We start from the raw sequence: 56,244 nt of genomic DNA on the forward strand, positions 1-56,244 counted from the left end.
GGGGCTGATGACCGAGCGGGTCAACGCATACGCCGCTTGCTGGTCATTGCTGACCACGCTGGCAAAGCGGTGCGGCGCCAGCCCTCGGTCCACGCCCACCACGCTCCAGCCCTCTTCCGCCAGGTCGGCATAAAAGGGGTCGTTTTCCGGCAGACAGCTGGCGGTGATCAGCACTTCACAGCGCTGGGCACGTAGCGCCAGCGCCAGCGCCCGCTCGCTCTCGGCACAATCATCGGAGCTGACCAGCAAAAGCTGATAGCCCCGCTCGCGGGCGCCCCGCTCCAGCCGCTTGGCCAGCCGGGCGTAGCTGATGTTTTCGAGATCTGGAACGATCAAGCCAATCAAACGGCTTGCGCCACGGCGCAGGGCAGCGGCCTGTGGGTCGATGTGGTAGCGATACTCGCGCACCACCGCCATGACTTTTTCGATGGTGGCGGCACTGATTCGCCGCTGTTCGGCCTGGCCGTTGATTACATAGCTTGCCGTGGTGCGCGAGACCCCGGCCAGCCGGGCAATATCGGCAAGTGTCATGCTGGTTTCTCCCCTAATAAAGTCAGCAGTTTAGCAGCCGTTTCACCCTCTTCAGACCAAAGTCTAAAAAGACAAGCCTTGTATCTAAAAGTGAATCGATTCAGCATAGCCACTATACACAGGTGACACGATTCATCCAGCTAACCTCAACGCTCTACGACTAACGTTTTATGCGCGCACATTCGCCGCCAATCGCAGACGTTGCCGTTACCTGACCGCGTTTACAGGAGAACCCTATGCTGACCCTCGGCCCTGATGACATCTTGCTCGACCGCCATGCGCAGGATTGGCAAGCTGCACTCGATAGCGCCGCCAAGGCATTGGCCGAGGCTGGCCTGGTGGAGGCCGAGTACCGCGATGGCCTGCATGCCCGTGAGGCGCAGTCCTCCACTTATCTGGGCAACGCCATTGCCATCCCCCACGGCACCCCGGAAAGCCGCCATCTGGTGAAGCGTACCGGCGTTCGTGTGCTGCAGTTCCCCCAAGGGGTTCAGTGGCACGACGGCAACACCGTGCATGTACTGGTCACCATTGCTGCACAAAGTGACGAGCACCTGGACATTCTGCGCCAACTGACCCACGTGCTGGACCGAGACGGCGTAGCCAGCGAATTGGCCAACGCCAGTTCAGCCACCGACGTGGCCCGGCTGCTTTCCCGCCCCGCCGTGGTTCCCAGGCTGGACGCCGACACCCTGTGTGTCAACTTCCCTGCCCGAGACCCGCAGGAGCTGGCCCTGGCCGCCGCGGCCCGGCTGCGCCAAAGCGGCTGCGTCGACAATGCTTTCATCAGCGCCGTGGCCAGCGCTGCGCCCCAGTGGCTGGGCAAAGGCCTCTGGCTCGCCAGCCAGGCAACAGGGGTACGCCAGCCCGCGCTGGGCGTGGCCACGCCCGCTGATACCATCGAACAGGACGGGCGCGCCGTCCACTCCCTCTTCTGCCTGGCGGCCAGCGGCGACAGCCACCGCCCGCTGCTCGAACAGCTGCTGGCGCTGGTGGAGAGTGGCCAGAGTGAAAGCCTGATGGGCAAGAGCAGTGCCCAGCTGTTGGCGCTACTGGCGGGAGAAACCGCCCAAACGCAAACACGCCGTGTGCGCGTTCTCAACCCCCACGGCCTGCACGCCCGCCCGGCCAAACAGCTGGTGCAAATCGCCCGCGCCCAGACCATGCCCATCAACGTTCGGCTGGAAGAGGGCAGCGCCACCACCGTCTCGGCGGCCAGTTTGACCAAGGTCATCGGCCTTGGCGCACGCCGCGGCCAGTGGCTGATTTTTTCCGCTGAAGGCGAACAAGCCAACAGCGCGCTGGAAGCTCTCGCCGCCGCCGTGGAAGAGGGCCTGGGCGAGAAAGTCACGCCCTTCGATGGCGGCCGCGAGACCCGCCCCGCCGCTGATACCCGCCAGCCCGATATCACGCCGCTGGCGGCCGATACCCCGCATACCGGCGTGGCGGCGTCTCCGGGGCTGGCCATTGCACCGGTGTTCGTCATTCGTCCGCTGGCGTTCGACTATCCCGAGCACGCCAGCGACCCCGAGGCAGAAGCGCGCCGCCTGAGTGCAGCGCTGCAGGAAGGTGCCGCCCAGCTGCAGGCGCTGGTGCATAACGCACCTGGCGGTGAAGTGGCCGACATCCTCTCCATGCACGAAGAGATGCTGGACGACCCCGAGCTGCGTCAAGCGGCGCTGGACGCCATCGGCGAAGGGCGCTCGGCGGAGGCTGGCTGGTGGGAAGCCATCGACACCGCCGCCCGTGCTCAGGAGATGCTGGCCGACCGGCTGCTGGCAGAGCGGGCCGCCGACCTGCGCGACGTCGGCCGCCGAGTGCTGGGTGTGCTGTGCGACGTGACCCTGCCCGAGCCACCCGACCACCCTTACATTCTGGTGATGGACGACATTGGCCCTTCCGATGTAGCGCGCCTGGACACCTCTCGGGTGCGTGGCCTGCTCACCGTTCGCGGCGGCGCCACCGCGCACAGCGCCATTCTGGCCCGTGCGCTGGGCATTCCCGCAGTGGTGGGCGCAGGCGAAGCGGTGATGGCGCTGGCCAACGGCGGCATGATGATTCTGGATGGCGAGCGCGGCCGCGTGATCTCGCAACCTTCCGAAGAGCGCCTGCGGCGCGCCGAGCAGCAGCTGCTCGACCAGCAGCAGCGTGAAGCCGACGCCTGGGAGCTGCGCTTCGAGCAGGCCCAGACCCGCGACGGCCACCGGGTAGAGGTCGCTGCCAACCTGGGCAATACGGCCCACGCCGCCGATGCCGTCGAGCGTGGCGCCGAAGGCGTTGGTCTGCTGCGCACCGAGTTTCTGTTCATGGCTTACGCCAGTGCCCCGGATTTGGCGACGCAGATCGCCGAGTACCGTGAAGCCACCGATGCACTCGCTGGCCGACCGCTGGTCGCCCGAACGTTGGACGTGGGCGGCGACAAGCCCCTGCCCTACTGGCCAGTCCCCCAGGAAGACAACCCCTTCCTCGGCCTGCGTGGCATTCGCCTGGCACTGACCCAGCCGGACGTGCTGGAAACGCAGCTTCGCGCCCTGCTGATGGCCGCCGTAGGCAAACCGCTGCGCATCATGCTGCCGATGGTCAAGGACGTGGCCGAATTCCGCGCCGCCAAAGCCATCTACGACCGACTGCTCAAGGAGATCCCTGAGCAGCAGCGCGCCACCGACGTGCAGCTTGGCGTGATGATCGAGGTGCCCTCAAGCGCGTTGCTGGCACCGACGCTGGCCACCGAAGTGGACTTCTTCTCGGTGGGCACCAACGACTTGACCCAGTACACCCTGGCCATCGACCGCGGCCACCCGGAGCTGTCTGCCCAGGCCGACGGCCTGCACCCGGCCGTACTGCGGCTGATCCAGATGACCGTCGACGCGGCCCACGCTCACGGCAAGTGGGTCGGCGTCTGTGGCGAGCTGGCATCGGATGCCATGGCGGTTCCGGTGCTGGTGGGCCTCGGCGTCGACGAGCTGTCGGTCAGCGCGCGGCAGATCCCGCTGGTCAAGGCCCGCCTGCGGGAGTTCGACCTGGCAGAAGCGCAGGCCACGGCGCAGCTGGCCCTGAGCAAGGCAACCAGCGATGACGTGCGCGATGCGCTGGAGGCTCGCTGATGGCACGAGTGGTCTGCATCACGCTGAATCCGGCCCTGGACCTCGCCTTCGATCTGGAGACGCTGACGCTGGGGCAGGTCAATCGCCCCACTCGCGCCCAGCTGGAGGCGGCGGGCAAGGGGGTCAACGTTGCCAGGGTGCTGGCCAGCCTTGGCCATGAGGTGGTCGTCAGCGGCTTTCTGGGCCAGGACAACGACGCCCCCTTCTGCCTGGCCTTTCCGTATTACGGCGTTCAAGACGCCTTCGTGCGAGTGCCGGGCAACACCCGCATCAATGCCAAGCTTGCCGAACAGAGCGGCCGGGTGACCGATATCAACGGCCCCGGCATGTCCATTGAAGCAGCCCACCTCAGCGCTCTGCGCACGACGCTCAGCGGCCTGTTCGAGGGCACCGCCCCGCAGGCCATCGTCGTGGCAGGCAGCCTGCCGCCGGGCATCGACTCGGCCATCTTCAATGAGCTACTCGATTTCCTGAAAGGCTTTGGCGTGCCGCTTTGGGTGGATACCAGCGGTCCGGCACTGCTGACGGCCATCGCCGCCCAGCCTGCGGCGGTGAAGCCCAATGAAACCGAGCTGGCCGAGTGGGCGGGGCACGCCCTCGATTCCGATGCCCAGCGCCATGCTGCTGCCCAGCGGCTGCATGCCAGCGGTATCGAACACGCGCTGATTTCCGCCGGTGCCGAAGGCGTCTTGTGGGCCAGCCAGTACGGCACCTGGCACTCGACGCCGCCCAGCGTTCACGCAGTCAACACCGTGTGCGCGGGCGATACCTTCGTGGCGGGCATGCTGCATGGGCTGCTGAGCCAGCACGACCCCGACGCCACGCTGCGCTTCGCCACGGCGCTGTCTGCCGAAGCCGTTCGCCATGTTGGCGTGGGCAATCCCCACGCCGACGATTTCGACTCACTCCAACAACAGACCCGGGTACGGCGTCTTGACGACACCCACACCGAGGGAGCCACGCGATGAACCTGATCCTGATTACCGCCTGCCCCAGCGGCATGGCGACCACCTTCCTGGCCGCCAAGCGCCTGGAACAAGCCGCCACTCGGCTGGGCTGGCACGTCCATGTGGAAATGCATGGTGAAATTGCCCCTCTGCAGGCGGCCACCGCCGAACAGATCGCCAACGCCGACCTGATCGTGGTCGCCGCCGATCAGGTACCAGCCCCGGAGCGTTTCGAAGGTAAGCGGCTGTTCAAGGCTCCGATTGCCAGCGCCCTTCCCGACCCTACGGCGTTTTTGACCCAGGCAAAACGCGACGCCCCCCTGTACAGCGCCCCGGCCACCACCGCAGCGGCCCCCGCTGGCAGCCCAGGCGGCCAACGTATCGTTGCCGTCACCGCCTGCCCCACCGGCGTTGCCCACACCTTCATGGCCGCCGAAGCGCTGGCCGAAGCGGGAAAAGCCATGGGCCACCAGATTCGCGTGGAAACCCAGGGCTCGGTGGGTGCACAAAACCAGCTCACCGATGAAGAGATCGCCGCCGCCGACGTGGTCGTGCTGGCCTGCGACATCGAAGTGGACCCTTCTCGCTTTGCGGGCAAGCGCATTTATCGCACCTCCACCAGCAACGCGCTGAAAAAGCCCCGCCCGACGCTGGAGGCCGCGCTGACTGACGCAGCGGTGGAAGATGGCACCAGCGCCGCTGGCGGTGCCTCGGCCAAAAAGGGGATCAAGGAGAAAGGCGTCTACAAGCACCTGCTGACCGGCGTTTCCTTCATGCTGCCCATGGTCGTCGCGGGCGGCCTGTTGATTGCCCTGTCGTTCGTGTTTGGTATCGAAGCGTTTCAGGAAGAGGGCACTCTGGCGGCAGCATTGATGCAGATCGGTGGCGGCACCGCCTTTGCACTGATGATTCCCGTGCTGGCAGGCTACATTGCCTACTCGATTGCCGACCGCCCCGGCATCGCCCCCGGCATGATCGGCGGCATGCTGGGAGTTAAGCTCAGTTCTTGTGTATGGAGGGCAGTAGAGAGGGTGGCGTATCCTGTTGATTGATCTCGCCAGATCACAACCAACATAGGACGGATACGCCATGAGCAATTCTACTCTCCAAGCCGTGACGCAGCCAGACACCGGCGCTACTGATCCGTTGCATGAGCTGCTGCGCAAAGGGGCCCGAGACCTGATCGCCAAGGCCGTGGAGGCGGAGTTGAGCACGTTTCTGGAGCAATATGCCGACAAGACGCTGGAAGACGGCCGCCGTGTCGTCGTCCGCAACGGCTACCTGCCGGAGCGCACCGTGCAAACCGGTATCGGCGACGTCGAGATCAAGGTGCCCCGCGTCCGTGACCGCAGTGGCGACGGGGTGACCTTCAGCAGCGCGCTGTTGCCGCCCTACCTGAAGCGGGCCCGCAGCATCGAGGAGCTGATCCCCTGGCTCTACCTGAAGGGAGTCTCTACCGGCGACTACCAGGAGGCCCTGTCGGCCCTGCTGGGTGACCAGGCCAAGGGACTCTCGGCCAACACCGTGTCGCGTCTCAAGAAGCAGTGGGAGGACGAGCATACCGACTGGCAGAAGCGCGACCTGGCAGACCAGCGTTACGTCTACTGGTGGGCTGACGGCGTGTACAGCAACGTGCGCATGGATGACCGTCTGTGTCTGCTGGTGATCATCGGCGTCACTGAGCAGGGCCGCAAGGAGTTGGTCGTCGTCGAGGATGGGCAGCGTGAGTCAGAGGCCAGCTGGAAAGAGCTGCTCACGGGGCTACGCGAGCGCGGGCTGACGACGGCCCCCAAGCTAGCGGTTGGCGACGGCGCCATGGGCTTCTGGGCGGCGTTGAGCAAGGTCTATCCAGAGACCGAGCACCAGCGCTGCTGGGTCCACAAGACTGCCAACGTATTGAATAAACTGCCGAAATCCGTGCAGCCCAAGGTCAAGGCCGACCTCCATGAGATCTGGATGGCCGAGACCCGCGATGAGGCGCACAAGGCTTTCGATCGCACGGTGAAACGCTTCGAGGCCAAGTACCCCAGAGCCATGGAGTGCCTGGCCAAGGATCGGGAGGAGCTGCTGGCGTTCTATGACTACCCGGCAGAACACTGGGTGCATATCCGCACCACCAACCCGATCGAGTCGACCTTCGCCACGGTCCGCCTGCGGAGCAAGCGCAGCCGGAACTGCGGCTCCAGAGCGACGACCCTGGCGATGGTCTTCAAGCTGCTTCAGAGCGCCCAGAAGCGCTGGAAGCGGATCAAGGGGTTCAACAAGCTGGAGCTGGTCGTGAACAACGTCCAGTTCAAGGACGGCGAACCCTTGACCGATCAGTCAGACAGGACTGCCGCCTGACCGGCCATACACAGAATTTGACAATAACTCCATGCTGGCCGCCAATATCGATGCCGGTTTCATCGGCGGCATTCTGGCCGGTTTCCTGGCAGGCTATGTGGCGCTGGCCGTGACGCGGTACGTCAAGCTGCCTGCCAGCGTGGAATCCCTCAAGCCGATCCTGATCATCCCGTTCGTGGCCAGCCTGGTCACCGGCCTGACCATGATCTACGTGATCGGCGAACCCGTGGCCGTCATCATGGCCGCCCTGACCGGCTTCCTCTCCTCCATGGGCTCTACCAACGCCGTACTGCTGGGCATTCTGTTGGGCGCCATGATGTGCTTCGACCTGGGTGGGCCCGTCAACAAAGCCGCCTACACCTTCGGCGTGGGCCTGCTGGCATCGCAAACCTACGCGCCCATGGCGGCCATCATGGCAGCGGGCATGGTGCCTGCCATTGGCATGGGCATCGCCAGCTTTGTGGCGCGCAACAAGTTCTCTGCCCCTGAGCGGGAAGCGGGCAAGGCATCGTTCGTGCTGGGCCTGTGCTTCATCAGCGAAGGCGCGATTCCCTTTGCCGCGAAAGACCCGCTGCGGGTGATTCCGGCCTGTATCGCGGGTGGCGCGGTGACCGGCGCGCTCTCCATGCTGATCGGCGCTCAGCTGATGGCGCCCCACGGCGGCATCTTCGTGCTCCTGATCCCCAACGCCATCACCCCGGCGTTCCTCTACCTGGGGGCGATCATTGCGGGCTCCTTGATTACTGGCCTGGGCTATGCGTTCATCAAGCGCGGTGCTGCACAGGTAGCAGTGGCCAGCTAACGGCTGCACACTGGCCTTACCAGGGGCGGGCCTAGGCCCGCCCTTTTTGTAGCCAAGTCCTTCAGCTGGCCCAAGCTCTCGTTTTATTACTCATTTTCAAGCTATTAAAGCCGTACAGCGCTTCCATGGCGCTCAATATGTAGTATTTTTACATAAACAAGAATCACGATTGGAGGCACGGCCTCTGATTCGGAATAACGATGTAAAAACAAATAGGACCGCCCGTTATGTTTCAACTCACCCGCAGCGTTACCTGGCAGGCCCTGGAGCGCCTGCGCGATCAAACCGCCAACGATCGCATTCGCGACTATTTTTCCCACGACCCGAAGCGCTTCGAAAAAATGAGCCTGCGTGTCGGAGGCCTTTTTCTGGACTACTCCAAGCACCAGGTGTCTGATGCGGTACTGGCCAAGCTGATCGAACTGGCCGACCACTCGGCCCTGGTACAGCGCCGCGCTCAGATGTTCTCCGGCGACATCATCAACGTCACCGAAAACCGCCCGGTACTGCACACCGCGCTACGCCATTTGGGCGACGAGCCGGTCTACGTGGACGGCGAAGACGTGATGCCCGAAATCACCCGCACCCGCGAGCAGATCAAGGTGTTCTCCGAGGCGGTGCGTAACGGCGAGTGGAAAGGCTACAACGGCCAGCGCATCAAGGACGTGGTCAATATCGGCATTGGCGGCTCGGACCTGGGCCCCAACATGGCGGTGCGGGCGCTGCTGAAATACCGGCATCCGGAGCTGCATTTCCACTTCGTGTCCAACGTGGACGGCACTCACATTCAGAAGGTGCTCTCACGGCTCGACCCCGCCACCACGCTGTTCATCGTCTCTACCAAGACCTTTTCCACTCAGGAGACCCTGCTCAACGCCAAGACTGCGCGGCGCTGGTTCCTGGAGAACGCAGGGGAAGACGCCGACGTAGGGGCGCACTTCATTGCCGCCTCCACCAACCGCAAAGCGGCCATGGAGTTCGGCATTCGTGAAGAGAACGTGTTCGAATTCTGGGCCTGGGTGGGCGGCCGCTACTCCATGTGGTCTTCCATTGGCCTGCCCATTGCGCTCTCGATTGGCTTCGAAGGCTTTATCGAGCTGCTGGAAGGCGCCCACGAGATGGACCGCCACTTCATCGAAGCGCCGTTCGCCCAGAACATGCCCGTATTGATGGCGCTGATCGGCATTTGGTACATCAACTTCATTGGCGCCGAAACCCAGGCCATCGTGCCCTACGACCAGGCGCTGAACCAGCTGCCCTCTTTCCTGCAGCAGCTGGACATGGAGTCCAACGGCAAGTCGGTGGATATTTTCGGCCACCCGGTGAATTACAAGACAGGCCCCATCGTGTGGGGGCAAACCGGCTCCAACGGCCAACACGCGTTCTTTCAGCTGCTGCACCAGGGCACCCGCTACGTGCCCATCGACTTCATCGCTTCGCTCAAGCCGGAGCCGGGCGTGGAAGACCACCACTTTGCCCTGCTCACCAACATGCTGGCCCAGGCCAACGCCTTCATGGAAGGCAGCCAGGGCGACAGCAAAGAACTGAGCCAACTGGACCCCTACAGCTGTCCCGGCAACCGCCCTTCCAGCACGCTGCTGCTGGACGAGCTGACGCCGAAAAACCTCGGCGCGCTGATTGCGCTGTATGAGCACAAGGTGTTCGTTCAAGGGGTGATCTGGAACATCAACTCCTTCGACCAGTGGGGCGTGCAGCTCGGCAAACGCATTGCCGGTGAGATCAGCGAGCGCATCGACGCCAACGCCGCCGACTTCGACGCTTCCACCCAGGGCCTGCTGGAACTCGTCCGCGCCCACTTCCCGGGCACCGCACACCGCACAGACCCCGAAGCCGGAGACAAAAAGCCCGCTCGCAAGAAGCGTTAGGCTCAAGCGGCATTGACTGATGGCCTCCACTACGGTGGGGCCATTTTTTATGCCCAGACTTACGCAGTGCCAGGTAGCGAATCGTTACAGCCCACCGGCCACGCTTTCCCCATAGGGATAAAATCACCGCTTTTCACTGACACTGCCTCTTATTTTCCCCATCGGGAAAGTTCGGCTACTATACGTATTCCAGTCCGGTAATTTTCCTTATAGGGAAACGGGAGCGTAATATATATGCCTACCCTGCCAGCCCCAACCAACGCGGCGCTTTATTCGATTGAATCCGCCAGCAGTCTTGGCCTGATCATCCGTCAGGCTCGTAAACGCCAGCATCTGACCCTGGAAACCCTGGCGGGACTGTGCGGCGTCAGTATTCGCTTTTTAAGTGAACTCGAAAACGGCCGCGACACATGCGGCATGGGCAGAGTATTGCGCGTCCTGGAAACACTCGGTATCGAGCTTTTGGCACAGCCAATGGAAGAAGGCTAATCGATGAACCACCTTGACCAGGCAATCCAACGCTGCCCACGCGTGGCGGTATACGGCACGTTAAAGCACGGTCATCGCAATCATCATTGGCTGGGCGACGCAGACATGCTGGGCCAGGACTGCTTGACGGCGATTACGCTTTACGACCTGGGACCCTACCCCGGCGCCAAGCTCATGCCCTCCACAGGCGTTGTGGTGGAAGTGTATGCCATCGATGCCGAGCGGCTAGCTCGGCTCGATGCGCTGGAAGATTACCTGCACCACTCTCCGACAGAGGGGATGTACGACCGGACGGTGCTGGCGACCGCCCATGGCGATGCCTGGTGCTACCTCTACAACCCCGCCGTCGAGGAAGCATCGCTCATTCGCCGCGGCGAGTGGTAAACCGCGCCAGCGCTCCTTGCGTATCCACGATCTGCGCATACTCCCCCGCCAGATTGGCCAGCGACATGGCGTGCACCTCATCGGCGGTACGCTCCGTGCCCGCGTAATCGCACTTGGCAAACGTAAACGTCGCGTCGCTCACGACCCAGGTATCGAAACCAAGATTGCCTGCGGTGCGCGCCGTGGCTTCCACCGAGTTGCTGGTGCTCACCCCAACCACCACGAGGTCACGGATGCCCCGAACGTGCAACCAGCGCTCCAAACCTGAATGAACGAACGCGTCCGGCACGTTCTTCTCGACCACATGCTCGGAGGGCAAGGGCGCTAGCGCTGGCTGAAACAGGACGCCGCTCTGCCCGGGCCAAAACGGTGAGTCAGGTGAGCGCGAGATATGTCGCACGTGTACGACCACCCCGGCAGCTTGCCGCCAGGCCATCAATAGGCGCTGAATATTGGCCTCTGCCTGCGGATTATTACGTGCTCCCGCGTCAGGCGTCGCCATGCCCTGCTGCATGTCGATAATGATCAACGCCGCTGCTGGGCTGGCTTCATGGTGTTTCATGGTGACTCTCTCAAATGGACAGTTGCAGCCAGTTTACGTCGCCCCACGGCGTTTCCCAACGGCATCAAGCAGTTGATAGCCTACCGCTGCACCTTGCTTGCAGAGCACGACAAACACCCTATACTGTATGGATAAACATATTTTTGGTAGCTCAGCGCGAGGCTCCCGATGACGGCTCATAACCTTCCCCGATACGCCGTGCATAAAGGTCGCGGTGCCACTTACGACCCCCATAACCGTTTTTCACCGACCCGCAGCGTCATGGAGGACGATGGCTGGTGGCAAGAGGAAGCTCGCTCATCGCTGGCTACCGAAGTGCGCGAAGAGCCCAGCAAAAGCGCGCTCTCCTGGAACCGCTCACCCGATCTGCCCTTTGACCGCTCCCTGAACCCTTACCGTGGCTGCGAACATGGCTGCGTGTATTGCTATGCCCGCCCTTCCCACGCCTATTGGGACCTGTCGCCGGGGCTCGATTTTGAAACCCGACTGATCGCCCGCAGCGGCCTGGTCGAGCATCTGAAACAGGAGCTTTGCCATCCGCAGTATGTCTGCCGCCCTATCAACCTGTCTGGCAACACCGACTGCTACCAGCCGCTGGAAGCCACATACCAGACGACCCGGCGCCTGCTGGAGCTGCTGCTGGCCTGTCGCCACCCGGTCACTCTGGTGACCAAGAGCACGCTGGTCCTTCGTGACCTGGACCTGCTGGCGGAAATGGCGGAGCATCGTTTGGTGCGGGTGTTCGTCAGCCTGACCAGCCTGGACGCCAACCTCAAGCGCACGCTGGAGCCTAGGGCGGCATCGCCCCAAGCACGCTTGAGAGCCATTCGCGAGCTGAACACGGCAGGCATACCGGTAGGCACGCTGGTGTCACCGATCATCCCGGGCCTCACCGACCATGAAATCGAGCGCATCCTCGAAGCGGCCAGCCGGGCGGGGGCGCGTACCGCGACCTGGATGCTACTGCGACTGCCCCATGAAGTCGCGCCCCTGTTCGAAACCTGGCTGAACGCCCATTACCCGGAGCGCGCCGCCAAGGTCATGAGCTTGATGCGCCAATGCCGCGGCGGCCAGAACTACGATGCACGGTTTGGTAAGCGCTTTCGTGGGGAAGGGGTCTTTGCCGACCTGATTGCCCAGCGTTTCCAACGCGCCAGCCGTCAATGGAACCTGCAATCGCGCACCGAGCAGGGCTTGAACACCCGCGACTTTCGGCCACCCCGGGCGCAGGGGGACTTATTTGACTAAGCGGCACGCCTGAATAGGCAAAAATGTTTTTTGCCTTTTTGCACTACCCAGAAGGTATCGAAAAGCGCGCCTGTATCTTCTACATAGGCCTGTGCTGCCAGCACTCCATTGATACGTACAGCTCCGTGCTTGATAAACTCCCGCGCTTGCCGTTTTGAGCTTGCCAGCCCCCCTTTGACCAGGGCGCTATCCATGGCTTCGCTTGGCGATATGGAGCAGCAAGGCAGGCCATCCAGTGCCAGTTGCTAAAGCTCTTGAAGGGTCAACGCCGTCACATCTCCGCTAAACAACGCCTGTGAAATACGCTGAGCGGCTTTCAACCCCTCTTCACCATGGACAAATCGCGTCATGCTTTCCGCCAGGATCCGTTGGGCCTGGGGTTTACCCGACAAACGTCGGTCACTCGCCTCGAGCTCGTCGATCTCATCGCAGGTCAAGAACGTGTAATACCGCAAAAACCGGTACACATCCTGGTCATCGGCTGCCAACCAAAACTGGTAGAAATGGTAAGGTGACGTCTTATTCGGATCGAGCCATACCGTTCCTGATTCTGTCTTGCCAAACTTGGTACCATCGGCTTTGGTCACCAAGGGAAGCGTCAGCCCCATCACCTGCTCACCGTTCAAGCGCCGGGTCAAATCGACCCCACTGACGATATTTCCCCACTGATCGCTGCCACCAATCTGCAAACGGCAGCCCAGGGTGCGATTCAAATGAGCAAAATCATAAGACTGTAGCAGCGCGTAGCTGAACTCGGTAAAGGACATCCCTTGCTCAGGCCGATCGAGGCGCTGCTTGACGGATTCTCGATTGATCATGGCATTCATCGAAAAGTGCTTGCCCACATCACGAAAGAAATCCACCACGCTCAGCCCTTTCATCCACTGTGCGTTGTCGACCACGCTAAAGGGCGCTTCCAGATGCGGAGCCATCAACCAGTAGATCTGTTCATTGAGTGACGTGACCCACCCATTGACGACTTCCGGGGCGTTCAAGGCTCTCTCGGCCGCTTTGAAGCTGGGATCTCCGATCATTCCTGTAGCACCACCCACCAGCACGACGCCTTGATGTCCGGCGTCCTGGAAGCGCTTTAACATCAATAGCGGCACAAGGTGGCCAATGTGTAAGCTACCCGCCGTGGGATCAAAACCACAGTAAACGACTTGCGGCGTACCGAGTAATTCCTTTAACGATGCCTCATGTGTCACTTGAGACATCAGTCCCCGACGATGCAAGTCGTTGAGCAATAACGTTGCGTTCACGCCAAATACCTTTATGTGCCTGATTTATCTAGCGAGGCTACTGGGCGGGGTGGCGTCATACCATATCCCCAAAGGGACAGAAACAGGCTTCAATTCGTTGAGGCGGAGCTGGCAACGATATGATTCAGGAACAGACCAAACAGCTCACCAAGGGAGCTGATCTGCAACTGAGCATAGATCCGCTTCCGATGATTTTTAACCGTGCCATGGCTTATCGCCAGATACTCGGCTATTTCATGACTATCCATGCCTTGTACCAATAGAGCGGCAATTTGCTGCTCCCTGGGTGTCAGCCGAGATTTGCCGAAGCTTTCCACCGACTCACGCAATCTGGCAGCGACATCGCTATCGACCATGGCATTGGCAAGGTGAAACGGACCACGCCAATGCTGCCGACATAGCGAGGAAAGCGTGCTCAGGAATAGGGTCAGGCGTTGACACTCATGGTGATGAAAACGCTCCGACAGGGCCGAACGGTCGCCTAGCTTACCTAAATAGACGACCAACCAACGGTTGTCATCGAGAGTCAAAGCGATGCAAATCTCGTCTTTCCAACCTGTTTGATGATAAAAGTTCTGCAGGTAGTCGTCTCGTTCCGGCCCTGAACAGAAAACATCGTCGATACCATACACTCCCTGCTCCTGCCGCTCGGCCAGTGAGAGCAAGAAGGGGTCTTTCTGATAGGCGTCCCGTAGATAGCGCTGAAACAACAACTCTCGATGCTCCAGCAGCGAATCAAAAAGATAGATGGGATGTTTGTCTGGCCGGTAACCCACCACCACGGCGCAATCGAAAGCGGCGAGAACCTGCAAGACCCTCATCAGGCAAGAGGTGAATCGAGGCGTATGCAGTGCATCGACGGTATTGGCAAGCGCTTGATTGAGCTCAAGTAGCCAGGAATCGTTGGCACCCTCGCCCGAGACTCCATTGATCATGATGTCAGCCCCCTCGCATATTGAACTATGCTAGCGTTAACGCCTCTCGACCATGTTTGACACTCGCCAAGGATATAAATGACGCTCACGCTCAGCAAAACCCGGTCCAGCTTTTACCGCCGCTTATACGTGGCCCACTTGATCGAACAAGGTATTTCCAGCGTGCCTGCGCTGATGGAAGCCACTGGCATGCCCAGGCGCACGGCTCAGGATACCATCGCCTCGCTGAGCGAACTGGACATCGAGTGCGTGTTCGAAAAAGGCGACGGCGAGCGCCATAACATCGGCCACTACGTCATCAAGCAGTGGGGCGCGATCGATCCGCGCTGGGTGGCGCAACATGCTCAGCGGCTGGGTGAGGCGTTGGGCTACCGTGAGTAGGCCCAGGCGCATCGGGTTCGGCCCAGGTCAGCCTCGCGGCGTTGAGTGTGACGCTGAGGGAGCTGGCGGCCATGGCCAGCACGGCGACCAGCGGGGGAATGGCCATGGTGACCACCAACCCCAGCGCCAGGGTGTTATAGAGCGCCGATAGCAGCAGGTTTTGGACCATGATGCGACGCGTTCGCTGGGCAACCCTCAACAGCCTGGCGACCCCCGCAATACCGGGATACAGCAGCTGAGCAGCGGCCCCTTCCCGGGCAGCGTCGCTGGCGTGCAGCGGGGCCACGCCCACCGCTGCTGCTGCCAAGCTCAGCGTGTCGTTGACCCCATCGCCCACGTACAGCGTGGGCGATGGCAGCGCCTCCAGCAGGCGTGCCTTGGCCTCCGGGGAGCGCTGGGCATAGCACGCTTCCCGCGGTAGCCCAACGCGCTGGCCCAGCCACTGCACCGGGCCCTGGCGATCTCCACTGATCAGTGCCAGCACGTAACCGGCGCTCTGCAGCTGGGCAAGCGTGATCTGGGCATCCGGCACGGGCTGGTCGGCCAGGTACAGGGTGGCCAGCCATCCTTGCTCATCCGCCACCAGCACCTCGGATGCAAAGCCATATGCCGGATGCTTTGCATCGGCGGGGATCTCCTTGCCCTGCTGGGCCAGCCACGCGGTACTGCCCAGCCACCAGGTATGGCCATTGGCGAAGGTGATGGTTTGCCCGGCCCCCGGCGTTTCATGAACCTCCACCTGATCCCGCGAGGTGCCGCTTGCCCAGTGGCGCAGTCCGTTCGCCAACGGGTGTTCACTCTGCCTGACTGCCACGGCCAACTGTTGGCGGAATAATTCCGCTTCTTCCCCCTCGCGCAGCATCGCGTGCAGTACGCGATGCTGCCCCTGGGTCAAAGTGCCGGTCTTGTCGAACGCCACCGAACGCACCTTGGCCAACACTTCCAGCGCGGCAGGGTCGCGCAGGGCAATACCCTGCTGGGTGGCCTGGCTGCTGCCCGCCAGGCTTGCCAGCGGCACGGCCAGGCCCACGGCGCAGGGGCAGGCCACCACCAGCACCGAGAGCGCGCGCACGCTCGCTTCATCCCACCCCACGCCCAACAGCCAGGCAATGGGCAGAGTCACTGCCGCCAGCACCAGCGCGGCGGGGCTCAGCCAAGCGGCAAACCGCTCGGCTAGGGTGTGCAGCTCGCCTTTTTGCGTTTGAAAGCGACGCATCTGGTCACACAGTTTGTCCATTCGCCGCTGGCCCGCCGTGGCGGTTACGGTCAGTTCCAGCGAGCCGCCCTGCCCGCCACGGCCCATAAAACGACAGCCTGCATACACTGGCTGCCCGGCACCCACGAAGCGCGGCTGGCTTTCACCGGAAAGCGTGGCGGTGTCCAGCCAGCCGTCGGTCTCCAGGGTGCCATCCAGCGGCACCGTGTCGCCTGGGGCAACGGCAATTTGCTGGCCCAGCGTGACCTCCTCGATGGCGGTTTCCTGAACTTGCCCTTGATGCAGCACCTGCACCGACGTATCGGGCAGCGCCAGCGCATCGAAGGCTTTCAAGCCCCGCTGACGACACAGCGTTTCGACCAGCCGCCCCACCAATAGCAGAACGATCAGCATCACCGCCGTATCGAAATAGACCTCTACCGAACCACGCCACAAAAGGCCCAGCGATACCACCACGGCCCCCAGCACGCCCAGGCTCACCAGCACGTCCATGCCGGGCCGCCTTGCCCGCAGTGTGCGCCAGCCCGCCCGGTAGAAAGGCAGCCCGGCATAGCTCACCACGGGAATCGCAAAGGCACCCGACACCCAGGCCAGCACGCTCTCAAGCGCGCCCGTGGGCATTGCCCCGGCGTAGATCAGCAGCGAGGCCAGCATGGTCCACATGCCAAATACCGAGCCGACGATCAAGCGCAGGGTCAAGTAACGGCTTTCCTGCTCCAGCCGGGCATGGGCGTCCTGCAGGTCTTCCAACGGCGCCAGCCGATAGCCCAGCCGCGCCACGTTGGGCGCCAGTGCGTCCAGCGCCGTGGCATCGGGCTCACCCTTCACCCACACGGTGGCGGTCGGGTAGTGGACGCTGGCGTCGAGCACGCCCGGCTGCTGTTTGAGCGCTCCTTCCACCGCCAGCGCACAGCTGGTGCACCACATGCCGTGCAGCGTATACAGCGGTGCTTCCAGGCCGTCGGGTTGGGCCGCGTGCGTGGCCGATGCGTCGCTCAAGGCCACGTTACACGCAAGGCGGAATGCCTATGATCGGCAGCGCTACGAACACCACGCTAAGCGCGGAGAACAGATACAGCCCCGCCGAAACCACGGCATTGAACCGAGCACGCCCCTGGTGGTGCTGACCCGCTTGCCAGCACCACCAGGTAAGCGCCGCCAGCAGCGCGGTCGTGACGAGACTCAGCAGCAGCATCCAGCCATTGAGCAGCGTGAACACGCCACGCTCCGTGGCGGGAGCCGCCACCTCGCAGGCCACGGCGTGGCCTCCATAAACGGCGATGAACCAGATGCACCACACGGTCAGGCCCACCACGAAGTGGATGGGATGCGTCAACCTCAAGCGCTCGAGTAAAGGTGACATGGCCTCAACCTCCAATGACGCGGGGCAACACAGCGAGCGAGCCCACCAGGATCCAGAACACCACGGCGTTGTAGCGCCACAGCTGTACCACCACGGCAGGTTCGAACGGCGCATGGGCGCCCACGTAGCCGTAGCGCACCCGCAGCGCCTGCATGACCGTCAGCACGACCGCCAGCCCACCGTGGAACAGGGCATAAATCAGGCCCAACAGCAGCACGGCATCGTGGGTGGTCTCGGTGGGAGCCAAATCGGCGGCCAGCATCACCCAGGTGGTCACGGCCACCTGCACGGCCCCCAGCGCACCGGCCAGATAGAAACCGCTGGCAAGCCCGGCATCCTGCTGGCGGCGCAGCCCACGGATCATTTTGACCATCACGATGTAGCCCGCCGTCATGACCAGAGCCGCTACCACCAGCCCCACCAACGACAGTGGCGACGTGTCGGGCATGCTCCACTCCGGGGAGACGGTCCACAGATAGAACCAGCCAAACAGGTACGAGAGGAAGAACGAGCCGTTGGCAATCAGGAAGGTGCCCATGGCCCACACACCCGGGCCATCCATGGTGCGAGAGTGCAGCGGCGGGTCACCGGGTGACACATCGGCATCCGGCGCGGCCTTGGGATGCGCGCCGTTCTCCCAGGACCAGCGCAGCAGGAACACCCCGGCAATCAGCACGAAGACACCGGCCAGCGCATAGACCCGCACCAGCAGGCTGATACACACCACCGCCAGCGCCATGGCCGCAAACAGCGGCCACCAGGAGTTACCCGGCAGGTGGATGATTTCACGCACCTTGCCGGAGATGGGATCAGTGCCCCACATCTCACGCCTCCCGTGGGTGGCCACCGCCAGCGAGTGCTTCCCTTCTGCCATGGTGACAGGCAGGTTGGGGTCATCCCACAGGGGGTGACGGGTTTCGATCCTGGGCAGGCTGACGAAGTTGTAGGCACTGGGCGGCATGGTATTGGCCCACTCCAGCGTATCGGCGTTCCAGGGGTTCTGCTTGGCGGGTTTGCCAAAGCGGAAGTGCAGCGCAATATCCAGCAGCACCATGGCAATACCGGCAGACATGACAAAGCTGCTGACCGACGAAAGCAGGTTAAAGATATCCCAGCCCATGCCGGTATCGTAAGTGTAGACCCGGCGCGGCATCCCCAGCAGCCCGGTCCAGTGCATGATCAGGAAGGTGCCGTTGAAGCCCAGGAACGTCAGCCAGAAACCCCAGCGACCCAGGTTCTCAGAGGGCATGCGTCCGGAAAACAGCGGCAGCCAGTAGTAGAGCCCGGCAATCAGCGGGAAGAACATGCCCCCCACCAGCACGTAGTGCATGTGCGCCACCACGAAGTGGGTATCGTGCACCTGCCAGTTGAACGGCACCAGCGCCAGCATGACGCCGGTCAAGCCACCGCAGACAAAGATGATCAAAAAGCCCAGCACCCACAGCATGGGCAGCTTCATTTTGGGCTTGCCCAGCCATAGCGTGGCCAGCCACACGAACACCTGAATGGCCGTGGGCACTGCCACCAGCATACTGGCCGCCGAGAAGAAGGCCTGCGCCAGCTGGGGAATGCCCACGGTGAACATGTGGTGAACCCACAGGCCGAAGCTGATGAACCCCGTGACAATAATGGCAAAGACCACCCAGCCGTAGCCGACGATGGGCCTGCCGGCGAAGACCGGAATCAGCGTCGAGATGATCCCCGCCGCCGGCAGGAAGATGATGTAGACCTCAGGGTGCCCGAACAGCCAGAACAGGTGTTGCCACAGAATCGGATCGCCACCACTGGCCACCTCGAAAAACGGCATGCCGACGGCGCGCTCCAGTTCCAGCATGACACTGGCCAGAATCAGCGGCGGAAAGCCCACCACGATCATCAGCGCCATGGCGAGGATGTACCAGGCAAACAGCGGCATTTTATGCAGCGCCATGCCCTGGGTGCGGGTGCGCAAGATGGAGACGACGATTTCCACCCCGGCAGAAAGCGCCGAGATTTCCACGAAGGTAATCCCCAACAGCCAGAAATCAGGGCCGAGGTCAGGGGAAAACTCGCTGCTGCTGAGCGGGGTATACATGAACCAGCCGCTGGAAGGAGCGATTTCCAGAATCAGGCTGGAGGTCAGAATGATGCCGCCGAACAGGTAGCACCAGTAGCCCAGCGAGGTCAGCCGGGGGCACACCAGGTCCCGCGCGCCGATCATCTTGGGGATCATGTAGATCGCCAAGCCCTCCAGCATGGGGATGGCAAACAGGAACATCATGACCGTGCCGTGCATGGTCGTGACCTGATTGTAGATATCCGGCGACATGAAATCCTGATCGGGCATGGCCAGCTGGGTACGCACCAGCATGGCCAGGATGCCGCCGATCAGGAAAAACACCATCCCGGTGATCATGAAGCGCAGGCCCAGCGTCGTATGGTTGACGATGGTCAGTGCCTTCAGCCCCTTGGGGTTGCCCCAGATATCGTGCAGATCTTCGTGGAGCTGCTTCGGGTCCTGCTCAACGGCTTTTTGACTAACGCTACTCATGGGTTCAAGGTCTCCAACCAAGCACCCAGGCTGTCCAGGGTGTCCGTGTCGATATCAGCGTGGGACGGCATCAGGTTACCGGGCTTCAGCGTCTGATGATGCTGCAGCCATTGGCTGATGGCGCCATCGTCCATGGCCATCACGCCAGCGCCCAGCGTCGCTCGGCTGCCCACGTCGGAGAGGTCGGGCCCCAGCGTGCCACCACTGACCCCGGCCACCGTATGGCAGCTGGCACAGTGAGTCATGAACGCGCTGCGCGCCTCGTCATCGGCGGCATTGGCCGTGGCCGCTGCTGCCAGCGCATCCTGCTGACGCTCGGCCAGCCAGGCGTCGTACTCTTCTCGGGGCAGGGCTTCGACGAACAAGTGCATGTGGGCATGCCCGATGCCACACAGCTCGGCGCACTGGGCACCGAAGACGGCAGGAATGTCTGCTTGCAGGCGAATGCGGTTTTCCCGGCCGGGAATCATGTCGACCTTGCCGCCCAGGCGCGGAATCCAGAAGCCATGGATGACGTCGGCGCCGGTCACGTGGAAGTCCACCGGCTCGCCGACCGGCATCACCAGATGGTTGGCCGTGACCACCTCGCCGCCTTCGGCATTGGGGTAGCGCACTTCGAACCACCACTGGTGGCCGATGACTTCGATCACCTCGCCGGGTTCGCCAATGGCCAGCATGCGCTGACCGGCGGGCACGCCAAAAGCGAGCAGCGCCACGATGCTGGCCACGGGCAACAGGATGCCGCCGCCCAGAATCCAGTGGCGGGCCACCTTGCGCTCCTGGGCAGGTGTGCGGGTGACGTCCCTGGGCTTGAAGGCAAACAGCCACAGCCCCGTGAGTACCGCCAGCACCACGGTGCTGAAAGCCAACATGATCCACCAAATCAGGGCAACATCTCGTGCAGCCTGCCCAGCGGGGTCTAGAATGGACTTATCGCCCGCACAGCCTGCGGTCAACAGGGCCAGCCCGAGAACCGCCAAAATGGCTATCCGGTTGACCCGCCGACCCGTAACGCGTTGAATGTTGGGCGAGGCTATATTGCTGTTGCGTTCCCTCATATGCTGTTTCCCTTTAGTCTGCCCACAGGAAGTGACCATGGCGCCAACTCCCCAACGTTCGATCAAAAGCCGCGCCTCTTTGGCTGGCCACCCGCTGCACCCCGTAATGATTCACTTCCCCGTTGCTGCCCTGATGGCCCTGGTGGCAAGCGACCTGGCCTACTGGTATACCGAAGACCCCTTCTGGATGCGCAGCGGCCTGTGGCTGGCGGGCGTCGGTGCCTTTGGCGGCTGGGTCGCCTCGATAGCCGGTATCATCGATCTGGTCACGGTGTCGCGCATTCGGCGTCTGATTACCGGCTGGAGCCACGCCATCGTGGCGGTAGTGATGCTCTCGCTGGCGTCGTTCAACTGGCTGCTGCGCTTCAACGAGCCCGACGCGATCCTGCCCTGGGGGCTGGCGGTATCGCTGCTGACCGGAGGGCTGATTGCGCTGGCCGGCTGGCTGGGCGGCCAACTGGTTTATGAACACGCCGTGGGCGTGGATGTCGACTGACCACCTGCTCATGGGCATCGGCTAACTCCAATCAAGTGGTTTGGCCAGCACGAAGCCCAGTACGGCCAGAATACCCGCCACTGCCAGCAGCAGTGCCAGCAGGTTGGCGGGTTTCACACCGCGATAGATGCCCATTTCCAGGCGTAGAATCAGCCAGCCAAAACAGCCGTGGGCGGCCACCATGACCACCACCGCGGCCAGCTTGAAGATCAGCCACCCCCCCACTAACCCGTGAAGCAGGAACAGCAGCGTGCCCGACGCAATGGCCAGCAGCGCGGCAGGGGTGGCAACGGAGTTGTAGAAGTAGCGCGGCATGGGCGGTGAGCCCTGCGCAAAGCCAGCGTCCTTGCGCAGCTGAAGGGCGTGACTCAGCAGCGCAGGTAAGTAAAGCAGCGAACCGCACCAGATAACCAGTGCGGCAATGTGAAGCAATTTTAGCCAGGGCATTGCGGCTTCCTTGCGTTGCATTGGGCAGGGGGAGAAATAACTCCGTTAACCTTAGACAACACTGGCCACTCTGGCTAGCCGTTTAGCTAACGATAATCTCGTAACCCGTGAATTTACGAAGATTTATCACGCCGGTATCGAGTATCAGGTACTGCCCTTTCACGCCCTGCAAGACACCCTCTACCTGTGGCTGCTTATCGAAATTGTGCGACACCACCTTGCGTGGAAAAGCCTCCACCGGGTAGTGGAAGTGGTAAGGCGTTTCATCCAGTTCACGAATGGCATCCTCACCGTGCACCTGGCGCAGTTGCGCCAGCCCATCGGCCAATACGCTCAACAGACGGTCTCGCTCTGCACACAGGTCCAGCGTGGCCACCTCGCCTTTCAGCATGGCCCGCCAGTTGGTGCGGTCGGCGACCTGCTCCTTGAACAGCATTTCGACCATGCCGGACTGCTGCCGCGTATTGACCTCCAGAATAGGCAGCGCCTGAATTGCCCCCTGATCCAGCCAGCGGGTGGGCATCTGGGTTTTGCGGGTGATGCCCACCTTCAGCCCCGAGGAGTTGGCAAGATAAACGATATGGGGCTGGAAACAGTGGGCTTCGCCCCACTCGGGTTCGCGGCAGGTGCCCTGGTAGTAGTGGCAGGTTTCCGGCTTCATGATGCAGGTATCGCACTGGGCCAAGCGCTTGAAACACGGGTAGCAATACCCCTGAGCAAAGCTCTTGTTGGTGGCGCGCCCGCAGTGAGTGCAGGCAATGGCCCCGCTCCAGTGCAAGCGTATGAACGACCCTACCCGCTCGTTCAGGCCAACCCGATGCTCCCCGGCACGCAGGTGGTACACCACCTCGGCATCCTTGCGGCTCGGCACACTGGCCGCCATTTTCTGCAGACACCCCTGCACCGGCGTAGCGTCAGTGGCAAACAAATCATCAGTCACGGGTGGCATCCCGAGCCAGGCCTGCCATTTCCGGGCTGACGCCCGCCCCCGTGGCACCCGCCCCACAGGTGCGGCGCTCCAGGTAACCCACCCGGTTGGCTTCGGGCACGTTGTTTTCCATTTCATAGCGCATCACCGCCTCAAGGCAGAGCTCAGTCTGCTCGGCGGTCAGGCGACGCCCATCCGGCCACTTGCGCAGGGCAACCGCCTGCTTGAGGCTTTCATAGATGGTGGGCGTCATTTGATGAATCATCTTGTCGAACGTCATGTCACTCACGGTCAGCACCTCTTTTGCGGGTTGCTCAAAGCGTTTTGAAGCGGGAAGAATAATACCAGCCGGTTGCCAGCCCCACGAGCAGGCCACCCAAATGCGCCTCGTTGGCAACGTTGCCAAAGCCCACGGTGCCTGCAATGCCGGTCATGGTAAAGACCATCCAGCCCAGCATGAAGACCACCAGCATTTGCGGCACGAAAAAACCGCTGCCTGGGGCACGCCGGGACATCAGCCACACATGCGCCAGCAGCGCATAGACGACCCCGGACATGCCACCAAACAGCACCGTGCCGGTCATGTACTGGGCAAGGTTGGCACCGATGCCCGCCAGCAACAGCAATAGCAGCATCGTTTTGCTGCCCTGGCGCCGCTCGATCTGCTGGCCGAAATACCACACCCACATCAGGTTGAAGATCAGGTGCATCCAGCCAAAGTGGAGAAAAGCCGGTGACAGCAGGCGCCACACCTGACCACTGAGCAAGGTATCGGGCAGCGAACCGTAGACCAGTTGCCCCCCAGAGACACCCACCGGCACGATGGTCAAAGAGACGATCAGCAGATCGCCCCAGATCCCGGTCAATGCAAATACGGCCAGACTGATCAGAATCATCAGCGCCGTCACCGGTACTTGTCGCAGAGTCGCGACCAGCCCTTGGGTGGGCAGCGAGCGCTTGGGTGGCGCCGCGTCGCTGATCAGCTCGTCGCCTCGCTCCCAGCGAGCCACCAGGGCACGGAGCTCATCGTATTGGCGCGGGTCAGCCACCCAGAGGAGCTGGCCGTCTTCTTCATCGGTGATGCGATGGCCTATCCGGTAATGCCATAGGGCCTTGCGCAGCGCTTGAGTGTCTGCATCGGGGGGCAAGAGCATGACGGGGTGCATGACATCTTCCTTTTAACCAGTGGTCATGACGCTTACGCGCACGTTTGCCATCGGATACGCAAAAAAATCCGGCGGAGGGGGCCGCCGGATAAAAGCAAGGGATCATTCAAGGGAACACTTACTCTGATAGCCGGCAGCAGGGTTAGTTCAGCAGTTTTGCAAAAATTATGTAACCAATTGTAATAATTGCTCAAAAGGGTCAATCAAAATCGATCTCCCAGGGCTTGGGCAATGCCCGCTCTTCTCTAGGCACTTGAATCCAGACGAAATGATCGGCATTCAACTGTTGTTCACCGCTCCAACGATAGGCCACCAGTCGACCAAATTTTACCGCACTGTAGTCCAGACAAGCGATATTGGCGGCGGGCAAGGCGGGAATGCCCTCGCACCAGTAGTGGCCGATGAACAGCGGCGGCTGCTCCGGGCCGTAATAGCTGAGCCGCTCGCGCTCCTGCAGCGTCAATGGCCGCGTCTCCAGGTCGCCCGGCAGGTTATCCGGCTGGAATACCACATCACCCCACTGCTGCGGGTTGGCCGACCAGAAGTGCGCGCGAAAGGTCTGCCGGGTAAAACCGTCGCCCGAGTGGATGGCCACGCCTTCCGGTAGCCGAATGTGCGGGCCACGGGTCAGGCGGTCGAGAATTCGGAACGCCTGGGTCGAGGGGTCGGTAGACTCCACCAGAAAGCGGTCGTCCAGTTGGGCAGACGGTGAACGCTGACGGAGCTGGCGAATCAGCTCATCGTCCCAACAGGCGTGCACCACCCGGATACCGTCCAGTTCCAGGCACAGCGGAATGGTCTTGAACCATGCCAGGGTATCTTCCCACTCGTTGGTATGGTCACGATACTGGTCGAGGGTATCCTGAATGATGCGATTATGGCGCGGCGTATGCTCGCGCAGCCAGCGCTTGGCGCTGCCTGGCGGGGCCGGGTGCATATAGGCCAGGGCGTTGTATTCATGGTTGCCCATGACGATATGCGCCTCGCCCTCCTCGACCATGCGCCGCGCGATGGACACCGCCAGCCGAATGCGTGGGCCGCGATCGATCAGGTCCCCCAGGAAGATCACCTTGCGGCGCGGGTGGCGATACACGCCCTTGCGCTGATGGTAGCCCAGCTTCTCCAGCAGCGCGGCCAGGGTGGCACCGCAGCCGTGAATATCGCCAATGAGATCGTAGCCCTCCATGTCAATCTCCTAGCCGATGGCTCCAACCGAGTTTGCTGCGCAGCACTTCATAGAAGTTATGCCCCAAGGGGTGTACCAGTTGAACGCGCTCCGGTTTGCGGGTGATCACCAGCACATCGTCGGGCTTGGCCACCGCGCGGGTTTGCCCGTCGCAACTGATATGCGGGTAGGTCTGGTTGGTTTCGCCAATGTGTATACGAATCTCGCTGGCGGCATCGATCACGATCGGTCGGCTGGAGAGGGTATGCGGGAACATGGGCACCAGCGTGACCACTTCCAGCTTGGGGTGCATGATGGGGCCCCCACCGGAAAGCGCATAGGCCGTCGAGCCAGTCGGGGTAGCGACGATCAACCCATCGCTGCGCTGGCTATAAACGAACTGGCCATCGATGAACAGCTCGAATTCGATCATGCGAACCGCTTTGCCCGGGTGCACGACGACTTCGTTGAGCGCTTCGCCGTCACCCACCGCCACGCCGTTGCGGTACAGCACGGCATCCAGCAGAAAGCGCTCTTCTATTTCGAACTCGCCTGCCAATACCTCCCCCACGCGCTGCTCCAGCTCGTCGGGGGAGATATCGGTCAGGAAGCCGAGCCGCCCGCGGTTGACGCCCAGAATCAGCGTGCCACTGCGGCACAGGGTGCGGGCGGCGCCCAGCAAGCTACCGTCGCCGCCCACCACGATGACCAGATCGCACAGCTCGCCCAGCATGCGACGACTGGCTTCCGGCTGGCCATGATGCGGCAGCGCGGTGGCGGTACGGTCCTCGATCAGCACCTTGTAGCCATGGCCAACCAGGTAATCCACCAAGCGCTGGAGCGAGTCCAGCACCTTGTCGCTGCCCAGGCGGCCAATCAGGCCAATGGTCTTGAACGGCGGCGTGGCTGGACGCTGGCGCCCGGCGGCGGTTTGTGAGGTTAAGGTATGAGACATGGGCGACTCTCGCTGGCATCAGCCCACATTATGGGGAGTCACGGGGTATCGGGCAAATCCGGCGGCGTGGCGATGACCCTCACCACGCCGTAAAATCAGCAGCTTGAGTCAGGCCAGGGCAACCTTGCGGCGCTGCAACCACCAGTGGTTGAGCCACAGAGACGCCCCCATGATGGCAGCGCCCAGCAACAGCTTGCCCAGATCCGCATCGCGGTTCCAGATGACCAGGTTGACCACCAGCCCAGCAGGCACCAGCGCGTTGTTCATGATGGCCAGGGTGCCCGCATCCACCCGGGTGGCGCCCTGGTTCCAGGCGAAGTAGCCCACCCCGGAGGCCACCAGACCCAACCACGCCAGCACGCCCCACTGCACCGGAGTGCTGGGTAGCGCTGACACGTTGCCGAACAGCAGGAAGGCAGGCAGCGCCACCAGCATGGCGCCGATGAAGAACCAGCCAAACACGTTGTGCCAGGCCAGGGTGGGCGGCAGGTCTGCCGCTAAACGGCGATAGCCTACTTGACCAATCGCAAAGCACAGGTTGGCCCCCTGAACGACCAGAAAGCCCAGCCAGAAGCCGCTGTCAATGCCGTCGTAGCGGATCACCCCGGCACCCAGCACCGCCAGCAGCGCAGTGACCAGATAAATAGGCGTGAATCGCTTGAACATCAGGTCATCCAGCAGGGCGATATACACGGGGGTGAAAATGGTGAACAGCAGGACTTCCGGCACCGACAGCAGCAGGAAGGATTGGTAGAAGAAGGTGTACATGACGCCCAGCTGAATGGCGCCCAGCGCCATCAGTGCCAGCCGCTGCTTACCCTGCAGCAAGCCCGGCCGTAGAAACGGCAGGAACACCAGTGTGGCAAGCGCCACCCTGATCAGAACGGCAAAGTAGCTATCCACCTGCCCCGCCAGGTAGACGCCGATCAAGGAGAAAGAGAAGGCCCAAAGCGCCGTGACACCAACCAGATAGCTCATCAGTAAACCCCGAAAAACATAAAAGTTGACGGAGATTATACGCAGTTATCGTTGGCTGCCAATGGCCACGGCGAGGAAATCAGCGCTCAGCGTGATGTTTGCCAAGCCAGCGCCAGGCGTAGATCACCCCGGGCAGCCAACCCAGCAGGGTCAGGAGCGTCGCCATGGCCACCCGCTGCCCGCCGCCATCGGTCAGCCCCACCGCCAAAGGCGGCAGCAATATGGCCAGCGCGCGATAGGCCAGGCGCAAGGCAGCCGGTCCCTGCACGGGGGGCTGCCCCGGTGATGCCTGCGATGCGCTCAAAGAAGCAGGCTGCGCCACCGCTGGCGGCGTGTAGTGCCCCACCGGGTCCGGGGCATGGGCTGGCGTGTTTGTGACCTGCGTATTTGGGGCCTTCGCCTCTGACGCTTCGGCCTTCTCCTGAGCGCGGGCCAGCGCTTTGCGGTGCGCTTCCTTGTTGATTTTCTGCTCCAGGGTCTCGACGCCTTCGGTCAGGTCATCGTGAAAACGCTCCCAGTCTTCCCAGTCATGAGGCGTACCCGCTTTGGGGCGCTGGTTACCGGAGCCACGTGCCCGCTCCCAGGCTTTTTCTTCCAGGGTATTGGGGCGCTCCGGCTCTCGTTCCAGACCGACTCCCTTGCGGTTGAGGTATTCACGTGCGTCCATAAAAGCTCCTGACTACGTCGCTGACGATTCGACCATGGTCAACCGTTGAATGTCTGAAGTATGGGGGCAAGGCAGGGCAAGTTAAATCTCCTACAGTAAAAGAGTTGGCCGTGCCTGGCGGCCACTGCGTCACGCTCAAGGAGACTGCCCATGAACAACAAGATTCCGGATACCGTACGCGACATCATGTCCCGCGATTGCTACCGCGTCTCGGGGGAAACGTCCATCACCAACCTGGCGCAAGGCCTGGCGCTGCATCGCCTGCCTGGCGCACCGGTCGTCGATGCAGCCGACCGGCTGATCGGCTTCATTTCCGAACAGGACGTGCTTGGCCGCGTACTGGACAGCATATACCATGACGACGAGGCGCCACTGGTCAAAGAGCTGATGCGCCAGGACGTGCTGACCACGTCGCCCAACCAGAGCATCACCGACCTGGCTCAGGAGATGCTGGGCAAGAAGCCCAAGATCTATCCGGTGGTCGAACAACAGCGGTTGGTTGGCATCGTCACCCGCCGCGACATCCTGATCGCCCTGTTGACCATTCGACGTCATTGAGCCGACATTTTCTTAATTGCAAAAAAAACCGCTGCTTGAAAAAGCAGCGGAAGCAAGGGATCGAAAACAATAGCCAGAACAACACTATTAGCGACTGCCATCGCGATGTTGCCTGTACACTATCAGACACTGCCCAGAGGAAAAGTTCGCACAAAGGTCAAAATTTTCGTCTTCCCCGGGGTACGCGTATACTGGGCACTCCCCTACTCACCGCGACACAGGGAGCGTGACATGGCACTCTATCTACTGGTCTTTGGCGTTTGCGTCGTGGTGATTGGCGGCGTGCTGCTGGCGCTGATGACCGCCAGCACACCGCGCTATCGCACCGAGCCTCAGGATCTGATCGCTCTGTTCGACAAGGCCCTGGCCAGTCAGGTGAGCGAAACCGAGTGGAACACCATCATTGGCTACCCCATTCGGCATGACGAATACCTGGATAACATACGCCGTCGCGCATCCCACTTGATGGATAGCCACGGCAGGCGCTGGCAGATCGCCCAGGGCAAACCGCTGCTCAACGCCACCGGTCAGGAGGAGCTGCAGGCCCTGCGCGACCACCTGGCGGCCCATACCGCGCTGGGCCAGCGCTAGCCTTGCGTCGTCGAGGAGATCTTCATGCCCAGCACCATTCGCCAAATCCCGCTGGAGAGCGCTACCCGCCACCACGCCCATGACTTTCACCAGATCGTCATTACCCTGTGCGGCTCTTCCGAGTTCGAGATCGAGGGACTGGGCGGACGCGTCAATGCATTTTCCGGCTGTATCGTGCCCGCCAATCACGAGCATTACTACTCTGGCAGCGGCCATAACCGCCAGCTGATTCTGGACCTGCCGGAAGACGCCCCCGCACTGACGGGAGAGCATCGTGAGCTGGTGGCGCTGTTCGATGCGCCGCGTTTTTTTGCACTGGACAGCGCATTACGCCACTACCTGACCTTCGTCGAAAGCGAGCTGGCCCGAGGATTCGACAACTCGGCCACCTCCTTTCAACAGGACCGTCTGGCCGCGACGCTGCTGGGGTCGTTGAAAGCCCGCCTGGGGGCAGAGCCATCCGCTGCCCAACGGCGCATCGACCTGCACCAGATCGACCGTTTCATTCGCCGCCATCTGGCCGACGAGCTGCGCGTTGCCGACCTGGCCAAATTGGCCTGCCTGAGTGAAGCCCACTTCTCGGAACGTTTTCGCGCCCAGACAGGCTTGTCGCCTTGGCAATACGTGCGTCGACAGCGCCTGCACGCCGCTCGGCAGCTGATTCTGCAAAGCCGTCTGCCTTTGACCGATATTGCCATTCAGACCGGCTTTGCCAACCAGAGTGCCCTCTCTCATGCGTTTCGGCGCAGTTACGGCGCCTCGCCCCGTCAGCTGCGCCAGGGCGGTGCCAGCCCTACGCTCTCTACGTCCAACCCAGCCTCGGGGTCGGCCCCTGCCGCCCCGCTGGTCTCCCCCTGCCGTTAGGCCAGCACGAGACACTCAACCCCCTTCGACCGCCCGGCAGCGTTGAGAGCTGCGCTGGCAAGTGGTCAGCCGCTCTACTAAAGTCGTAAAAAGATCCTTCTTGCCGAGAATTTGACACGTTTTGCCATGAAAACGACATACAACTGACGGGCGCGCGCTCTACATTCGACAACATACTGGGCGCCTGCCCTGCTATCACTGTTTTTAAACGCTAGTGAATCCAGCCATTCGCTTCAGCAGCCTGTTTCAGACCTGTCTTACGGGGGCCTCAATGCTTAATGCCAAGAAAATGCGTGACCCAGCCATCTGGCAAACCGACCTTGATACGCTGATGGCGCGTATTAGCGACCACTACATCGTGGATGAGGACGCCTACGTCAGCGAGCTGATCAAGGTACTGAACGCCGACTCGGACGACTTCTCCCGCATCGAAGCCAACACGGCCGCGCTGGTGCGAGAAGTACGCAACATGGACACCGCCGTCGACACCATCGACGAGCTGCTGCAGCAGTACAGCCTGGACACCCATGAAGGCCTGATGCTGATGTGCCTGGCCGAAGCCATGCTGCGCATCCCGGACACCGCCACCGCCGACGCCCTGATCGAAGACAAGCTGGGCCCGGCCGACTGGCAGTCCCACGTGGGCAAGAGCGAGTCCTGGATGGTCAACGCCTCGACCTGGGGCCTGCTGATGACCGGCAAGGTACTGAAGCTGGACCACCCCAAAGAGGGCCAGCCTGCTCACTTTATCAATCGCATGGTCAACCGTATGGGTGAACCGGTGATTCGCCGGGCGATGATGGAAGCCATGAAAATCATGGGCAAGCAGTTCGTGCTGGGCCGCGATATCAACGAAGCGCTCAAGCGCTCGAAGCCGCTGTTCAACAAGGGCTACACCTACTCCTACGACATGCTGGGGGAAGCCGCCCGCACCCGCGCCGATGCCAAGCGCTACTTCGACGACTACGCCCGTGCCATCGAGCAGGTGGGCAAAGCCTGTAAGACCCTGGGCGACAAGACCCCTGCACCGTCGGTGTCCATCAAGCTGTCGGCCCTGCATCCGCGCTATGAGTTTGGCCGTCGCGAGCAGGTGCTGGCCGAGCTGGTAGACACCGTGATCAAGCTGGTCACCAAGGCGCGCGAGCTGGACGTGGCCGTCACCATCGACGCCGAAGAGGTAGACCGCCTGGAGCTCTCGCTGGAGGTCTTCCGCGCCATTTACCAAAGCAGTGCTGCCAAAGGATGGGGCCACTTCGGCCTGGTGGTGCAAGCCTATTCGAAGCGTGCGCTGCCCGTGCTGCACTACCTGAACCGACTGGCCGACCAGCAAGGCGACGAAATTCCGCTGCGCCTGGTGAAGGGCGCCTACTGGGACAGCGAGATCAAGGAGTCGCAGCAGCTGGGGGTCGATGGCTACCCGGTCTACACGCGCAAAGCGTGTACCGATGTGGCCTACCTGGCTTGCGCCCAGTTCCTGCTCTCCGACGACACTCGCGGGCGCATCTTCCCGCAGTTCGCCACCCACAACGCGCATACCGTGACCACGATTCTGGAGCTGGCCAACCAGGACAGCCGCCCGTTCGAGTTCCAGCGCCTGCACGGCATGGGCGAAGCGCTGTATGACGCCGCCCTGGCCCGAGCCCCCAAAGGCACCTACTGCCGCATTTACGCCCCGGTGGGCGCCCACAAGGACTTGCTGCCCTATCTGGTGCGTCGCTTGCTGGAAAACGGCGCCAACTCCTCGTTCGTGCACCAGATCGTCGATCCCGAAGTGCCGGTGGAGTCGCTCTGCAAGCACCCCATCGAAACCCTGCGCCAGCAGAAGAGCTTCTACAACAAGCGGATTCCGCTGCCCAAGGACATCTACGGTGCGAAACGCCGCAACTCTCGTGGCGTCAACCTCAATATCCGCAGCCAGTACTACCCGCTGATGGAGAAGATGGCCACGTTCATGGACAAGCAGTACCCCACCCGGCCGCTGCTGGCGTTCGACGTGGCCGAAGCTGCGGGCAATACCCACAGCGTGACATCGCCCTTTGACCGTCGCCAAACCGTGGGCAGCGTGCAGTGGACCACCAAGGAGCAGGCGGCCAAGGCACTGGACGCTGCCTGGGAAGCGTTCCCGCGCTGGGATGCCACGCCGGTTGCCGAGCGCGCGGCCATCATTCGCCGCCTGGGCGATCTGATGGAAGAGCACATGGCCGAGCTGATGACGCTCTGCTCCCGGGAGGGTGGCAAACTGCTCACCGACGGCGTGGACGAGATCAAGGAAGCCGTGGATTTCTGCCGCTATTACGCCATGCGCGCCGAAGAGTCGTTCGGCGAGCCCATCGAGCTGCCTGGCCCCACCGGTGAATCGAACCGTCTGTCCATGGGCGGCAAGGGCGTGTTTGCCGCCATCAGCCCCTGGAACTTCCCGGTAGCCATTTTCTGCGGTCAGATCGTCGCAGCCGCCGTGGCAGGCAACACCGTGCTGGCCAAGCCCGCCGAGCAGACCTCTATCGTCGCGCATCGCGTCATCGAACTGCTTTACGAAGCGGGCATGCCCCGCGATGTAGTGCAGCTGCTGCCGGGCGACGGCCCCACCGTGGGTAGCGTACTGACCTCCGACCCGCGCATCACCGGGGTAGTGTTCACCGGCGGTACCGATACGGCTCAGATCATCAACCGCGCCCTGGCCGCCCGCGAAAACGCGCCGCTGCCAACCCTGATCGCGGAAACCGGCGGCATGAACGCCATGATCGTGGATTCCACCGCCCTGCCCGAGCAGGTGGTCATGGACACGATCCAGTCAGCGTTCCAGAGCGCCGGGCAGCGCTGCTCTGCCCTGCGTGTGCTTTACCTGCAGGATGACGTGGCCGACCGCGTCATCGAGATTCTCAAGGGCGCCATGAGCGAACTGCGGATCGGTGACCCGCGGGATTTGGGCACCGACGTGGGCCCGGTCATCGATGAAGACGCGCGCAAAGGGCTGCTGGCACATATCGACAAGCTCAAGGGCGAAAACCGCCTGGTCGCCGAAACCCCGATGACCGCCGAGCACACCCAACACGGTACTTTCGTGGCCCCGGTCGCCTTCACCATCGACAGTATCGATGCGCTGACCCGCGAGCAGTTTGGCCCCGTGCTGCACATCGTGCGCTATAAGGCCCGCGAGATCGACAAGGTGATCAACGACATCAACGGCCGGGGATATGGCCTGACGTTTGGCGTGCATAGCCGTAACGAATCCTTTGCCGCTGAAATAGCGCAGAAAATTCGAGTAGGCAATGTGTACATCAACCGTAATATCATCGGCGCAGTGGTCGGCGTTCAGCCATTTGGCGGTCAGGGCCTTTCGGGCACCGGCCCCAAAGCGGGTGGCCCACACTACCTGCAGCGCTTCGTGACTGAAAAGACGATCACCAACAACACCGCCGCCTTGGGTGGCAACGCGTCGCTATTGGCGCTAGGGGATGAGTAGAACGCTCATCGACATAAACTAACCTGAACTCCTGAAAAGGATCCGTCTCATGGTTGACAATAATAGCGTGACTGCCTGCGCAGCCACGGCCCCCCCAGGCCGTGCACCGGGCACAGGGAACTCGACATCGATACACCGCCATGACTTTTCCGGCGCCCTGCTCGACGGCTCGAGCCGTGGCCAGCCACTGGCCACGCCGAACCGGCAGGGGAATTAACAACAAGATCAACGTGCCTTGGTCACGCACTGCCAAGGCGCTAACGCTGTCGGAGCCAGGGATGTACGAAAGAGCGGCCAGCATGCGCGGGCTTTCGTAGGTGACCTGACTCCGTTCTGACGAACTGGAGAAGTGTTATGGCTACTGGTGTTTGGATTAGCTTGTTTGGATATTTTGCGCTCATGATCGCCATCGGCATCTATGCCATGCGCAAAGCGACCTCTTCCTCGGAAGATTACATGCTGGGGGGGCGTACCCTCAGCCCACAGGTCGCGGCACTCTCGGCAGGGGCCTCCGACATGAGCGGCTGGCTGCTGCTGGGCTTGCCCGGGGCCATGTTCGTGTCGGGCCTGGGCTCTGCCTGGATCGGCATTGGCTTGCTGGTAGGCGCGCTGTTCAACTGGATACTGGTGGCGCCCCGGCTGCGCGAGCAGACCATTCATTACGGCAACGCGATTACCATCCCGGCGTTTCTGGCCAACCGATTCCCGACCCGTGCACTGGCGCTGCGCACCGTGTCGGCCATCGTGATCGTGATCTTCTTTGCCGTGTATACCGCCTCGGGCCTGGTGGCCGGTGGCAAGCTGTTCGAAACGGCCTTCACCGGAGTCTACAACTTTGGCGACATGAGCAACTACGCCATGGGCGTCATCATTACCCTCGGCGTGGTGCTGATCTATACCGTGGTAGGTGGCTTCCTGGCCGTGAGCATGACCGACTTCGTGCAGGGCTGCATCATGATGTTGGCCTTGATCATCATGCCTGCGGTGGTGCTGTTCGGTGACGGCGGCGGTGGTTTCTCACAGGCGTCGGAGACACTCAATAGCGTCGATCCCACGCTGCTCTCCTGGACCACGGGGCTGACGTTCGTGGGCTGGCTGTCGGCGGTGACCTGGGGCCTGGGCTATTTTGGTCAGCCGCATATCATCGTTCGCTTCATGGCCATTCGCTCACAAGAAGACGTGCCTGTAGCGCGTAACATCGGCATGGGCTGGATGCTGGTCTCGCTGATCGGTGCCGTGTCGCTGGGCCTGGCGGGCCGCGCCTTTGCGGTACGTAACGGCCTGGACATCCAGGATCCTGAAACCATCTTCATCGTGCTGGCCAACCTGCTCTTCCACCCGTTGATCACCGGCTTCCTGTACGCGGCGCTGCTGGCAGCGATCATGAGCACCATCTCAAGCCAGCTTCTGGTGTCCTCCTCTTCGCTGACGGAAGACTTCTACCGCCTGTTCCTACACAAGAATGCCACCGAGCAGCAGTGCGTCGCGGTGGGCCGTGTGTGCGTCGTACTGGTGGGTATCGTGGCCGCCATCATTGCTTCCAATGAAGACTCGCAGGTGCTGGGGCTGGTCAGCAACGCCTGGGCAGGCTTTGGCGCCGCCTTTGGTCCGCTGATCATCCTCGCGCTGATGTGGCCGCGCACCAACGGTGCCGGCGCGCTGGCGGGCATGATCGTCGGTGCCGCCACCGTGATGATCTGGATTTCGTTGGGCTGGAGCGGCTCCTTCCTGGGTGGCCCGGGCGTCTACGAAATCATCCCCGGCTTCATCGCTTCCTTCATCGCCATCCTGGTCGTCAGCAACATGACCGCCGATGCCGGTGAATACCAGCACATCGAGCGCTGATTTTGGCGATGACGCTTACCCACTACTCTTGACCCTTTTGCCAACCTCACCACCTGCTTCGGCAGGCGGTGAGCACTGGCAAGCACGCATCCGAGACCTCCTCGTCAAGGCCCCGCCTTGCAGGAGGTCTCTTGCATTGTTGGCCGCTTGCGCACCGCTCTTTGCCTCAGGTCAATAACCCACCGCTTCTGGCTGGTTATAGTGGCGCCATGGATCACGAACCACTCACCCTCATCATGGTCAGGAGCAAAATTATGCGCCCGTTCAAACCCTCTACTCTCATCGCTGCCAGCATGGCCGTTGTAACGCTGGCCGCCAGCAGCCAGGCCTTTGCCTACGGCGCAGGTGATTTCTTTACTCGCGTGGGCGTGGCACAAGTGTCACCCAAAAGCGACAACGGCGCTCTGGCCGATGGCGCCCTGGCGGTGGACGTTCAGGACAAGACCGACTTCGCCTTTACGCTGGGCTATCGCTTTCATGACAAGGTGGGGATCGAACTGCTGGCCGCACTGCCCTTCAAGCACGACATTGCTCTGAACGGCGAGAACCTTGCCTCGACCAAGCACCTGCCGCCCACCCTGACGCTGCAGTATTACCCGCTGGGCGGCACCCAGGCACGGGTTCAGCCCTACATTGGCGCCGGTATCAACTACACGCGCTTCTCGGACGAACAGCTGGCGATTGGTGAGTTGGACCTGGACGACTCCTGGGGACTGGCAGGCCAACTGGGGATCGACCTGCTGATCGACGGTAACTGGGCGCTCAATGCCGCCGCTTGGTATCTGGACATCGATACGGACGCCACGGTGAATGGCGCCGCAGCGGGCACCGTCGAAATCGACCCCATTGTGGTCATGGCGGGTCTCAGCTACCGCTTCTAAAAGATGCGGGGCTACCCATCCAACCAAACAGGCCCGGGGCATTTGCTCCGGGCCTGTTCGATTGAGAAGCACGGCAGCGCCGCGCTGGCGGCTACCTGTTCAGTTGTCCGTCACCAGCTGGTCGACTCTTTCCATGGCGCGAATGACCAGCACCTGGTCGCTGGCGCGCACTTTCTCCTGCATCAGATAAGCGGCCATGGCGGGCGCTACCTCACACTTGGCGGGCATGGTCGCCTGGGCCTCGACCAGCGCGGTCAATCGGGCCACGAACACATAGCGCACCCACTGGGGCAGCGACATGGTATCCACACAAAAGGGCTCCTGACTGGCAAACGCGCTCGCCTCTGGAAGGGGGGTGCGCCATAGGTTGGCGGCTTTCATCGCGGCTTCAAGCTCGAGAAGCGCGGTTTGAAGCTGTTGATGGACGCTCATAAACAGTCTACTCATAAGGAATGGTCGGCGTGATTATCCCAACTCTGTGGGTAACTTGCCACCGAGAGGCATGGCCAACGCGTTTATGCACAGATTCACAGAAAACCTGCAAGAGACTGTGGATAAACTATGGAAAGGTGTCGCAACGGCTACTCCCACGGGGCCTGGGGAATGTTGTTCACTTTTTGACCACCTCAACGATAAGGTATGGTTTTATCAACGGTTACGGCTGACAGTGACCGAGCATCAAGGTAGAGTGCACGCTTGAAATGCGGAAGGATGTCATGCAACCAATTACTACCCTCGATGAGTTCTTTACCCGCAGCGGTGCTGACGTGACGCTCTACCATATGGGGCGTCGTGTCGTGCCCTGCTCGCGGGATACCCTGCGCGGCTTCGAGCAGGCCGAACACGCCTGGCCCGAACCCTGGCAGGGACAGGCGCGCCTGGGCATCGTGTTTAGGCTGGGTGCGATGCCTGAACCGGCCATCTGGTTTCTCGCCCTGCCGCTGGACGAGCAGGGCATGCTCTCGCCTGCACAGCGGGATGGTTTCATCAATCGCCTGCTGGAAACCCTAGGGCGTAATGCCCTGGCGTCAGAGCAGCAGGCATTGACACCTGACGCCAGCGCTGGCGTAGACGACCTGATGAAGGACAACCCACTGGCTTTCACGCCCGATGTCACCTTTCAGGCCATGCTCAATGCCCGTGCGACGCTGCAGCTGGGGTTACCCGCCAGTCAGCATCTGGAGCCGGTAGAAGCGTATTTGAGCGGCCAGCAGTCGATCGATTGGCAAGCGCTGGGCGTTCAGGGTCTGGCCGACTTCACGGTTCGCATGGACGACGATGCCGCCGAGGCGCTGGCCAAGCGGTTTTCCGAGTTGCCTGTCAACGTTATCCATGCGCTATGCTACTGCCTTGAACATCGGCCTTTGCAAACGTGCTTGCTGGTGGCCCTGCAGGCCCGTGGCGAACAGGCCGCCAGTGAAGGAGACGTGGAAACCTTGTGCGCCTGCGTGCGAGCGGTGGGCAGCTCACCAGAACCCACGGCAGGCGATTGGTACACGAGTTTACTTCAGGACAGCGCTGCCTGCGGCCCTGATCTGATGGCTGCCATGGCCGGGCGCGGTTGGCAACTGCTGGAAGACGAGATACGCCTGCCGCTGTTCCTGAACAGGCTGGCCACAGACGAGCGTGCCGATTTCTCCGCCGTCGTGCGTGATATCGCCCTCGTTCCCAGGCTGCGCTTACCGGTCATGCTGACCCTGCGTGACGCACCTGTCGACTCACCCATGCAGGCACGTCTGGCAGGCCTGATGCCACGCCGCGCATAAATTCGTAACAGGTGACGGTCATCATCATGCTGTTCTTCTGCTCTTATTATCTCAGGAGTCACCCGTGAAGGAATTACCCTATCAGGCCAAGGCCGTGATTGGCCGCCGTGAAATGGTCACGCTGACCGACCTGGGGCTTCACCTGTGCTGCAAGGCCGATACCGGCGCGCGCACCTCTGCCCTGCATGCCGAAGAGATCGAAACGGAAGAAGATGCCCATGGGCAGCTGTGGGTCAGTTTCGTCACCCACAGTGGCGGCCCCGAGACGCCGGGGCATCGTTATCGTCTACATTTACATGATAGAAGACGGGTGACCAGCTCGAATGGGCACAGCGAATGGCGCTACGTCATTCGCACACAGATGGAACTGGGCCAGCTCAGCTTTCCCGTCGAACTTACCTTGACCGACCGCAGCAATATGCGCCACCCCATGCTATTGGGCAGGCGCGCCATGCGTCGTTTGTTAGTCGCACCCGGCGCTGCCTTTTTGCACGGCGAGCCTTGAATACACTTAATACGCCTTTTCTGTTTTGGCCCGGAGCCCTGCATGCATATTGCCCTACTTTCGCGTAACCGCAATTTATACTCGACCCGCCGCCTGGTGGAAGCCGCTGAGCAGCGCGGCCATACGGCCCGGGTGGTGGATACGCTACGCTGTTACATGAGCATCGCCTCTCATCACCCCTCGATTCATTACAAGGGGGCTGAGATCGAGCCCTTCGATGCGGTCATCCCCCGCATTGGCGCCTCGGTGACTTTCTACGGCTGCGCCGTGCTGCGCCAGTTTGAAATGATGGGCACCTACGTGATCAACGACTCGGTCGCTATCACGCGCTCACGCGACAAGCTGCGCTCGCTGCAGCTACTTTCCCGCAAGGGGCTGGGGCTGCCCATCACGGGGTTTGCCCACTCGCCAGACGACATTCCCGACCTGATCACCATGGTCAAGGGGGCGCCGCTGGTCATCAAGCTGCTGGAAGGCACTCAGGGCATTGGCGTGGTGCTGGCCGAGACCAACCAGGCCGCCGAGTCGGTGGTACAGGCGTTCATGGGCATGAAGGCCAACATCATGGTGCAGGAGTACATCAAGGAAGCCAAAGGCGCCGACATTCGCTGCTTCGTGATTGGCGACAAAGTCGTGGCGTCCATGAAGCGTCAAGCGGCCGAAGGCGAGTTTCGCTCCAATCTCCACCGTGGCGGCACGGCCAGCGTGATTCGCATTACCCCGGAAGAGCGCTCCACCGCTATCCGTGCAGCCAAGGCCATGGGGCTGCGCGTTGCCGGTGTCGATCTGCTGCGTTCCAACCATGGGCCGGTGATCATGGAGGTCAACTCTTCGCCTGGCTTACAGGGGATCGAGAGCGCCACGGGCAAGGACATCGCGGGCATGATCATCGAACATATCGAAAAAAACGCAACGCCTTCCCGAAAAGCGCCCCCCAAGCCTAAAGGCTAACGCCCAAAGGTAAAAATAATCCGCATTAGGGGTGGCAAATCAACGCTGCCACCCCCACAATCTGCGTCACCGAAGGAGGTAGACGCTCATGTTTCTCGACAATCGCCAAGTGGCGATGGACAGCGTGCTGGAAGCGCTGGCCGATAGCATTGATTATTTCCAGGACAATATCGAACGCCTGCGCCCCTCGCTGCGCGACGCGCTGAAGCCTCACTACACGGCTCGACTGAAACAGATGCGCAAGCTGCAGGAGTTGGCCCGTGCCCATCTGAAAATGCTTCCCAGGGATGCCGACGTGGAGCGCGATGACTTTCTGTGGCTGTGGAGCCGCCTGAAAAGCTTCGTGGGCAACGATAGTCAGGTTCTGATCAATGAACTGTTGGAACAAGAGCGTGTCCTGATGCAAGCCCTCTCGACCCTGTTTACCCACCCGCTGCCCGACCCCATCGAACCCGTTGTGGAAGAGTGCATGCAGGGCTGCCGTAAATTGATCCGCGAGCTGTATAGCCTGCAAAAGCGCAAAGCTCGCCGCTAAGCGCTCCTTTCGCGCACCTTCAAGGAGCCGCCGACGGCTCTAGCTGCCGCGCTGGCTCTCCGAGCAGAGGGAGTTCCGGATAGAGCAGGCGCACGCCTTCCAGGTCGATCAGCACATCAGTGGTCACGGGTGGCGGCTCCAGAGGCAATCGATCACGGCTCAGCACGATAGGCTCGGCTGGCCCCAGAAAGTGAGGCTCCCTGCCCCACAGGTACAGATCCCCTAGCGTCGCCATACGCGCCAGCCACTCACGCACCTTGAGCCGCCACTCGCCCGCCGAGGGCTGCTCTTCGGCCACACAACCCGTCACGTCCATGCCCAGCGAACGGCCGATAAAAATCGCTCGTGGCAAGTGCCAGCTCTGGGTCACCAACAGCGCCTGCTCCAACTGAAACACATGCCGCGCTCGCACCATGGTGTCGTAGGTACTGAAGCCCGCGAAATCCATGGTCAACCTGTCGGCCGGCACGCCTCGTCGATAAAGGTCTCGCCACATGGCTCGGGGCTCGTTGTAGGCCTGGGTGCGGTTATCCCCGGAGAGCAGCAGATGCTGCACGCGCTCATCGGCTATCAGGCGCGCCGAGGTGCGCATACGCGCATGAAAATGAGGGTTACGCAGCCCGCTACGCGTCCAGTGAGAGGTGCCAAAAACGATAGCGACATCCGCTGGACGGCACTCTTGCAGCTGCGTATGGATATAGCGCGAGGTGCTCAGTAGTACCCAGGCGTTGCCTGCCGCCAATAGCAAAGCCGCCAGCAGCACCATGGCAACCAGCGACAGCAGAAAACGCTTTACCCAACGAAATAACAGGCTGTGCATCCAGCTCCCCAGCAGGGGTTAGAACATGCCGAGCTCAAGCTTGGCTTCATCGCTCATCATGTCACGACTCCAGGCGGGGCTGAAGACGATTTCGGTATGCACCTTGCTGATCTGCGGCGCTCCCAGAATCTTGTTGCGCGCATCGGCAGCGATGACATCGCCCATGCCGCAGCCAGGCGCGGTCAGCGTCATGCGAATGGTGACGATGCGCTCACCGCTGATCAAGCGCTCGATACGACACCCGTACACCAGCCCCAGATCGACGATGTTGACCGGGATTTCCGGATCGAAACAGGTGCGCAGCTGATCCCAGACGAACTGCTCGATCTCGTCATCGCTGGCGGATTCAGGCAGCGTAGGTCGTGGCAATGCTTCAAGCCCCAGGGCATCGAGATTGCGACCCTCGATCAGATACAGCCGCCCTTCGTATCCAACGCTGACAGAGCTGCCTTTCGCCTGCATGACACTGACGATGCTATCTTCTGCCAGCGTATCCGTCTTGCCGAACGGAATGGCAATGGCTTCTACATCACGCTGTAGCGGCAGTTTCTGACCTCGTTCGAGGCTGGCCACTTGCTCGATATCCATAGATGTCCTTAGCGTACCATTTGGATCACACGGTTCAGCGCCGCAACGAACGCATCGACCTCTTGCAGGGTATTATACGCTGCAAACGAGGCACGACAGGTAGCCTCGACGCCAAAATGGTGGAGCAGCGGCTGAGCACAGTGATGCCCCGTGCGAATCGCCACGCCCAGCTGGTCGATCAATAGCCCGATATCCTGTGAGTGGGCACCGTCCACCACGAACGACAGCACTCCCGCCTTGTGCGGCGCCGTGCCTAGAATACGCAGTCCGTCGATGTGGCTGACGGCCTGAGTGGCATGGGTCAACAGCACGGCTTCCCAGTCGCCAATGGCCTCGACCCCCACGTCCTCTATCCACTGCAGCGCACGCCCCAACGCAATCACTTCCGCAATGGCGGGCGTGCCGGCTTCGAACTTGTGGGGAATGTCCGCGAAGGTCGTGCCCACGTCGAACGAGACGGTCTTGATCATCTCACCGCCCCCCTGCCAGGGCGGCATGGCCTCCAGCAGCGCCGCCTTGCCATACAGCACGCCCACGCCCGTGGGGCCATACACCTTGTGACCGGAGAAAGCGTAGAAGTCGGCGTCGATGTCCTGAACATCCACTTTTTGGTGCGGCGTCGCCTGGGCACCGTCGACCAGAATCAGTGCGCCCTGCTGATGGGCCAACGCAGCCATTTCCTTGACCGGGTTGATGGTACCCAGCGCATTGGACACATGATTCACCGCCACCAGCCGGGTTCGCTCGTTGAGCAGTGTGCGATAGGCGTCCATGTCCAGCGCACCATGAGCATCTACCGGGATCACCTTGATGGTGAAACCACGCTCGGCGGCCAACAGCTGCCAAGGCACGATGTTGGAGTGGTGCTCCAGCATCGAGATGAGCACTTCGTCGCCCGCCTGCAGCTGGCTTCGCCCCCAGCTCTGGGCGACCAGATTGATCGCCTCAGTGGTGCCCCGGGTGAAGATGATCTGGCGAGCATCCTCGGCATTGAGAAAGTCCCTGGCGCGATGACGTGTCGCTTCGAACGCGGCCGTGGCCTCATCCGCCAGGGTGTGCAGCCCACGGTGGATGTTGGCGTTGTAGCGAGCGTAGTAGTCGCCAAACACGTCGATGACCGCCTGGGGAGTCTGGCTGGTAGCAGCATTGTCCAGATAGACCAGCGGCTTGCCGTGCACTTCCCGCTGAAGCACGGGGAATTCGCGGCGCAGGGCCTCGATATCGTAGGCGGCGGTGCTGGCCGTGGTCGCTTTCTCAATCACGCTCTGGGGCATGAGGGACTCCTTGATTAATCGTTCAGCGCAGCCGCTGCTTCCACCAGCCCTGCCAGGTTGAAGCGCTCGGGCAGTTTGCCTGCCACCGCCAGCTCGACTCGCTCGGCAATGGCATCCAGCGTGACCTGTTCCAGCACTTCACCGGCAAAGGCCAGCGTCAGCAGGCCACGCGCCGTGGCTTCGTCGATACCCCGGGTACGCAGCGCATAGACGGCTTCTTCATCCAGCTGGCCCGTGGTGGTGCCGTGGGAGCACTTGACGTCATCGGCGTAGATTTCCAACTCCGGCTTGGCGTTGATTTGCGCGCGGTCGGAGAGCAGCAGGTTCTGGTTGCTCTGGAAGCCTTCGATTTTCTGGCTGTCGCGCTTGACGTATACTCGGCCGTTGAAGACGCCCTGCGCACGGTCATCCAGAATGCCCTTGTAGTTCTCGTTGGAGAACGTCAGCGGCGCGTTGTGGTTGACCTTGGTGTGGTTATCCACGTGCTGGCGACCCTGACCGAAGAACAGCCCGTACAGGTTGCTTTCGGCGCCCTGCCCGTCCAGTTCGCAAATCAGGTCGTTACGCACCAGCGCACCACCCAGATTCAGGTTGTAGGAGGTGTAGCGGCTATCGCGACTCTGCTCCACGTGGATACTGGCAATGTGCAGATCGCCCAGCGGAGCTTCCTGAAGCTTGTAGTGGTTGAGGATCGCACCACGGTCCAGCATCAGCTCACCGACCACGTTGGTGAAGTTGGCAGCATCGGCTTCCCCCACGTAGTGCTCGATCAGCGTGGCTTCACTGCGCCCGGCCGCTTCGACCAGCACCCGCGGGTGGCTCATGACCGGCGCTCCGGCCCGTGAGAGAAACTGCAGCAGAATCGGCTTTTCCACTACCGTGCCGGGCGCAATACGCACCACGGCCCCTTCTTCCACGAACGCGGTGTTGAGCGCCGAGAAGGGCGAGAATTCCACGCCGGTCAAACGACCCAGCGGGCCACCCACCGCTTCATGGTTGTCGCTGAGCGCCTTGGAGAGCGGCATGACCTGCACGCTGCTAGGCAGACCTTCCAGGTCAGACAGCGCCGCCGAAAATACGCCATCGACGAAGGTCAGGCGATAGGCTTCCAGTGGCAGCGTCAGCGCAGCCGCCTGCGCCTGGGAGAACTCGGCGTTATCGGCCAGGGCGAAATTTCCCTGAGCAATGGCGCGTACGTCGGTGTATTTCCACTCTTCATCGCGACGGGTAGGAAAGCCCATCGCCTCGAAGCGTGCAGCCCCCGCCTGGCGGCGTGCGGCCATCCAGCTGGGCTCTGCACCACGCTGTTGGCTGCGCGCCGCCAGCGTATCCAGAAAGGTTTGTGTCTCGCTCATGCCACGGACTCCTCGATGCCTTCGTAACCGTTGGCCTCCAGCTCTTTGGCCAACGCTGCGTCACCGGTCTTGACGATACGACCATCCATCAGGACGTGGACCTTGTCGGGCACGATGTAGTCCAGCAGGCGCTGGTAGTGCGTCACCAGCAGAATGGCACGCTCTTCGGCGCGCAGGCTGTTGACCCCATCAGCCACGACCTTCATGGCGTCGATGTCCAGGCCGGAGTCGATTTCGTCCAGCATGGCCAGCTTGGGCTGCAGCACCAGCATCTGCAGGATTTCGTTACGCTTCTTTTCACCGCCGGAGAAGCCTTCGTTGACCGCGCGCTGCAGGAAGCTGGCATCCATTTTCATGAAGTTCAGCTTCTCTTTGACCAGCTTCATGAACTCTGGGGCGGGCATCTCGCCTTCACCACGGGCAGCGCGCTGCGCATTCAGCGCCGACTTCAGCAGGTAAATGTTCTTCACCCCCGGGATCTCAACGGGGTACTGGAAACCCAGCAGCAGGCCCGCCTGGGCGCGCTCTTCGATTTCCATTTCCAGCACGTCCTGGCCTTCGAAGGTGATGGTGCCCTGGGTGACTTCGTAGCCATCCTTGCCCGCAATGACCGCTGACAAGGTGGATTTACCCGCGCCGTTGGGGCCCATGATGGCGTGCACTTCACCGGCATTGATGGTGAGCGTCAGGCCTTTCAGAATCTCTTTGCCGTCGACGGTGACGTGTAAATCATTCACTTGCAACATAGTAATCGCCTTTTAAAAAATAGGGGGATGCCTGCGCGGTTAGCCCACCGCACCTTCAAGAGTGACGTTCAACAGTGCTTCCGCTTCTACCGCAAACTCCATCGGCAGCTCCTGGAAGACATCCTTGCAGAAGCCGTTCACGATCATGCTCACCGCATCTTCTTCCGAGATGCCGCGGCTCTGGCAGTAGAAGAGCTGGTCTTCACCGATTTTCGACGTGGTGGCTTCGTGCTCGATGGTCGCCGTGCTGTTGCCGATTTCCTGGTACGGGAAAGTGTGGGCACCGCACTTGTCGCCAATCAGCAGCGAATCGCACTGGGTAAAGTTACGTGCGCCTTTGGCGCGCGGGCCGATCTTGACCATACCGCGATAGGACTGATCACTCTTGCCCGCCGAGATGCCCTTGGCCACGATGTAGGAGCGTGTGCCCTCACCAATATGGATCATCTTGGTGCCTGTATCCGCCTGCTGGCGCCCGTTGGTCACGGCCACCGAGTAGAACTCACCGATGCTGTCCTTGCCGCGCAGCACGCAAGAGGGGTATTTCCAGGTAATCGCCGAGCCGGTTTCCACCTGTGTCCAACTGATACGCGAGCGCTCACCACGGCAGTCGCCGCGCTTGGTCACGAAGTTGTAGATACCGCCCTTGCCCTCTTCATCACCGGGGTACCAGTTCTGAACGGTAGAGTACTTGATGTAGGCATCATCCAGCGCCACCAGCTCGACCACCGCCGCGTGCAGCTGGTTTTCGTCGCGCATGGGCGCCGTGCAGCCTTCCAGATAGGAGACCTGGGCACGGCTTTCACAAATGACCAAAGTGCGCTCGAACTGCCCGGTATTGGCCGCGTTGATACGGAAGTAGGTGGACAGCTCCATCGGGCAAGTGACGCCTTCAGGCACGAAGACGAACGAGCCGTCGGTGAACACCGCAGAGTTCAGCGCAGCGAAGTAGTTGTCGGCGACCGGTACGACGGTGCCCAGATACTGCTTGATCAGCTCCGGGTAGTCGCGGATGGCTTCCGAGATGGAGCAGAAAATGACCCCGGCTTCCGCCAGCTCTTTCTTGAACGTGGTAGCTACCGACACCGAATCGAATACCGCATCGACCGCCACGCCTGCCAGGGCAGCACGCTCGTGCAGCGGGATACCCAGCTTCTCATAGGTTTCCAGCAGCTTGGGGTCTACCTCATCGAGGCTTTGAGGGCGGTCTTCCGGGCGCTTTGGCGCGCTGAAGTAGGAGATCGCCTGATAATCGATGGGCGGATAGTTGAGGTGTGCCCAAGAGGGCTCTTCCATTTTCAGCCACTGACGATAGGCATCCAGACGCCACTCCAGCATCCATTCCGGCTCGCCCTTCTTTTTGGAAATGAAGGCGATGGTGTTTTCATCCAGGCCAGGTGGCAGTGTGTCGCTTTCGATATCGGTGACAAAGCCATCTTTGTACTCGCGACGAACCAACTGTTCCATTTCTTCGCTTGCCATGGTGATACCCTCCGGGCAGTTGGGTGGCGAGTTGAGCTCGCCGTCAATATGAGTGAATGTGGTTGCGACTTACGCGGAAGCCGCCGATAGCGTAATGCTTTGAATGGGTAGCTGAACGGGCAGCTTGATGGGAGCAGTGTCGGCGAGGTGCGCCAGGGTGACGCTCTCCAGCAGCGTACGAATGGCCAGGGATACGCGCTGCCAGTTGTCGGCCACACCGCAGGTAGCCACCAGGTCGCACTCGCCTTCCGCCTGGCTGCACTCGGTCATGGCCACGGGGCCTTCGATGGCGCTGATGATATCGGCGGCGGTAATCCGCGAGGCGGGGCGTGCCAGCCGATACCCGCCCTGAGCACCGCGCTGGGACTCCAGCAACCCGGCTTTAACCAGCATTTTAAGCGTCTTGCTCACAGTCGGGTGCGGCAGCTGAACGGCTTCGGCCAGATCGGCGGCGGCATGGGAAGTGTTCGGATGGCGCGCAATTTGCGCCATCACCACCGCCGCATAGTCGGTCAGCCGAGAAAGCTTGAGCATGGTGACTCCCGTGTGTGATGACCCGTGTGATTTAAAGGCTTACCCGTCAATTGGGGACCATTTTAGTCCTGTATAAAAATGATGTGAAGCCCTTCTGCAAAATCCTTCGCAAAAGTCACCACTTCCTGACACGTTCGCCGCTGATAACATCAAAAAAGCCAATCATTCTCATTCAGAAAAGCTATGACAGCCTGTCAAGAAAACGCCCGCGAACTGATCGCAGGCGTTGGGGGTCAGGCTTTCTTGACGAACATGGACTTCAATTTCATCGGGCCAATACCATCTATCTTGCAGTCGATGTCGTGATCACCGGACACCAGGCGGATGTTCTTGACCCGAGTGCCCACCTTGACCACCAGCGAGCTGCCCTTCACCTTGAGATTCTTGATCACGGTCACCGTGTCGCCATCGGCTAGCGGGTTACCGTTGGCATCCCGGATACCGGAGCTGGCTGATTCGGTTTCCTCTTCACCATTTTTCGACCACTCATGGCCACACTCCGGGCACACGAATTGCAGGCCGTCGTCATAGGTGAATTCAGAGGCGCAGGCGGGACAGTTGGGAAAGTCACTCATGAAAAGGCTCCATCGCTATCAGGATATCTACAGGGCGTAGAAAGCGGTGGAGCCTACACGGCTTGAGCACAATGCTCCAGCCTGAAGAGAGAGGTCAGTCGCGCTGGTAGGTACCGACCAGCCGATTCATGCCCAGCAGGTGCGGCTCGACGGCACGCAGCAGCTCGGGCAGCGTCAGCCCTTCGGGAAGCGTGGTTGCCTGGTCCAGCGCCAGTACCCAGAAATAGTAGAGGTGGCTACCATGGCCTTCCGGGGGCATTGGGCCGCCATAGCCGGGCTTGCCGAAATCGGACATGCCCACGGTTCCTTGGGTGGTATTCTCTTCCAGCGACGTCATATCGCCCGGCAAGTTATACAGCACCCAATGTACGAAACCGTAGCTGCCCTCTTTCACCAACGGGGCATCGGGATCGTGACAGATCACCGCATAGCCCTGGGTTCCTTCAGGTGCACCCTGCCAGGCCAGGTCGGGTGAGATGTCCTCGCCTTCACCGGTGTGTTTGGCGGGAATGGCCTGATGCTGGCCAAAGGCGGTGCTGCTGACCTGCATGGAAGATAGTGCAAATCCCATTGTCATCTCCAAGTCGTCGTTCGTAGGTTCAACTCATCAATGTAGCCAGGCCCTTAACCTAAATCCAACGCCGCCGCATGACGCTGCTGCCACTCTTCGACGAGGCGCCGATTGTCGGCATTCATGCGCTCGTCCAGCACCCCCGGCAGCTGCACGGACTCGCCGCGGGTCTTGAAAGTGATCAGCGGATCTTGCGTGGCCAGGTGCAGGGCATATAGCACCAGCATCAGCTCGTAGGCATCCTGAGTATTGAGCCTGGCCAGCAGAAGTGGCACTGCGGGCGCCCCGATCTCACCCAGCCGCTCAGCGGCGATGTACCAGGGGCGAGGGTTATCCGGACCACCATATTGCGAAACGAAACTGCGGTCTGCCAAGCGGCTGACATAGTAAGCCGCTTCTTCTTCAGGGCTGGCCAGCAGCGGCGGCACCCAATCCGTGACCGGCGAGGTGGACGCACGCGTGGCCGAGGGTGTCACGGGCGATACCGCAGGCTCCATCGTCGAAGGAGACTCCCCTGCGCTACTGGAGGGCGAGGACTGGCCTGCACACCCCACCAACAGCAGCACGGCTGCCCATGCTGCCGCTTTCCCCACGCGCTTCCCCGCCACCTTCCCTACTCTCTTCCCCACGCTCCTGGCCTGCAGATACATGACTCGCTTCCCTTGTTGAGCTTTCAACAGATTGTCCCTTTATCTTGATACTCGTCCCATGCCTGGACCCGGAGTGAAGTAAATCCTGGCATGAGCTCTTGCCCGAGGAGAATCCATAGCTCAGATAGTTTACCCATACGCCACGGCCGCTCACGGCATGCGAGAAGCCTGGATTCATAAAATAAACGTAGCACTTTAAATCACACGGTAGAAGCGCTGCATCATCAATCGCCGATCACGGCGATGAAGCAATGCCAAAAGGCGGGGTGCCCTGCGTTCCCAGCGCTCGGTGGGATCCAGGGTACAGACGGGCGCTGACTTTAACGGCGGTCCAGCTGGCAATTCACCTTGCCGCCGCAACTATTTAAAAAACATGGTAACTATTCAGCACCGGTTGGCTGAGTCGGGGCTTCTTGCTGCATGAAGGCTGGCACCTCCCCCGCAAACAGTTGCTCCAGTGCGGTATGCGCCGCCACCCCTTGCTTGACGGCGGTCGAGAGGAAGCTGCGCATCCGGCAGAAGATCTCCGCCCCCTCCCAGGAGCGGAAACAGCCCGAGATTTTCTGCTGGACCTTGGTCATTCGCAGATCGCGTTCCCCCTGGTTGTTGGTGAAGGGAGCGGCAGGGTCGTCGAGGAAGCGCAACACGTCGTCCTCGTACGCCTGGAGGCGTTCCAGGAGGTTGCGCGGCTTGGTGCGCTTGGCCCGGCCTCGCGTTCCAGGTGGCGGTTTCACCGGCGGGGGGCACTCGGCGTCCCCTTTCGCCAGGCAATCTCGATAGCGCTGCCGCCAGGCTCGGGTCTCATCGGCCGAGAGGCAGCCGTCGGCCACCTCCACGGCGCGATGCATCTCCAACAACAGGTCATGCAAGGCCTTGGCCCATGCCTCGCCATCGTTCTCCCAGGCCGCTGTCAGCTCCCGAAGGTGGTGCGCATTACAGAGCGCGTGCCGGCAATCCGGATAGCGGTAGTAGGGCTTCCAGTGATCATGCACCAGCACGCCACGCACGAAGGGCAATACGCCGATGGCGTCCATCGCTTCCTGGCCGCGCTTGGGGTGCGGGGCCAACCAGGTCAGGGCCTCGTTGGAGGCGCTGTGTAGCCAGTAGCGTTTGCCACCGACCTGCATTCCGGTTTCATCGGCATGGACGGTGGCTGCTTCACGTAGCGCCGGGATCACCCACTCGGCGAACGCCTCGGCCCGCTGGTAGGCCTCCTGGTTGAAGGCGAACAGGGTGCCGGTGCTCAGCGACAGGCCGCACTGCGAGGTGAGCAACTCGCGGATACGCGCATAGGGCAACAGCTGATACTGGGAGAGATAGACGACATGCGCCTTGAGGCGAGGGCCATACTGGATGGGGCGAGTCACGCCCTCGGGGAATGGCGCCACGTAGCGTTGCCCCTGATCATCTTCGAGGACCTCAGCCTGATATTCGGTGACCACGGCCTGGATTACGATGTCCTGCACTTGGCGCGTTTCGACGCCGACCGGGCGGTAAGAACGCCCCTTGGGGAGTTGCCGACGATCGACACGGAGCTTGACCACCTCGTCGGGGTCCGTCACCGGCGCCAACGTCTTACCCTCATGCCCTGGCTGTCCGCCGGGGCGCCGCTCGCCTTTGGCGCGCGAGCGGCGCTGGCGATTGGGATCCTGGGACGGTGGCTTGCTGCTGTTGCGGCTACTGGTGGCCAGGCGATCGGCCATGAGCTTGACCAGCAGCATCAGCACATCGATGGCGGCACGCAGCGACGGCGAGACCGTCTGGTCTTCCTTGAGCTGCTGCCGGACCCGCTCCAGGGCCTCGTCGACGTTGATATCGCTGATGGTCATATCGCCGCATAGGTGTGCCGAATGATGCTGTGCACTATGCCAGAAAAATCAGGTGGTTGTCGACAGGCTATCCGCAACCACCTGAATAGTTACAAAACATGTTTTTTGTGACCTTATAGTACAATTGTTTTTAAAAATTCAAAATCGACATATCGCAAAAAATTTAGCAAAATGCTAATTTGTAAACCATGAGTACACCTAAAGAAAAAAAGCTAAAGAAAGTGCTTGAAGCCATCCCGTCAGGGTTCATGGTCGATACCGCATGGCTCGAACGCCACGGTATCAGCCGTTTCCTTGCGCGGAAGTACGTTGTTAACGGCTGGCTTGAGCGCGTTAACCGCGGCGTTTTCCGGCGCCCTGCGCCGAACGCAACAACCTCTGGCGCAATCGATTGGAAAACTTGCCTGCTTTCCATGCAGCATATTATGCGCCATAACATCCATGTGGGTGGCACAACGGCACTTGCCCAACAGGGCTACGATCACTACCTGCGTCTAGGTAGCAGTGCGCCTGTCTGGGTATATGGCAACGCCACACCCAACTGGCTAAGCAAACTGCCACTGAACGCCCCCATCGTGACTCGCAACACTTCACTATTCGCTGACCCGTCCGTCGGGCTTGCCAGAAACAACATCAACGCCGAAGACACGCTGCCATGGGACTGGATGCTCAACATGTCGGCACCCGAACGGGCGATTATGGAAGCCATGGACGAATTGCCCGACCATGAGAGTTTTCATAACCTTGATATGCTATTCGAGAGCTTGACGACACTGCGGCCAAAAACAGTGTCAGCGTTGCTGCACAGTTGCAAGAAGATCAAGGTCAAGCGGTTGTTCTTTGTCTTTGCGGATCGCCATGACCACCCTTGGCGCAAGCGTCTCGATCCTGCAGAGTTCAACCTTGGCAGTGGCGACCGCGCACTGTTAAAAGGGGGCAAGATACATCCGCGCTATCGCATCATGGTGCCGGAAGCGTTTGTAAAGGCGGAGGTAAATGATGGCGCGTGAAACCTATGAAGCGCAGGTCGCGCTCCTCGTGCGCATTCTCCCGCATGTGGCGCAGGAGGATGTATTCGCGCTGAAGGGAGGCACCGCGATCAATCTGTTCTATCGAGACCTTCCACGCTTGTCAGTCGATATTGACCTGACCTACCTTCCGGTGAAAGATAGAAACGACAGCCTTTCCGAAATCAATGACGCGATGGATCGCATCGCGGCTGCCATTGAAGGCCGTATCGCCGGAGCCAAAACACAGCGTATAAAGGGCGGAGGCAGTGGCGCCACTCGTGTTCTTGCTCGCACGGGCGGCGTTGAAATCAAGATCGAAACCTCGCCAGTCACACGCGGCGTCGTACATGATCCTGAAACGCTCTCCATCGCCAGCGCCGTTGAAGATGAGTTCGGTTATGCCGATATGCAAATCGTCTCTTTCGAAGATCTATTCGGCGGCAAGCTACACGCCGCCTTGGATCGCCAGCATCCGCGCGATCTTTTTGATGTGAAGCTGCTCTACGATAACGAAGGCCTGACGGACGACCTATTTCGGACCTTTCTGATCTACATTGCGAGTTCGTCACGCCCCGCTCACGAACTGCTGAACCCTAACTTGCTCGATATTGACAAGCCTTATGCCCAAGAATTTGAGGGCATGACCAGGGCTCACCTCAGCCTCGATGAACTCTTGCACACGCGTAAACGTTTGATTACAGACATTCAGTCACGTTTCGATGAGAGCACCAAGCGATTCTTGCTAAGCCTACATGACGGTGCGCCCGATTTTGATGCCATTGATCGCCCTCAGGCGGCGGGCCTGCCAGCTGTGCGCTGGAAGCTCGTTAATCTGGAAAAGCTGAAAAACGAAAACGCGGCCAAACATGCCGAACAGCGTCATGAGCTGAAAGTGCTGCTGGGATAAGGAGTGCAGGGCGGAATCTTGAAGCTCTGGCTTCCCGGCCTGCCATTCTGTCATCCCTGTACATCGCCAATCGCCACTGCGCAGGTCCTTGCCATGAAACAGCTATTAATCGTCGCTCACGCCCCTTCCGTCAATACCCAGGCCTTGAGGGAAGCTGCCAGACGAGGGGCAGAGCACCCCGATCTCGAGCATGTCGTCTGTACGGTGAAAACTCCCTTCGAAGCAGGCCCCGCCGACCTACTGGCCTGCGATGCCGTTCTGCTCGGCACCACCGAAAACCTCGGCTACATGAGCGGTGCCCTGAAGGATTTTTTCGACCGTAGCTACTACCCAGTACTGGATGAGAAGCAGGGCTTGCCCTGTGCGCTCTACATTCGCGCTGGCCACGATGGCACGGGCACCCAGCGAGCCGTGGAAAGCATCGTGACCGGGCTGCGCTGGCGCTGGGTTCAGCAACCGGTGGTCTTACGAGGCGAGTGGCAGGAGACATTTGCCACACAGGTCGAGGAGCTGGCCATGACGCTAGCGGCCGGGCTGGATAGCGGCATGTTTTGATGCCGTATTAGCGCCCCCTTCCAAACGGCAAAACGGCACCCTAAGGTGCCGTTTTGCGATCACATGGCTGCCGGGCGGTTATTTCAAACGCTCGAACACCGTGGCAACGCCCTGGCCCATACCGATACACATGGTCGCCAAACCCAAGGTGGTATCGCGCTGCTGCATCACGTTGAGCAGCGTGGTACAGATCCGCGAACCGGAGCAGCCCAGCGGGTGGCCCAAGGCAATGGCACCGCCGTTCAGGTTGACCTTTTCGTCCATGGCATCGAGGAAGCCCAGGTCCTTGAGCACCGGCAGCCCTTGGGCAGCAAACGCCTCGTTGAGCTCGACGGTTTGAATATCCGCTGCCGACAGGCCAGCGGCTTTCAAGGCCTTTTTGGACGCGGGTACCGGGCCGTAGCCCATGATGGAGGCATCACAGCCTGCCACACCGGTCGACAGCACGCGGGCAATCGGCTCCAGCCCCAGCGCCTGGGCACGCTCGTAGCTCATCACCGCCATGGCGGAGGCCCCCACCGACAGCGCCGATGAAGTACCGGCCGTGACGGTGCCACTGCGGGGATCGAACACCGGCTTCAGGTTCGCCATGGACTCCAGGCTGGCATCGGCACGGATCACTTCGTCGTTTTTCACCAATACCTTGAAGCCGCGCTGGTCGTGGCCTTCGACACCGATGATCTCGTTATCGAAGTAGCCCTTCTCCATGGCTGCCTGGGCGCGCTGATGCGAGCGTACGCCGAACTTGTCCTGGTCTTCGCGGGAGATGCCGTGCATCTTGCCCAGCAGTTCGGCGGTCAGGCCCATCATCATGGCCGCCTTGGCAGCGTACTTGCTGGCCGCCGGGTTCACGTCCACGCCGTGGGCCATGGGCACGTGCTCCATGTGCTCCACGCCACCAATCACATAGAAGTCGCCCATGCCGGCCTTGATGTTGGCCGCCGCAATGTGCAGCGCGGTCATCGAGGAGCCACACAGACGGTTCACCGTTTGCGCAGGCACGGTACGGGGAATGCCGGTCATGATTGCCGCGTTGCGGGCGATGTTCATGGACTGCTCCAGGGTCTGGTTGACGCAGCCCCAGATCACATCGTCCACTTCCGACGGGTCCAGGTTGGGGTTCCGGCTGAACAGCGCCTGCATCACGGCAGCGGAAAGGTTCTCGGCACGAACGTTACGGAAAGCGCCGTTCTTTGCTTTTGCCATGGCGGTACGAACACCGTCCACCACCACGATATCTCTCGGATTCAAACTCATCATATTTCTCCTGTGGGTGGTGACTTAGGCCTGAGCGCTTGCCGTGTTGCCCGCGTAGAACTGCTCGTTGTTTTGAGCCATGGCGCGCAGTTTCTCGGTAGGTGCGTAGAGCGGTCCCAACTCTTCGGCCAAACGGTCGGCCAGAGCGACGAACTCGGCCACGCCCAGCGCATCGATGTAGCGCAGCGCGCCACCGCGGAAGGGCGGGAAGCCAATGCCGTAAATCAGTGCCATATCGGCTTCTGCGGGAGTCTCGACGATGCCGTCTTCCAGACAACGTACGGTCTCCAGGCACAGCGGTACCATCATGCGCGCCACGATGTCTTCGTCGGAAAACTCTTTCTGCTCTTTCACGACGTCTTTCACGAGGGCATGGGCCTGCTCATCGCTGACCTTCTTCGGCTTGCCCTTCTTGTCCTCTTCGTAGGCGTAGAAGCCCTTGTCGTTCTTCTGGCCCAGACGCTGGTTGTCATACATCACCTGAATGGCGGTTTTGCCTTCACGCGCCATACGGTCAGGGAAGCCTTCGGCCATTACCTCGTTGGCGTGCACGGCGGTATCCATGCCGACCACGTCCAGCAGGTAGGCCGGGCCCATGGGCCAGCCAAACTTCTCCATGACCTTATCGACACGCTGGAAGTCGGCCCCTTGCTCTACCAGGAAGCTGAAGCCGCCGAAGTAAGGGAACAGTACGCGATTGACCAAAAAGCCAGGGCAGTCGTTGACCACGATGGGCGTCTTGCCCATGGCGCGGGCGTAAGCCACGGTGGCGGCCACGGCGGCGTCGGAGGTTTTCTCGCCACGAATGACTTCCACCAGCGGCATGCGGTGCACGGGGTTGAAGAAGTGCATACCGCAGAAGTTTTCCGGGCGCTTGAGATTCTTTGCCAGACGGTTGATCGAAATGGTGGACGTGTTGGAGGTAAGAATCGTGTTCTCACCCACCATGCCCTCTACTTCGGTCAGCACCGCATCCTTGACGTTGGGGTTTTCCACCACCGCTTCGACCACCAGATCGACATTGCCGAAATCGCCATAAGAGAGCGTCGGGCGGATGTTGGAGAGTTTCTCGGCCATCTGCTCAGTGGTGAGCTTCTTGCGCTCCACCTGCTTGGAAAACAGCTTGCGTGCCTCTTTCAGGCCAAGCTCGATGGCATCGTCCTTGATGTCTTTCATCAGGATCGGAGTGCCTTTGCTGGCACTCTGGTAGGCGATACCGCCCCCCATGATGCCAGCACCCAGCACGGCAGTCTGCTTGACCGGCTGAGACTGCTTCTCGTACTTGCTGCCTTTCTTCTTGACCACCTGATCGTTGAGGAACAGCCCCACCAGGTTGAAGGCAACGCTGCTCAGCGCCAGCTTGGCGAAGGACTTGGCTTCGATGGCCTGGGCACGCGCACGGGTTTCTCCGGCCCCTTTCTGGATGACCTTGATGGCTTCCACAGGCGCCGGGTAGTGCGGGCCTGCTTTACCGGCCACATAGCCTTTGGCGGTTTCGAAGGCCATCATCTGCTCGATGGCGTTGAGCTTCAGCGGAGAGGTTTTCTCCTCGCGGCGGGCCTGGTAATCCAGCTCACCGGCATTGGCGCGATCGAGGATGTCCAGCGCTGCCTCTTCCAGCAGCTCATGGGCAACGGCAGCGTCAACGGCACCTACTTTCAAGGCGGCATCGGCACGGTTTTCGGTGCCACCGGCAATCCACTCCACGGCGTTGTCTGCCCCGATCAGACGCGGCAGGCGCACGCAGCCACCCCAGCCTGGCAGAATGCCCAGCTTGGTTTCCGGCAGGCCAATCTTGGCTTTCTCGCTCATCACGCGATAGTCGGTGGTCAACAGCACTTCACAGCCGCCGCCCAGCGCCAGACCATTGATCGCCGTCACGGTGGGATACGGCAGGTCTTCGATGGCGTTGAAGATATCGTGAACCTTGAGGTTCATCTCCACCAGGTACTCTTCGCCCTTGTCGAACAGGCTATGGAACTCAGTAATGTCGGCACCGACGATAAACACGTCCTTGGCACTGCGGATCATCAGACCTTGCACACCACTTTCGGCCTGCAGCGCCTTGACCGCGTCTCCCAGCTCCGCCACCACGGCACTGGAAAGCTTGTTGACGGACTCATCTTTCAGGTCGAAAGTGAGCACTGCGACATCATTGCCACCTTGGGTGTCACGACGCTCCACCGTGATGGCATTGCCTTGATAGATCATTCGCGCTCTCTCCACATAGTGTCGGGCAGGTTAGCTTCGGCGAACCCGCCGCGCATTCATACGGTCGTTTGATTGCCT

General features: G+C 61.2%; 53 protein-coding genes and 2 pseudogenes (1 of these 55 cut by a window edge). 24 read left to right on the plus strand and 31 right to left on the minus strand.

Translation table 11 applies throughout. The annotated features are described in order from the left end of the window. A protein-coding gene (cra, locus tag KVY02_RS10615) for a catabolite repressor/activator (protein WP_016914226.1) crosses the window boundary here: on the minus strand, positions 1-531 show its 5' portion. 444 nt of this gene lie to the left of the window's left edge; 531 of the gene's 975 nt are visible here — the first part of the coding sequence; it begins with the start codon at positions 529-531; its stop codon lies beyond the left edge, outside the window. 236 nt (positions 532-767) lie between these two features. Here cra and ptsP point away from each other — a divergent pair, with 236 nt between their 5' ends. From ptsP to KVY02_RS10655, 8 genes and pseudogenes are all read left to right on the plus strand, one after another. Then, the gene (ptsP, locus tag KVY02_RS10620; protein WP_218313505.1) at positions 768-3,635 is read left to right on the plus strand and encodes a phosphoenolpyruvate--protein phosphotransferase; all 2,868 of its coding nucleotides are present in this window, start codon (positions 768-770) and stop codon (positions 3,633-3,635) included. Then, complete coding sequence (pfkB, locus tag KVY02_RS10625; RefSeq protein ID WP_218313506.1) at positions 3,635-4,603, plus strand: 1-phosphofructokinase; 969 nt, start codon at positions 3,635-3,637, stop codon at positions 4,601-4,603. Before ptsP ends, pfkB begins: the two co-directional genes overlap by 1 nt. Continuing rightward, positions 4,600-5,589 (plus strand): annotated as a pseudogene (locus KVY02_RS10630) (PTS fructose-like transporter subunit IIB); the annotation flags it as partial. The gene pfkB and the pseudogene KVY02_RS10630, both read left to right, overlap by 4 nt. 82 nt (positions 5,590-5,671) lie before the next feature. Next, positions 5,672-6,925 carry an IS256 family transposase gene (locus tag KVY02_RS10635; RefSeq protein WP_062376034.1) on the plus strand — a complete coding sequence of 418 codons (1,254 nt, stop codon included), beginning with the start codon at positions 5,672-5,674 and terminating at the stop codon, positions 6,923-6,925. Between the two features lie 31 nt (positions 6,926-6,956). Further along, positions 6,957-7,727, plus strand: a pseudogene (locus KVY02_RS10640) (fructose-specific PTS transporter subunit EIIC); the annotation flags it as partial. A 227-nt stretch (positions 7,728-7,954) separates the two neighbouring features. After that, positions 7,955-9,613, plus strand: coding sequence for a glucose-6-phosphate isomerase (gene pgi, locus KVY02_RS10645; protein ID WP_081135071.1), 1,659 nt, complete (start codon positions 7,955-7,957; stop codon positions 9,611-9,613). A 234-nt stretch (positions 9,614-9,847) separates the two neighbouring features. Further along, on the plus strand, positions 9,848-10,102 hold the full coding sequence (locus KVY02_RS10650) for a helix-turn-helix domain-containing protein (RefSeq protein WP_218313507.1): 255 nt from the start codon (positions 9,848-9,850) through the stop codon (positions 10,100-10,102). A gap of 3 nt (positions 10,103-10,105) precedes the next feature. Further along, on the plus strand, positions 10,106-10,486 hold the full coding sequence (locus tag KVY02_RS10655; protein ID WP_218313508.1) for a gamma-glutamylcyclotransferase family protein: 381 nt from the start codon (positions 10,106-10,108) through the stop codon (positions 10,484-10,486). Here KVY02_RS10655 and KVY02_RS10660 read toward each other — a convergent pair. Then, the gene (locus KVY02_RS10660) at positions 10,464-11,048 is read right to left on the minus strand and encodes a cysteine hydrolase family protein (RefSeq protein WP_218313509.1); all 585 of its coding nucleotides are present in this window, start codon (positions 11,046-11,048) and stop codon (positions 10,464-10,466) included. The two genes, KVY02_RS10655 and KVY02_RS10660, sit on opposite strands and share 23 nt — an antisense overlap. A 168-nt stretch (positions 11,049-11,216) precedes the next feature. On the opposite strand from KVY02_RS10660, the gene KVY02_RS10665 reads away from it, so the two are divergent. Then, entirely contained in the window at positions 11,217-12,296 is a 1,080-nt protein-coding gene (locus tag KVY02_RS10665; protein WP_218313510.1) for a PA0069 family radical SAM protein, read from the plus strand. On the opposite strand, the gene KVY02_RS18560 is transcribed toward KVY02_RS10665, so the two are convergent. The 3 genes from KVY02_RS18560 to KVY02_RS10675 form a co-directional block, all read right to left on the minus strand. Then, complete coding sequence (locus KVY02_RS18560) at positions 12,293-12,538, minus strand: S4 domain-containing protein (protein ID WP_371317425.1); 246 nt, start codon at positions 12,536-12,538, stop codon at positions 12,293-12,295. The genes KVY02_RS10665 and KVY02_RS18560 overlap by 4 nt on opposite strands. A gap of 3 nt (positions 12,539-12,541) precedes the next feature. Next, positions 12,542-13,543 carry a tyrosine--tRNA ligase gene (gene tyrS, locus KVY02_RS10670; protein ID WP_371317373.1) on the minus strand — a complete coding sequence of 334 codons (1,002 nt, stop codon included), beginning with the start codon at positions 13,541-13,543 and terminating at the stop codon, positions 12,542-12,544. 104 nt (positions 13,544-13,647) lie between these two features. Then, on the minus strand, positions 13,648-14,493 hold the full coding sequence (locus KVY02_RS10675) for a helix-turn-helix domain-containing protein (protein ID WP_218313511.1): 846 nt from the start codon (positions 14,491-14,493) through the stop codon (positions 13,648-13,650). A gap of 78 nt (positions 14,494-14,571) precedes the next feature. Here KVY02_RS10675 and KVY02_RS10680 point away from each other — a divergent pair, with 78 nt between their 5' ends. After that, positions 14,572-14,874, plus strand: coding sequence for a winged helix-turn-helix domain-containing protein (locus KVY02_RS10680; RefSeq protein ID WP_016914238.1), 303 nt, complete (start codon positions 14,572-14,574; stop codon positions 14,872-14,874). Here KVY02_RS10680 and KVY02_RS10685 read toward each other — a convergent pair. From KVY02_RS10685 to coxB, 4 genes are all read right to left on the minus strand, one after another. Next, positions 14,792-17,017: a heavy metal translocating P-type ATPase gene (locus KVY02_RS10685; RefSeq protein ID WP_256357607.1), complete on the minus strand. Its 2,226-nt coding sequence runs from the start codon at positions 17,015-17,017 to the stop codon at positions 14,792-14,794. The two genes, KVY02_RS10680 and KVY02_RS10685, sit on opposite strands and share 83 nt — an antisense overlap. Positions 17,018-17,096: 79 nt before the next feature. Beyond that, positions 17,097-17,453 (minus strand): hypothetical protein, encoded by a 357-nt coding sequence (locus tag KVY02_RS10690; protein WP_039179486.1) that lies wholly within the window; start codon positions 17,451-17,453, stop codon positions 17,097-17,099. A 4-nt stretch (positions 17,454-17,457) separates the two neighbouring features. Then, positions 17,458-19,983, minus strand: coding sequence for a cytochrome c oxidase subunit I (ctaD, locus tag KVY02_RS10695; RefSeq protein WP_218313513.1), 2,526 nt, complete (start codon positions 19,981-19,983; stop codon positions 17,458-17,460). Next, positions 19,980-21,041: a cytochrome c oxidase subunit II gene (gene coxB / locus KVY02_RS10700; RefSeq protein ID WP_081135089.1), complete on the minus strand. Its 1,062-nt coding sequence runs from the start codon at positions 21,039-21,041 to the stop codon at positions 19,980-19,982. The genes ctaD and coxB overlap by 4 nt, the downstream gene beginning before the upstream one ends. A gap of 37 nt (positions 21,042-21,078) precedes the next feature. Here coxB and KVY02_RS10705 point away from each other — a divergent pair, with 37 nt between their 5' ends. After that, a complete protein-coding gene (locus tag KVY02_RS10705) occupies positions 21,079-21,537 on the plus strand; it encodes a DUF2231 domain-containing protein (protein WP_016914243.1) in 459 nt (152 codons plus the stop codon). Positions 21,538-21,558: 21 nt separating this feature from the next. Here KVY02_RS10705 and KVY02_RS10710 read toward each other — a convergent pair whose 3' ends face one another. The 8 genes from KVY02_RS10710 to KVY02_RS10745 all read right to left on the minus strand — a co-directional run bounded on the left by KVY02_RS10710 (position 21,559) and on the right by KVY02_RS10745 (position 27,843). Continuing rightward, positions 21,559-21,984, minus strand: coding sequence for a CopD family protein (locus tag KVY02_RS10710; protein ID WP_218313514.1), 426 nt, complete (start codon positions 21,982-21,984; stop codon positions 21,559-21,561). A gap of 82 nt (positions 21,985-22,066) precedes the next feature. Then, on the minus strand, positions 22,067-22,933 hold the full coding sequence (locus tag KVY02_RS10715; protein WP_081135091.1) for a DUF2797 domain-containing protein: 867 nt from the start codon (positions 22,931-22,933) through the stop codon (positions 22,067-22,069). Continuing rightward, on the minus strand, positions 22,917-23,201 hold the full coding sequence (locus KVY02_RS10720) for a YeaC family protein (RefSeq protein WP_026001740.1): 285 nt from the start codon (positions 23,199-23,201) through the stop codon (positions 22,917-22,919). Before KVY02_RS10720 ends, KVY02_RS10715 begins: the two co-directional genes overlap by 17 nt. Positions 23,202-23,226: 25 nt before the next feature. Next, complete coding sequence (locus KVY02_RS10725) at positions 23,227-24,078, minus strand: rhomboid family intramembrane serine protease (RefSeq protein ID WP_039179472.1); 852 nt, start codon at positions 24,076-24,078, stop codon at positions 23,227-23,229. Positions 24,079-24,277: 199 nt separating this feature from the next. Then, positions 24,278-25,264 (minus strand): metallophosphoesterase, encoded by a 987-nt coding sequence (locus KVY02_RS10730; RefSeq protein ID WP_081191949.1) that lies wholly within the window; start codon positions 25,262-25,264, stop codon positions 24,278-24,280. Position 25,265: 1 nt separating this feature from the next. Further along, entirely contained in the window at positions 25,266-26,198 is a 933-nt protein-coding gene (locus KVY02_RS10735) for an NAD(+) kinase (RefSeq protein ID WP_016914249.1), read from the minus strand. Positions 26,199-26,306: 108 nt separating this feature from the next. Then, a complete protein-coding gene (locus tag KVY02_RS10740) occupies positions 26,307-27,176 on the minus strand; it encodes a carboxylate/amino acid/amine transporter (protein ID WP_039179463.1) in 870 nt (289 codons plus the stop codon). A gap of 79 nt (positions 27,177-27,255) precedes the next feature. Beyond that, the gene (locus KVY02_RS10745) at positions 27,256-27,843 is read right to left on the minus strand and encodes a YqaE/Pmp3 family membrane protein (protein WP_218313515.1); all 588 of its coding nucleotides are present in this window, start codon (positions 27,841-27,843) and stop codon (positions 27,256-27,258) included. Between the two features lie 150 nt (positions 27,844-27,993). On the opposite strand from KVY02_RS10745, the gene KVY02_RS10750 reads away from it, so the two are divergent. From KVY02_RS10750 to KVY02_RS10775, 6 genes are all read left to right on the plus strand, one after another. After that, entirely contained in the window at positions 27,994-28,401 is a 408-nt protein-coding gene (locus tag KVY02_RS10750) for a CBS domain-containing protein (RefSeq protein ID WP_016914252.1), read from the plus strand. Positions 28,402-28,632: 231 nt separating this feature from the next. Continuing rightward, complete coding sequence (locus KVY02_RS10755) at positions 28,633-28,992, plus strand: hypothetical protein (RefSeq protein ID WP_081135100.1); 360 nt, start codon at positions 28,633-28,635, stop codon at positions 28,990-28,992. A gap of 24 nt (positions 28,993-29,016) precedes the next feature. Continuing rightward, positions 29,017-29,856, plus strand: coding sequence for an AraC family transcriptional regulator (locus KVY02_RS10760; protein WP_218313516.1), 840 nt, complete (start codon positions 29,017-29,019; stop codon positions 29,854-29,856). Between the two features lie 271 nt (positions 29,857-30,127). Continuing rightward, positions 30,128-33,319 (plus strand): bifunctional proline dehydrogenase/L-glutamate gamma-semialdehyde dehydrogenase PutA, encoded by a 3,192-nt coding sequence (gene putA, locus KVY02_RS10765; protein WP_218313517.1) that lies wholly within the window; start codon positions 30,128-30,130, stop codon positions 33,317-33,319. A 354-nt stretch (positions 33,320-33,673) separates the two neighbouring features. Beyond that, entirely contained in the window at positions 33,674-35,164 is a 1,491-nt protein-coding gene (gene putP, locus KVY02_RS10770; protein ID WP_218313518.1) for a sodium/proline symporter PutP, read from the plus strand. Between the two features lie 254 nt (positions 35,165-35,418). After that, entirely contained in the window at positions 35,419-36,045 is a 627-nt protein-coding gene (locus KVY02_RS10775; protein ID WP_218313519.1) for an OmpW/AlkL family protein, read from the plus strand. Between the two features lie 99 nt (positions 36,046-36,144). Here KVY02_RS10775 and KVY02_RS10780 read toward each other — a convergent pair whose 3' ends face one another. Next, the gene (locus KVY02_RS10780; protein ID WP_016914258.1) at positions 36,145-36,477 is read right to left on the minus strand and encodes a YqcC family protein; all 333 of its coding nucleotides are present in this window, start codon (positions 36,475-36,477) and stop codon (positions 36,145-36,147) included. A 284-nt stretch (positions 36,478-36,761) separates the two neighbouring features. Here KVY02_RS10780 and KVY02_RS10785 point away from each other — a divergent pair, with 284 nt between their 5' ends. The 4 genes from KVY02_RS10785 (at position 36,762) to KVY02_RS10800 (ending at position 39,802) form a co-directional block, all read left to right on the plus strand. Further along, positions 36,762-37,811 (plus strand): DUF3549 family protein, encoded by a 1,050-nt coding sequence (locus KVY02_RS10785; RefSeq protein WP_218313520.1) that lies wholly within the window; start codon positions 36,762-36,764, stop codon positions 37,809-37,811. Positions 37,812-37,875: 64 nt separating this feature from the next. After that, a complete protein-coding gene (locus KVY02_RS10790) occupies positions 37,876-38,316 on the plus strand; it encodes an ATP-dependent zinc protease family protein (RefSeq protein ID WP_016914260.1) in 441 nt (146 codons plus the stop codon). A gap of 42 nt (positions 38,317-38,358) precedes the next feature. Continuing rightward, complete coding sequence (rimK, locus tag KVY02_RS10795) at positions 38,359-39,267, plus strand: 30S ribosomal protein S6--L-glutamate ligase (RefSeq protein WP_081191933.1); 909 nt, start codon at positions 38,359-38,361, stop codon at positions 39,265-39,267. An 88-nt stretch (positions 39,268-39,355) separates the two neighbouring features. Next, the gene (locus KVY02_RS10800) at positions 39,356-39,802 is read left to right on the plus strand and encodes a hypothetical protein (protein ID WP_039179432.1); all 447 of its coding nucleotides are present in this window, start codon (positions 39,356-39,358) and stop codon (positions 39,800-39,802) included. A 19-nt stretch (positions 39,803-39,821) separates the two neighbouring features. On the opposite strand, the gene KVY02_RS10805 is transcribed toward KVY02_RS10800, so the two are convergent. The 11 genes from KVY02_RS10805 to KVY02_RS10855 form a co-directional block, all read right to left on the minus strand. Beyond that, on the minus strand, positions 39,822-40,622 hold the full coding sequence (locus tag KVY02_RS10805) for a SanA/YdcF family protein (RefSeq protein WP_218313521.1): 801 nt from the start codon (positions 40,620-40,622) through the stop codon (positions 39,822-39,824). An 18-nt stretch (positions 40,623-40,640) separates the two neighbouring features. Further along, positions 40,641-41,210 carry a putative Fe-S cluster assembly protein SufT gene (gene sufT, locus KVY02_RS10810; RefSeq protein ID WP_039179426.1) on the minus strand — a complete coding sequence of 190 codons (570 nt, stop codon included), beginning with the start codon at positions 41,208-41,210 and terminating at the stop codon, positions 40,641-40,643. Positions 41,211-41,218: 8 nt separating this feature from the next. Next, complete coding sequence (locus KVY02_RS10815) at positions 41,219-42,484, minus strand: SufS family cysteine desulfurase (RefSeq protein ID WP_218313522.1); 1,266 nt, start codon at positions 42,482-42,484, stop codon at positions 41,219-41,221. A 14-nt stretch (positions 42,485-42,498) separates the two neighbouring features. Next, complete coding sequence (sufD, locus tag KVY02_RS10820) at positions 42,499-43,839, minus strand: Fe-S cluster assembly protein SufD (protein WP_016914266.1); 1,341 nt, start codon at positions 43,837-43,839, stop codon at positions 42,499-42,501. Further along, on the minus strand, positions 43,836-44,585 hold the full coding sequence (gene sufC, locus KVY02_RS10825) for a Fe-S cluster assembly ATPase SufC (RefSeq protein ID WP_016914267.1): 750 nt from the start codon (positions 44,583-44,585) through the stop codon (positions 43,836-43,838). Before sufC ends, sufD begins: the two co-directional genes overlap by 4 nt. A gap of 39 nt (positions 44,586-44,624) precedes the next feature. Then, a complete protein-coding gene (gene sufB, locus KVY02_RS10830; RefSeq protein ID WP_016914268.1) occupies positions 44,625-46,067 on the minus strand; it encodes a Fe-S cluster assembly protein SufB in 1,443 nt (480 codons plus the stop codon). A gap of 69 nt (positions 46,068-46,136) precedes the next feature. Next, entirely contained in the window at positions 46,137-46,601 is a 465-nt protein-coding gene (locus KVY02_RS10835) for an SUF system Fe-S cluster assembly regulator (RefSeq protein ID WP_016914269.1), read from the minus strand. Between the two features lie 233 nt (positions 46,602-46,834). After that, entirely contained in the window at positions 46,835-47,176 is a 342-nt protein-coding gene (locus tag KVY02_RS10840) for a zinc ribbon domain-containing protein YjdM (RefSeq protein WP_218313523.1), read from the minus strand. 94 nt (positions 47,177-47,270) lie between these two features. After that, complete coding sequence (locus KVY02_RS10845; RefSeq protein ID WP_026001743.1) at positions 47,271-47,747, minus strand: YbhB/YbcL family Raf kinase inhibitor-like protein; 477 nt, start codon at positions 47,745-47,747, stop codon at positions 47,271-47,273. 53 nt (positions 47,748-47,800) lie between these two features. Continuing rightward, positions 47,801-48,340 carry a hypothetical protein gene (locus KVY02_RS10850; RefSeq protein WP_371317374.1) on the minus strand — a complete coding sequence of 180 codons (540 nt, stop codon included), beginning with the start codon at positions 48,338-48,340 and terminating at the stop codon, positions 47,801-47,803. A 437-nt stretch (positions 48,341-48,777) separates the two neighbouring features. Continuing rightward, a complete protein-coding gene (locus tag KVY02_RS10855) occupies positions 48,778-50,226 on the minus strand; it encodes an IS66 family transposase (RefSeq protein WP_218313524.1) in 1,449 nt (482 codons plus the stop codon). A gap of 188 nt (positions 50,227-50,414) precedes the next feature. Here KVY02_RS10855 and KVY02_RS10860 point away from each other — a divergent pair, with 188 nt between their 5' ends. The 3 genes from KVY02_RS10860 to KVY02_RS10870 all read left to right on the plus strand — a co-directional run bounded on the left by KVY02_RS10860 (position 50,415) and on the right by KVY02_RS10870 (position 52,698). Further along, positions 50,415-51,236, plus strand: coding sequence for a type IV toxin-antitoxin system AbiEi family antitoxin (locus KVY02_RS10860; RefSeq protein WP_218313525.1), 822 nt, complete (start codon positions 50,415-50,417; stop codon positions 51,234-51,236). Further along, on the plus strand, positions 51,223-52,143 hold the full coding sequence (locus tag KVY02_RS10865; protein WP_232710865.1) for a nucleotidyl transferase AbiEii/AbiGii toxin family protein: 921 nt from the start codon (positions 51,223-51,225) through the stop codon (positions 52,141-52,143). Before KVY02_RS10860 ends, KVY02_RS10865 begins: the two co-directional genes overlap by 14 nt. Positions 52,144-52,236: 93 nt before the next feature. Next, the gene (locus KVY02_RS10870; protein WP_016914275.1) at positions 52,237-52,698 is read left to right on the plus strand and encodes a flavodoxin family protein; all 462 of its coding nucleotides are present in this window, start codon (positions 52,237-52,239) and stop codon (positions 52,696-52,698) included. A 78-nt stretch (positions 52,699-52,776) separates the two neighbouring features. Here KVY02_RS10870 and fadA read toward each other — a convergent pair whose 3' ends face one another. Together fadA and fadB are read right to left on the minus strand one after the other, a co-directional pair. Then, entirely contained in the window at positions 52,777-53,955 is a 1,179-nt protein-coding gene (gene fadA / locus KVY02_RS10875; RefSeq protein ID WP_016914276.1) for an acetyl-CoA C-acyltransferase FadA, read from the minus strand. A 24-nt stretch (positions 53,956-53,979) separates the two neighbouring features. Beyond that, positions 53,980-56,166, minus strand: a complete 2,187-nt coding sequence (fadB, locus tag KVY02_RS10880; protein ID WP_218313526.1) for a fatty acid oxidation complex subunit alpha FadB — start codon at positions 56,164-56,166, stop codon at positions 53,980-53,982. Positions 56,167-56,244 lie beyond the last annotated feature (78 nt).

The organism is Halomonas sp. 18071143, assembly GCF_019211725.1.
Taxonomy (GTDB): domain Bacteria; phylum Pseudomonadota; class Gammaproteobacteria; order Pseudomonadales; family Halomonadaceae; genus Vreelandella; species Vreelandella stevensii.

Excerpts from the sequence above, each read along its gene's own strand:
- ptsP (WP_218313505.1), top strand. The coding sequence starts at position 768 with ATGCTGACCCTCGGCCCTGATGACATCTTGCTCGACCGCCATGCGCAG.
- pfkB (WP_218313506.1), top strand. The coding sequence starts at position 3,635 with ATGGCACGAGTGGTCTGCATCACGCTGAATCCGGCCCTGGACCTCGCC.
- KVY02_RS10635 (WP_062376034.1), top strand. The coding sequence starts at position 5,672 with ATGAGCAATTCTACTCTCCAAGCCGTGACGCAGCCAGACACCGGCGCT.
- pgi (WP_081135071.1), top strand. The coding sequence starts at position 7,955 with ATGTTTCAACTCACCCGCAGCGTTACCTGGCAGGCCCTGGAGCGCCTG.
- KVY02_RS10650 (WP_218313507.1), top strand. The coding sequence starts at position 9,848 with ATGCCTACCCTGCCAGCCCCAACCAACGCGGCGCTTTATTCGATTGAA.
- KVY02_RS10655 (WP_218313508.1), top strand. The coding sequence starts at position 10,106 with ATGAACCACCTTGACCAGGCAATCCAACGCTGCCCACGCGTGGCGGTA.
- KVY02_RS10660 (WP_218313509.1), bottom strand. The coding sequence starts at position 11,048 with ATGAAACACCATGAAGCCAGCCCAGCAGCGGCGTTGATCATTATCGAC.
- KVY02_RS10665 (WP_218313510.1), top strand. The coding sequence starts at position 11,217 with ATGACGGCTCATAACCTTCCCCGATACGCCGTGCATAAAGGTCGCGGT.
- KVY02_RS10675 (WP_218313511.1), bottom strand. The coding sequence starts at position 14,493 with ATGATCAATGGAGTCTCGGGCGAGGGTGCCAACGATTCCTGGCTACTT.
- KVY02_RS10680 (WP_016914238.1), top strand. The coding sequence starts at position 14,572 with ATGACGCTCACGCTCAGCAAAACCCGGTCCAGCTTTTACCGCCGCTTA.
- KVY02_RS10685 (WP_256357607.1), bottom strand. The coding sequence starts at position 17,017 with ATGTGGTGCACCAGCTGTGCGCTGGCGGTGGAAGGAGCGCTCAAACAG.
- KVY02_RS10690 (WP_039179486.1), bottom strand. The coding sequence starts at position 17,453 with ATGTCACCTTTACTCGAGCGCTTGAGGTTGACGCATCCCATCCACTTC.
- ctaD (WP_218313513.1), bottom strand. The coding sequence starts at position 19,983 with ATGAGTAGCGTTAGTCAAAAAGCCGTTGAGCAGGACCCGAAGCAGCTC.
- coxB (WP_081135089.1), bottom strand. The coding sequence starts at position 21,041 with ATGAGGGAACGCAACAGCAATATAGCCTCGCCCAACATTCAACGCGTT.
- KVY02_RS10705 (WP_016914243.1), top strand. The coding sequence starts at position 21,079 with ATGGCGCCAACTCCCCAACGTTCGATCAAAAGCCGCGCCTCTTTGGCT.
- KVY02_RS10710 (WP_218313514.1), bottom strand. The coding sequence starts at position 21,984 with ATGCCCTGGCTAAAATTGCTTCACATTGCCGCACTGGTTATCTGGTGC.
- KVY02_RS10715 (WP_081135091.1), bottom strand. The coding sequence starts at position 22,933 with ATGCCACCCGTGACTGATGATTTGTTTGCCACTGACGCTACGCCGGTG.
- KVY02_RS10725 (WP_039179472.1), bottom strand. The coding sequence starts at position 24,078 with ATGCACCCCGTCATGCTCTTGCCCCCCGATGCAGACACTCAAGCGCTG.
- KVY02_RS10730 (WP_081191949.1), bottom strand. The coding sequence starts at position 25,264 with ATGGAGGGCTACGATCTCATTGGCGATATTCACGGCTGCGGTGCCACC.
- KVY02_RS10735 (WP_016914249.1), bottom strand. The coding sequence starts at position 26,198 with ATGTCTCATACCTTAACCTCACAAACCGCCGCCGGGCGCCAGCGTCCA.
- KVY02_RS10740 (WP_039179463.1), bottom strand. The coding sequence starts at position 27,176 with ATGAGCTATCTGGTTGGTGTCACGGCGCTTTGGGCCTTCTCTTTCTCC.
- KVY02_RS10745 (WP_218313515.1), bottom strand. The coding sequence starts at position 27,843 with ATGGACGCACGTGAATACCTCAACCGCAAGGGAGTCGGTCTGGAACGA.
- KVY02_RS10750 (WP_016914252.1), top strand. The coding sequence starts at position 27,994 with ATGAACAACAAGATTCCGGATACCGTACGCGACATCATGTCCCGCGAT.
- KVY02_RS10755 (WP_081135100.1), top strand. The coding sequence starts at position 28,633 with ATGGCACTCTATCTACTGGTCTTTGGCGTTTGCGTCGTGGTGATTGGC.
- KVY02_RS10760 (WP_218313516.1), top strand. The coding sequence starts at position 29,017 with ATGCCCAGCACCATTCGCCAAATCCCGCTGGAGAGCGCTACCCGCCAC.
- putA (WP_218313517.1), top strand. The coding sequence starts at position 30,128 with ATGCTTAATGCCAAGAAAATGCGTGACCCAGCCATCTGGCAAACCGAC.
- putP (WP_218313518.1), top strand. The coding sequence starts at position 33,674 with ATGGCTACTGGTGTTTGGATTAGCTTGTTTGGATATTTTGCGCTCATG.
- KVY02_RS10775 (WP_218313519.1), top strand. The coding sequence starts at position 35,419 with ATGCGCCCGTTCAAACCCTCTACTCTCATCGCTGCCAGCATGGCCGTT.
- KVY02_RS10780 (WP_016914258.1), bottom strand. The coding sequence starts at position 36,477 with ATGAGCGTCCATCAACAGCTTCAAACCGCGCTTCTCGAGCTTGAAGCC.
- KVY02_RS10785 (WP_218313520.1), top strand. The coding sequence starts at position 36,762 with ATGCAACCAATTACTACCCTCGATGAGTTCTTTACCCGCAGCGGTGCT.
- rimK (WP_081191933.1), top strand. The coding sequence starts at position 38,359 with ATGCATATTGCCCTACTTTCGCGTAACCGCAATTTATACTCGACCCGC.
- KVY02_RS10800 (WP_039179432.1), top strand. The coding sequence starts at position 39,356 with ATGTTTCTCGACAATCGCCAAGTGGCGATGGACAGCGTGCTGGAAGCG.
- KVY02_RS10805 (WP_218313521.1), bottom strand. The coding sequence starts at position 40,622 with ATGCACAGCCTGTTATTTCGTTGGGTAAAGCGTTTTCTGCTGTCGCTG.
- sufT (WP_039179426.1), bottom strand. The coding sequence starts at position 41,210 with ATGGATATCGAGCAAGTGGCCAGCCTCGAACGAGGTCAGAAACTGCCG.
- KVY02_RS10815 (WP_218313522.1), bottom strand. The coding sequence starts at position 42,484 with ATGCCCCAGAGCGTGATTGAGAAAGCGACCACGGCCAGCACCGCCGCC.
- sufD (WP_016914266.1), bottom strand. The coding sequence starts at position 43,839 with ATGAGCGAGACACAAACCTTTCTGGATACGCTGGCGGCGCGCAGCCAA.
- sufC (WP_016914267.1), bottom strand. The coding sequence starts at position 44,585 with ATGTTGCAAGTGAATGATTTACACGTCACCGTCGACGGCAAAGAGATT.
- sufB (WP_016914268.1), bottom strand. The coding sequence starts at position 46,067 with ATGGCAAGCGAAGAAATGGAACAGTTGGTTCGTCGCGAGTACAAAGAT.
- KVY02_RS10835 (WP_016914269.1), bottom strand. The coding sequence starts at position 46,601 with ATGCTCAAGCTTTCTCGGCTGACCGACTATGCGGCGGTGGTGATGGCG.
- KVY02_RS10840 (WP_218313523.1), bottom strand. The coding sequence starts at position 47,176 with ATGAGTGACTTTCCCAACTGTCCCGCCTGCGCCTCTGAATTCACCTAT.
- KVY02_RS10845 (WP_026001743.1), bottom strand. The coding sequence starts at position 47,747 with ATGGGATTTGCACTATCTTCCATGCAGGTCAGCAGCACCGCCTTTGGC.
- KVY02_RS10855 (WP_218313524.1), bottom strand. The coding sequence starts at position 50,226 with ATGACCATCAGCGATATCAACGTCGACGAGGCCCTGGAGCGGGTCCGG.
- KVY02_RS10860 (WP_218313525.1), top strand. The coding sequence starts at position 50,415 with ATGAGTACACCTAAAGAAAAAAAGCTAAAGAAAGTGCTTGAAGCCATC.
- KVY02_RS10865 (WP_232710865.1), top strand. The coding sequence starts at position 51,223 with ATGATGGCGCGTGAAACCTATGAAGCGCAGGTCGCGCTCCTCGTGCGC.
- KVY02_RS10870 (WP_016914275.1), top strand. The coding sequence starts at position 52,237 with ATGAAACAGCTATTAATCGTCGCTCACGCCCCTTCCGTCAATACCCAG.
- fadA (WP_016914276.1), bottom strand. The coding sequence starts at position 53,955 with ATGAGTTTGAATCCGAGAGATATCGTGGTGGTGGACGGTGTTCGTACC.
- fadB (WP_218313526.1), bottom strand. The coding sequence starts at position 56,166 with ATGATCTATCAAGGCAATGCCATCACGGTGGAGCGTCGTGACACCCAA.